This window comes from Sulfitobacter sp. G21635-S1, from assembly GCF_027213915.1.
Lineage (GTDB): Bacteria > Pseudomonadota > Alphaproteobacteria > Rhodobacterales > Rhodobacteraceae > Sulfitobacter.
In genome coordinates, this window is the sequence record NZ_JAPWGV010000017.1 from 56,002 (window position 1) to 111,838 (window position 55,837).

Here is a 55,837-nt window from a genome sequence, read left to right on the forward strand (position 1 = left end):
CCGTCATAGGCCCCGGTCACGGTGGTGCGCGTCATCAGCCGCACATTCGGCATGGCCGCAAGCTCTGCCACCACATCCGCCGCCCAGGCATGGCCCGGCTGATGGCCGATGACCCCGGTCTCGGCATTCAGCCGCCCGCCCATCCGCGCATCCTCATCGGCCAGGATCACATCCGCCCCGGCCCGTGCCGCCGTCAGCGCCGCCATCAATCCCGTGGGGCCACCCCCGATCACCAGCAGATCGCAGAAGGCATAGGCGCGTTCGTAGCGGTCCTGATCATGCTTGCCGCTGAGCGCCCCCAGACCGGCAGCGCGCCGGATGATCGGCTCATAGACCGCTTCCCAGAACTTCGCGGGCCACATGAAGGTCTTGTAATAGAACCCCGCCCCCAGAAAGGGCGCGGCCAGGTCGTTCACCGCCATCACGTCGAAATCCAGCGAGGGCCAGGCATTCTGGCTGCGCACCTCCAGCCCGTCGTAAATCTCCTGCACGGTTGCACGCACATTGGGATCCGCCTCTGCGCCCCTGCCGACCGTGACCAGCGCGTTCGGCTCCTCCGAACCTGCGGTCAGCACGCCGCGCGGACGGTGATACTTGAACGACCGCCCCATCAGCTTTTGACCATTGGCCAGAAGCGCGGAGGCGACGGTATCGCCCTGGAACCCCTGGTAAGACCGCCCGTCGAACCGGAAAGTGACAGCTTTGCTGCGGTCGATCAGACCCTTGCCCGCGATCCTCATGCCCCGGCCTCCTCAGCGTCGGTGGCCAGCACCACCCGGGAGATCGCATGGCTGACCGTGTCCCGCGTCACCACCAGCCAGGCCGAACAGCCGCCCTCGTGATGCCACAGCTCGCGGGTCTGCCCCGCCGGATTGTCGCGCAGATGCAGGTAATCGTCCCAGGCGGCCTCACCGGCATCCGGCGCCGGCCGCGCCAAAGCCACCGCAGCGCCCTGATAATAGAATTCGCGCCGGTCGCGCGATCCGCATAGGGGGCAGTCGATCCTCATGTGGTCCTCTCCGACAGGGCGCCAACACCCCGTTTCATTGTTCCCGAAATACACACCACGACGCCCGCCACAGGCGCGCGGCCGGCTTGGGGCTCAGTGAAGGTTATGCTGCGCACCGGTGCCCTCCTCGTCCATCAGCCCCCTGCCGGTGCGGAACCGGTCCAGCCGGAACTTCGCCGCCGGGGCGTGATGTTCCCCCGTCGCCATCAGATGGGCAAAGGAAAAGCCCGACCCCGGCACCGCCTTGAAGCCGCCGTAACACCAGCCGCAGTCAATGAACAAACCCTCGGTATCGGTCTTGTCGATGATCGGGCTGCCATCGGGTGTCATGTCCATGATCCCGCCCCAGCTGCGCAGCACCCTGGCCTTGCCGATCATCGGCATCAGGGTCATGCCGGCCTCCATCACATGTTCCATCATCGGCATGTTGCCGCGCTGCGCGTAGGAGGCGTAGAAATCCAGATCGCCGCCAAAGACCAGCCCGCCCTTGTCGGACTGGCTGATATAGAAGTGCCCCATGCCAAAGCTGACCACATGGTCGATCACCGGTTTCACGCCCTCGCTGACGAAGGCCTGCAGGATGTGGCTTTCGATCGGCAGGCGCATGCCGGCCATGGCGGCCACCTGGCCCGAGCGGCCCGCCACCACGATGCCGACCTTCCTGGCCCGGATCGGGCCGCGGGTGGTCTGCACCCCGCGCACCTTGCCGTTTTCGATGTCGATGCCGGTCACTTCGCATTGCTGGATCAGGTCCACACCGCGCTGGTCCGCGCCGCGCGCATAGCCCCAGGCCACCGCATCATGCCGCGCGGTGCCGCCACGCGGATGCAGCAGCCCGCCGTAGATCGGGAAGCGGCCATTGTCGAAGTCGAGATAGGGCAGATACCGGCGCACCCCCTCACGGTCCAGCAGCACCGCGTCGTCGCCCTGGTTGATCATCGCATTGCCGCGCCGGGCAAAGGCATCGCGCTGGCCGTCGGAATGAAACAGGTTGATCAGCCCGCGCTGCGAATGCATCGCGTTGTAGTTCAGGTCTTTCTCCATCCCTTCCCACAGCTTCAGCGAGTGGGAATAGAACTCCGAATTGCCCTGCAGAAAGTAATTGGCGCGCACGATTGTCGTGTTGCGCCCCACGTTGCCTCCACCGAGGTAGCCCTTTTCGAGCACCGCGATATTGGTCATGCCGTGGTTCCTGGCCAGGTAATAGGCGGTGGACAACCCATGCCCGCCGCCGCCGATGATCACGGCATCATATTCCGGCTTCGGTTCCGGATCGCGCCAATGCTGCGTCCAGCCCTTGTTGCCGGTCAGCCCTTCGCGCAGCACGCGCCACCCTGAAAACCGCATTCGAAACTCCCCTCGACTGGACCAAGTGAACCAAGTCCCGCCCAGAGGTGCAATGCCCGCCGGCCAGATGCACGGTGCTTTTCGACAGAAAGTTTATCATGGGCGACCATATCGCCAATTTACCGGCCATATGGTCGCCACAGGGCGCATGCGGCTGTCAGATGCCCTTTGCCCGGTAGCTGGCCGCAACCTTGCCGATTGCACAGATATAGGCCGCCGTGCGCAGGTCATCCACATCGTTGCGGCCGTGCCAGACCTCGGCCATGGACTGATAGGCGGTCTGCATCGTGTCATCGAGACCGGAACGGACCAGCTCAAGCTCACCCGCGCCGCGCAGGTACTTGTCCTTGAAATTCGGGCTCAACTGCCAGCCGATCCCGCTGTCCGCACTCAGCCGCTCCAGCTCGTCCACGACCAGCTGGTGGCGCGCTTCCTCCTGGCGGCGCTGCATCCGGCCAAAGCGGATGTGGCTGAGGTTCTTGACCCATTCGAAATAAGAGACCGTCACACCGCCCGCGTTGGCATACATGTCGGGAATGATGACCGTCCCCTTCTTGCGCAGGATCTCATCCGCGCCCGCGGTGACCGGGCCGTTCGCGGCCTCCACGATCAGCGGGGCCTTGATCCGGTCCGCGTTGGACAGGTTGATCACCCCTTCCAGCGCCGCCGGGATCAGCACGTCGCATTCCGCCTCCAGCAGCTTGGCACCATCCGGTTCAAGCGGCGCTTTGGGATAGCCCTTGATGGTGCCGTGCTTGACGATCCACTGATGCACCTGCTCCACATCCAGCCCCTTGTCGTCGAACAGCGCGCCGTCGCGTTCGATGATCGCGGTCACCAGACAGCCGTCTTCCTCGCTCAGGAACTTGGCGGCGTGGTAGCCCACATTGCCCAGACCCTGTACCACCAGCCGCTTGCCATCCAGCTCGCCGGTCAGACCGGCCAGTTCCATCCCCTTGGGATCGCGGAAGAACGCATGCAGGGCATATTGCACGCCCCGCCCGGTGGCCTCTGTCCGGCCCTGGATACCGCCCGCATGGGTCGGCTTGCCGGTCACACAGGCCACGCCGTTGATATCGGTGGTGTTCATGCGCTTGTACTGATCCGCGATCCAGGCCATCTCACGCTCGCCCGTGCCCATGTCGGGGGCGGGCACGTTCTGTGCCGGGTTGATCAGATCGCGCTTGATCAGCTCATAGGCAAAGCGGCGCGTGATCAGTTCCAGCTCGTGTTCGTCGTAATCGCGCGGGTCGATGCACAGCCCGCCCTTCGATCCGCCAAAGGGCGCCTCGACCAGCGCGCATTTATAGGTCATCAGCGCCGCCAGCGCCTCGACCTCGTCCTGGTTGACGCCCGGCGCATAGCGGATGCCGCCCTTGACCGGCTCCATATGTTCCGAATGAACGGAGCGGTAGCCGGTGAACGTATGGATCTTGCCCCGCAGCCGCACGCCGAAGCGGACGGTATAGGTCGCGTTGCAGACCCTGATCTTCTCCTCCAGCCCCGGTGACAGGTCCATCAGCGCGACTGCGCGGGTGTACATCAGATCGACGCTTTCGCGAAAGCTCGGCTCATTGGATGGGGTCATCGTCTTCTCCAGTCATTTCGGTCCGGCCTCAGGAGCGACTCATCGGGCCGCATCCCGGCAAACCCACCCTAAGGCGGGTTTTTTCAAAGTGCGACCAGATTGAGCACATCCGCCCGAATCCCGGGCAGGATTTTCGATTCCCGAGCATAGGAGGGCTAAAGTTTACAGTTTCGAAACAACCACCCCGGAAACCTGAAATTGGCGCTAAAAACGCAGATAAAACGCGGTTTTTAGGCACTTTTCCGCCCAATTTACGCCATGTTGCCCGATCACAAGGGACCAACGGCAAAGACTGCCCGAAATCCGGCATGCAAAAAGTGTCTCGGTAGGAAAGGTTAACAAATATGAAACGTTGTAAACGTGAAAATCGCCTGACAGCCGGGGACCTGTTGGCACTCTCCCGCCATTTCTCAAAGTCGGAAGACGGCTCCATCACCATCTTCGCCTGCTTCATGATCCTGATCATGATGACGATCTGCGGAATCGGTGTGGACATGATGCGCCACGAAATGGAACGCACGCGCCTTCAGGCCGTGTCGGACCGCGCCGTTCTGGCGGCCGCCGACCTGGACCAGACCCTGGACCCCGAAGCGGTGGTACGGGATTACTTCGCCAAATCCGGCATGGCCGAATACGTCTCGGCGGTGAATGTCGACGAGGGCCTGAACTACCGCACCGTGACGGTGGATGCCACCAATACGATCAAGACGCAGTTCATGAACACCCTCGGGGTTGACGACCTGTCGGTCCCCGCCCGCTCCAAGGCGGAAGAGAAAGTCGCAAAAGTAGAGATCTCGATGGTCCTGGACATCTCCGGGTCGATGGGATCCAACAACAAGATCCAGAACATGCGGAACGCGGCCAAGGTCTTTGTCGACACCGTAATCCGGGACGAGACGGAAGATCTGATCTCCGTTTCCGTCGTGCCCTACTCGGCCCATGTGAATGCCGGCCCCGAGATCTTTGATCGGATGGGCGTGCAACCTGTCCACAATTATTCACATTGCGTTGAATTTCCCGACTCGGACTTCGACGAGACCTTCCTCCATGCATCGGGCAGCCACTACAGCCACATGCAGCACTTTCAGAACCACGATCCGGGCTGGAACCAGATGAGCGAAACGGTCTGTCCGCGCTATGACTTTGAGCGGATCCAGCCGCTGAGCCAGAACGCAAGCGCCCTGAAGGCACAGATCGACCAGCTTGAACCCCGTGCCAACACCTCTATCTTCCTTGGCATGAAATGGGGCACCGCGCTGCTTGACCCCTCTTTCCGCCCGATCAACCAGAGCATGGCCAGCGCCGGGCTGACCGATCCGGCCTTCTCGTCCCGTCCCGCAAGCTATGACGATCCGGAAACCCTGAAAACCGTGATCCTCATGACGGATGGCCAGAACGTCACGACCTACCGCATCCCAAGCTGGTACTACAATTCGGACTCCGAAATCGTGCACTGGTCCCGCTACAACCTCGGCTGGTACGTCAATCGCTACGTCAGCTACTACTACCGCCAAAACTTCCGCACCCAGAAGTACTCCGATTACCAGGGCGATTTGCTTCTCAGCAAAATCTGCGGCGCGGCCAAGGACGCAAAGATCGTTGTCTGGTCCATCGGGTTCGAAGTGACCGACCACGGTGCCAATGTAATGCGCGACTGCGCCTCCTCGCCCAGCCACTTCTTCCGGGTGGAAGGCGTGGAGATCGAGGATGCCTTTGAAGCCATCGCACGCCAGATCAACCAGCTGAGGCTCACACAATGAAGACGCCCTTCTTCAGACGCCTGTTCCGGTTCCGCCGGGACGAAGAGGGCGGGATCTTCCTGATCGAGTTTTGCATCCTGGTGCCAATCCTGTTCGGTGCCTTCATGATGGCGGTCGAAATGGGCCTCTATTCCATGCGCCAGATGTATCTCGACCGGGGTGTGGACATCGCCGTCCGCTATATCCGGCTGAGCACGAACACACCGATCGCGCACAACCAGATCAAGCAGATCGTCTGCGCCAATGCGGGCTTCATCGAGGATTGCGACAGCACGCTGCGGCTGGAGATGATCCCGCTGCTGCCCCGCGCCTTCGCCACCTTTGACCAGACGCCGGACTGCGTGGACACCTCTGCACCGGCCACTCCGGTCCGGGGGTTCATACTGGGCCGCGAACACGAGATCATGATCCTGCGGGCCTGCGTGAAGTTCAAGCCTGTCTTCGCCACCACCGGCCTGGGCAAGGAGCTTGAGACAGACGGCAGCGGACGGGCCCGGCTGATCGCGGTTTCCGCCTTTGTACAGGAGCCGAAATGATGCGCGCCACCTTGCTCAAATTCCGTCTGAACGCCCTGCTGCGTTGCGATTTCCTGCGCAAGCAGGACGGGTCGATCTCCATCGAGGCGATGATCGTCCTGCCGGTGATGTTCTGGGCCTTCCTTGCCGCATTCTCGATCTTTGATGCATTCCGCATGTACGGGATCAACCAGAAGGCGGCTTTCACCGTGGGCGACGCGATTTCCCGCGAGACACTGCCGCTGGATGACGATTACCTTGACGGTGTGCACAACCTGTTCGAGTACCTTTCCCTCAGCGAAGGCAAATCCGCGATGCGGGTCACTTCGATCTGGTTCGACGAGGACAACAACAGCTACCGCACCGACTGGTCCCAGACGCGCGGCAATGCTGTTGCATTGACCAACGCCGAAGTGCAGAACTGGCACAACCGCCTGCCGGTGATGCCGGACAATGAACGTGTCCTGCTGGTCGAAACCTGGAGCGATTACGTACCGCCCTTCGCCACTGGCCTGGAAGAGCGCGAGATCCAGAACTTCGTCTTCACGCGCCCGCGCTATGCGCCCCGCGTCTGCTGGGAATACTGCAACTAAGGCGCCCGACCCTATACTGAATCATCCTGTGACAGGAATGTCCCGGGAACGCCGAAGGCGCGACACGTATCGGCGATACAACTTGAACTGAAAGGCCATAGGCCCCGCGCCGCAGCGCTACATCAGACCCGCCGGACCCTCAGTCCTGCGGGTCCTTTTGTGCCAGCAGGGCGGCCAGCACATCTGCCATGAACTTGGTCTGGCTGCCCGGTGTCATACCGCCAATCCCGACCCGGCGGCCCATGCGCCACCACAGCCCGGGCCGCCAGTGGCGGGCCCCGCCCTCGCCCAGTTTGAGCAGGAAGCCATTGGACGGTTTGAAGGCAAAGAATCCCCGGTCGATCCCGGTGATCTGATCGACCCGGGCAATCACGGTGCCATCCGCATCGCGCAGGACCAGCGGCGTCAGCTCCAGCTTGCTTGCAGTGGCGCGCCGCATGGCATCCGCAACCCACAGCGACCCCGCGCCGACAAGGATGAGAAACAGCTGCCAGTGCAGGGCCGGCGCACGCATGAAAGCCATGTAGATCAGCAGGAGGCCCAGCAGCCCCAGGCAGCAGATCCCCATGGCGCGCCGCCCGGCAGAGGCCTGCACGGTGGCCAGTACTTCGGTGCTGTCGTCAAATTTCATGGGCGCTCCTTCGGCTTTGGTTCTGCCTAAGGCATTTGCGGCGGGTTGCAAACGGAAAGCGGAAGCGGCGGCCCGGGCCTGAGCCCAGGTGGCCCATTTGTGCACCCGTCGCCATCAACTCCGACCCCTGACTGCGAATTTTCTGAATCTTGTCAGTGGGCCGTGCCAGGCAATTCCGGCACGAATGCCAGGCATTTCTGACCCGGACCAGACTTTGGGCGTGGTATGGGGCAAGGTCAGGTGAGCGGACGAAACTGCCGTTCAATTTAACCACTTAGGTCACGACCTCGTCTTATGCGCTGCAGCTTTAAGAATTCCATACCCAAAGATGACAACGGCTGAGAATGCGCCCGACGAAGGCACACACCAAAGTAGCGGAATGATCAAATTTCTCTGATAAGCTTCATAGTGAATACTGTCGCCGCTGAACATATAGACAACGGGCATGATGGTTCCCAAACCGGCAAACGCACCAGCCATGAAGGCGCGTGGTAGTTCAGGCACCCAAAGCCGCTGCAGTACAAGCCAGACAATTGCCCAACAGAAAGCGGCTGTCGATGCTGTTACTGGACTGGAGATAAGCGCTGCTGCAAACATGAATCCAGCCCCGGAAACGAGCCTAATAATGAAGTCGTTGCCGAAGGGAACATCACCCAACATCCAAGCTGAATAGCCCAAAGCTGCGACAAAAGTCATCAGCGGAAAGAAGGCGAACCATCTAACGTCAATGCCAAATCTTTGAATTATTCTGCCCATGTTTCCAACCATACGATGCACTGCTTAGAACAGTAGTAGGAAAAATGCGGTTCCAATACGGTAGCAATGGGCTCTTTACGGACCTTCGCTGCAACGCGCGTGAAGGTCAGATAAGCGGGACTTTGCTGTCGTGCCATTGGCGCGGTGCATACCCCCAAGCGTCTTCGCCCGGCGTCAGCCGGGCATCGCCCGACCTCCCCCCGGAGGGCGATTTTGCACTGTCAGCCAAGCCATGATCCGGTCTGCGGGCTGAAACGTTTCCCATCACATACAGGTCTGGAACGCCCTCCAGTTCGGGCGATACCCGGCTGACGCCTCATGTCACTCAGGGCTCAATCCCGCCGTTTGCTACAATTTTCACGAATGAGCGCCTGGCCCCTGCCCCGTCCTTCGGTCGTAGCGCCGCGCTCCGGTTCAGCGATGTGACGCAAAAATCGGTTTTGCCTGGCAACTGACACAGGCCCCGGATGTGAGACCGGTCAGGGTTCGGCAAAATCAGGCCGCACCCTCGATCATGTCATCTTTTGGTTGATCCCCAACATTCGGCAAACGTGGTCCCAGCTTTGCGGCTGCAAAAGCAGCGCAAAATCCCGGCCGTTCACGCGCGCCCCACGTCGGTACAATCAGCCAGCTGCCCGGAATTCCGCCGTCAATCCTCGGCTTCACGGCCCTCGCGCGGCTTCTTTCCGTGTTTGCCCGGCCTGCGCGTCAGCTCCGCCGCGACCCGGTCGGCATAGGCGGCCCGTTCCTCCGGCGACATCGAAGACACCTCGGCCAGCCATGCGCCTTCCGCAGCGGTCTGCAGCGCCAGCGCCACGCGCCCCTGTTCACGCAGGACATCCTCCACCTCTGCGGCGTCAAACGGCTCCTGACGCAGGGCGGCAAGCACCCGGTCATAAAGCGCCCGCCGCTCCGACCGGCTGGGCATGCCGCTGCCCGACCGGCGCAGGTCACGGAACATTGCGCGCCGCACCTTGCGCGGCAACGCCCTGACATAGGGCGTGGCATAGCTGCGCGCGCCCGGCCCACGGGCATGATCCCCCGCACCCGGCCCGCCCGCATGGCGATAGGCCGCCCCGGCAATCAACCCGACGAAAATCAGGTTCAGCGCCAGCGACGCAATCAGAACCCAGCGCATCCGGCGCCTTGCAGCTGTGCCTGTCTTATCCATCCATCAACCCTCTTCGCTGTCCCATCCAAAACCGGACAAATCCGGCGCGGTTTCATCCATCACCACCTGCTGACCCAGGATCTGATCGGCCAGGTCCGGCATCCCGTCGGGTGGCGCCACGCCCAGCCAGAAACCGACGCAGGTCGCCGTGACCAGCCCGCCCAGCCCCGGCAGACCACCCAGCATCCGCCACCATCCGCCAAAGAGGCTTCCGGCGCGGGTGGGTTGCAGGTGCCGGGCATCGTCAAGGACCCGCGCCAGCAGATGCTCCGGCATTTCCGGCGGATGTGACCGCGCCCGGGCAAAAAGCGCCTCCAGCGCTCTGTCGTCGTCATGTTCTGACTTAGTCATGTTTCATACCCCAATGCCTCTTTCTGCCCCGCAAGGGCCGCCGCAAGCCCCCGCTTGCCCCGCGCCGTCAGGCTTTCGACCGCCTCGACCCCGATGTCGAGGATCTGCGCGATCTCGGGGTTGGCCAGCCCCTCGATATGCCGCAGGACCACCGCCTGCCGCTGCCGGTCCGGCAGGCTTTGCAAGGCGGCCTGCAAGGCATCGACCCTTGCGCGTTGCTGCAACTGCTGCGCGACGTCCGGGCGCGGGTCTTCGGGCTCGGCCACCTCGTCCAGCGGCACCGACCGGCGCTTGCGCAGCCGGTCCGTGCACAGGTTGGCCACCACCCGGTAACACCAGGTGCTGACCTTCGCCTCGCCCGCCCGCCAGTCCGGCGCGATCTTCCACAGGCGCAGCAAAGCCTCCTGCGTCACATCCTCGGCCTCGTGACCGTCGCCCAGAACCCGGACCGCATGGGCAAAAAGCCGGGGCGCAAGCTGCACCGCCAGCAGGCGCGCCGCCGCAGCATCGCCGCCGGCATAGCGCGCCAGCAGCAAGGCCTCCGCATCGGGGGCGGGATCGGGCGGAAAATGACGCATAGGTTCAGGGCGTAGCGCGACCGGGCCCGCCAGGCAAGCAGGCCCGGACCGCATCTCAGCCCTTGTCGCCGTGGTGCCGCTTGCCGTGATGCCCGCGCATCTTGCCAAATTCCTCGGCGCTCAATGCCCCGTCACCATCCGCATCCAGCTTGTCGAACATCCTGGCCGGATCGCGCCGGGCGGTCATCTCCTCAAGGCTCAGCTTGCCGTCCTTGTCGCCATCCATGCGGTCCATCATCCGGGCCTGCCATTTGCCGCCCCGCCCCGCGCCTGCGCGGCCTTCGCCCCTTGCGGCAAGTTCCTCGGCGTTCAGGGCACCATCGCCATCCTTGTCCAGTTCCCTGACCATCCGGGCAGAGCGTTCGAGCCGCATCGCATCGCGCGCCGCCGTCATCTCTTCCGGTGTCAGGAAACCGTCACCGTCCGCATCTGCCGCCGCAAAGCGGGCTGCGGCATGTGCGGCAAGCTCTTCCCGGGTGATGGCGCCATCGCCATCGGCATCAATCTTGCCGAACATGCCGGCGCGGTCGCCGGTCCTGGCCTGGGCGCCTGCAACCGCAGCCACCGCGATCAATGTGCTGAGGGCAACCAACTGGACTTGTGCTCGAAGTTTCATGTGATCTCTCCATTGTTCCCGCGCCCCTTCGTGCGGCGCGATACCCCCTCTAACGGGGCGGACTCTCACTTCCGTCGCGAAACGCCGGATTTTTTCGTCCCAACCCCGCCGGGCTTTGCGACACAGCGCCGCAAGGCCCGCCTTTGCTCTTCCATTCCAGGCGCCTTGCTTCCATCTAGATGCAAGACCAAGGAACAGCTCATGCAACAGAACCTCGACACCGCCTCCATCGAAACATCCCCGGCCGACCACCAGGACCGCGCCCGCTGGCCCGCCATGCGCAGGGGATGGCGCGGCAAATGCCCGAACTGCGGCTCGGGCCCCCTGCTCAAGGGCTATCTCAAGGTCAACCACGACTGTGCCGTCTGCCGCGAGGAATTCCACCATCACCGCGCCGATGACGGGCCGGCCTATCTGACCATTCTGCTTGTCGGCCATCTGATGGCCCCGACACTGCATCTGGCCTTTGTGACCTGGCGTCCGGAGCCGCTGACCCTGTTCACGATTTTTGCGGTTGGCTGCGTCGGCCTCTCGCTCTACCTTCTGCCCAGACTGAAGGGGGCCATGATCGGCTTTCAATGGGCCAAGGGCATGGGCGGCTTCGCAACCTCGGCCTGATCTCCCCTTTCGGCAGTGCTGAACCGGGGGAACAGATGACCATCGACAAAAGCCAGATCCGCAATGCCGCCACGGTGATCGTGCTGCGCGACAGGTTCGACGCGCCGCGCATCCTGATGGGACAGCGCGGGTCCAGGGCTGTTTTCATGCCCAACAAATTCGTCTTTCCCGGGGGCGCGGTGGATGCGGGCGATGCCGAGGTGCCCCTGGCCAGCCCCCTGCCCGAGACCTGTGCCGCCCGCATTGCAGAGGATGCGGAGCCCGGTCTGGCCCATGCCATCGCCGTCGCCGCCATCCGCGAACTCTGGGAGGAAACCGGCCTGATCCTGGGCCGCCCCGGCAGCTGGGACACCCCCCCGCCCCCCGATTGGGAAAGCTTTGCCGCCACCGGCCATGTCCCCCATGCCGCCCCGCTGCAATTCACCTTCCGCGCGCTCACCCCGCCGGGCCGCCCGCGCCGCTTTGACGCGCGGTTCTTCCTGGTGGATGCCGATGACATCGCCTCCGACCTCGATGATTTCGACGCCGCCTGCGATGAGCTCAGCCACCTGCAATGGGTGCCGCTGTCAGAGGCGCGGTCCTTTGACATGCCCTTCATCACCGAAGTCGTCATGGCCGAGGTCGAGGCCCGCGCCCGCGACCGCACCCCGCCCGCCTCCGTCCCGTTCTTCAAGAACAATGATGAGGAAAGCCTGTTCCTGCGCCTGCGGGGGAAGCTGCCGACCGGTTAGCAAAGAAACAGGGCAGATGATGGCCATCGCCCGCAACACGATCTGCTTCTGGTACAAAAGGGATGCGGAAACGGCGGCGCGCCGGGGCCGATCAACAGAAATAAATTAACCCATTGTTGGGTTTCGCAGCGAAACCTGTCTTGCCCGGGCGAAAGGACCATGCCCGGCATCGCGCCGCTCAGATTACCAGGATCAGCATCAGGATCGACGCCACCAGCACCGCCATCCCAGCCCATTCGCGTCTGGTGATCTTCTCGTGGAAGAACAGCGTGGTGGCCGCCACGCTCAGGATCAGTTCAACCTGCCCCAGCGCCTTCACATAGGCCGCGTTCTGCAGGGTGAAGGCGATGAACCAGCACAGCGACCCGCCCATCGAGGTCAGCCCTATCCACAGCGCCACCCGCCGCGCCGCCCAGACGGCCCTGATTTGCCCCGGCTCGCGCCACCGCAGCCAGACCAGCATGATCACGGTCTGCATCACCACCACCGCCGCCAGCGTCACCGCCGCGCGCAGGATCGGATCGGCCTCCGCCACGCTCAGCGAGGCACCCCGGTAGGTCACCGCCGAAATCGCGAACAACACGCCCGAGGCGATGCCCAGCCCCGCCGCCCGGTTGCGCATGTCGCGCCAGTGGAACCCGGTCACCTCCGGCCCGCCGGAAAGCAGCAGCAGCCCCACGATGCCCAGCGCAATGGCCGCGAAACCGGGCAGGGACACCCCCTCGCCCAGCACGATCCAGCCCACCAGCACGGTCTGGATGACTTCGGTTTTCTTGAAGGTGATGCCCACGGCAAAATTGCGCTGCTTGAACAGCATCACCACGCAGACCGTCGCCAGGATCTGTGCCGCGGCCCCCGCCAACCCATAAAGCCAGAACCCGTCACCCAGGGCCGGAAGCGGCTTGTCCGCCGCCACCAGGTAGACCGCCAGCAACAGCAGGATGAAGGGAACCGAATAGAGAAACCGCGAGAACGTGGCCCCCGCGGCAGAGAGCGTCGCTGTCGCCAGATGTTTTTGCAGCATGAAGCGCACCGTCTGAAACGATGCGGCGGCAAGGGTGACGAGAATCCACAGATCGGGCAAAACAGCACTCATGCCCATGGATTACAGCGTTTCGGAATTAAGTTGAAACATCCAACATCACTTTTCGCGTTCGACCGCAGGGAGAGGCAGCGAACAAGTGATCAGCTATATCCCGAAGCGCTACAGGTCAATCCTGCGACCCGCGCCAGAGCGGATGTGCCACCGGGTCCTTTGCCGAGAAGAGATGCCGGCGGAACACCTCGGCATAGCTGCGGTAGACATAGCCATGATTGCGGCGCAGAAACTTGTCCCGCCGCGCCGCATAGACCCCCGGCAGCCGGTACCAGGGCAGCTGCGGATGCACGTGATGCACCACATGGAAATTGTTGTTCAGAAACAGCAGCGCCAGCAGCCCCCGGTCCTCCACCACCACAGTCCGCCCCGAGGCGCGGGCATGGGCCTGATGCTCCAGGAAGGTGCGGATCTTCAGCACCGACAGGGCACCGTAACAGGCCACCAGATACAACCAGACCGGCAAGGGCGACCAGGAGACCACGATCAGCGTCAGCACAACCCCCGGCAGATGCAGCAGCCAGTGGCGGCGGACCTTGGCATTGCCCGTGCTGATCAGACGCAGGTCATCGCGCAGAAAGGCTCCCATCCCCACCAGCGGCCCCAGCAACATCCGGCCCGCAAGGGTGTTGTTCAGCATCAGCACACGGCGGTGCCAGCGCGGCAGCTGCTCCCAGCGGTCGGGGTCCAGATAATTGCTTTCCGGATCGTCGTAGGGATCGGTCAGGCGGGAATCCTGGTGATGTTCCAGATGCAGCGCCTTGAAACGCAGATAGGGCACAAAAAGCCCCGGCTGTATCAGACCCAGCATTGTGCCTGCCCGCGCCGAGCGGAACGGCCCCCCATGCAGGAATTCGTGACTGAGCGAGGAATGCAGCGTCAGCGCCAGGACCAGCAGGATCAGCGATACGCCCCCCGAGGTCAGCAGCACCGCAACAGCCCAGATCAGGACAACCGCCAGGAACAGGCCGATCGTGGGCCATTCCCAGCCCGCCATGACCCGCAGCGCGGACCGCAGATACCGGGGGATGGGGGTGGCGTGGTTCTGCCCGGCCTCGCTCAAATGCATCGCTGGTTCCCTGTAAAAGTCCTTTGCCGCAAGGTGATCGCCCTTGCGCGATCAGACCATTCCGATAATGATGAACAAAGCTTACAATTGGTGATAAAAGTTAACACATGCCTAAGGTAGACAACAAATCGGCACGCGCCCAGGTCTTTCGCACCCGTCTTGCACAGGCGATCCGCACCGCCGGGATCAGCCAGAGCGCGCTGGCACGCGGCATCGGCGTTGACCGTTCCACCCTGTCCCAGGCGCTCTCGGACCATGGCGCCCGCCTGCCCGGCGGCCATGTTGTCGGTGCCTGCGCCCAGGTGCTTGGCGTTTCTGCCGACTGGCTGCTGGGCATTTCGGACCGCCCTGAATCCGCCGCCGATCTGATGTCCAACAGCATCTCCATGTCACAGGCCCCGCGCGCCTTTGTCGATGATCAGCTTTTTGTCTGGCACCAGGAGGCACGGGGTTACAAGATCCGCCATGTCCCCGCCGCCCTGCCCGACATGCTGAAAACTGACGACATGCTGGCCTGGGAATACGGCCCCCACCTGCGCCGCACCGCGCAACAGGCGATCAACGCCTCGCGCGACCGGCTCGACCTGATGCTGGACGCCACCTCCGAATATGAAATCGCCCTGCCGCTTTATGAACTGGACTGCTTTGTGCGTGGCACAGGCTATTACCGCGGCCTGCCCGCGCCCGTCCGTCTGGCACAATGCGACCATATGATCCGGCTCTCGCGGCAGCTTTACCCCCGGCTGCGGCTCTACCAGTTCGACGCCCGCAGGCTTTATTCCGCCCCGATCACCATCTTCGGCCCGCTCATCGCGGTCCTTTATACCGGCGGCCACTACATGGCCTTCCGCGACCGCGCCCGGATCGACATTTTCACCCAGGACTTCGACACCCTCGTGCGCGAAGCCTCCAACACCGCCCGCGATTTTCCCGATCAGCTGAGTGAGATGCGCGCCCTGATCCGCTGACCCGCCTCTGGTCCGGAGCCGCCCTCGCTTGAGACCGGGACGGCGCGGCGCAGACCGGCGGTCCGGCAAAATCGCCGAGGGGCCCCGCATCGCGGGGAGACGGCTATTGTGCTGGAGGGACGGGCGGCGCGGTGCCAGACCGGGGATCAATCGCGGGCGGCTCCGGGCCTCTGGGACGGTGAGACCCGAAGCGGCAAACCAGGAATGGAATGCGCGCGCAGCGCGCGCCTTTTGACAACACCAAAAGCCAGAACACCAACGGACACGTTACCAAAACATACATTCACGGCTTCGGGTCGGGGTTCTCCGTATGCCCATCCACCGCGATCACCTGTCCCGAGACCCTGCGCGCCGCGTCAGAGGCCAGAAAAACCGCCATCTCCGCAACATCGCGCGCCTCGACAAAGGACCGCATCGACGTACCTGCCGCATAGCCCTGATAGACCTGATCGCGGGTCATGCCCTTGGCCGCAGCTTCACGCAGCAACACAGCTTCCATGCGCGGCCCCTCGACCGCGCCGGGGCAGATCGCGTTGGCCCGCACCCCGAAGGGACCCAGCTCCATCGCCAGCGTCTTCATCAGCCCGATCACCGCCCATTTCGCCGCCGCATAGGGCGCGCGGTTCGGATAGCCGAATATCCCCGCGGTGGAGGAGGTCAGGATCATCGCCCCCTGCCCGGCCTGTTTCATCAGCGGGGCGGCATGTTTGGCCGCCAGGAATGCGCCCTCAAGATTGACACTGACACAGGCGCGCCAGTCTTCCAGCGCCACATCCTCCACCCGCGCGGTCGGCCCCGCGATACCGGCATTGGCGCAGAGCACGTCAAGCGCTCCCATCTCGGCAAAGACCCCGCGCATGGCCTCTTCATCTGCCGCCCCGGCTTCGCGGCACTGCCAGGCGTCGGGACAGCGCGCGAGGGCCGCCCGGTCCAGATCCGTCACCCAGACCTCATAGCCCGCCGCGTCAAATGCTTCCCCCATCGCCCTGCCGATGCCCGAGGCACCGGCGGTGATCAGGACAGACTTCACCGCGGCGCGCCGATGTGGCGACCGGCTCCGTCCGGCGCAGGGAGCGCCGCGTGAGCTTCGGCGAAACGTCTCAGCGCCGCCTCGATCCCGGCAGAGGGCGCAGAGGGCTTGCGGGTCTCCAGCGAGACATGCAGCAGGAAATGCTCGCCCGTGGCCAGCAGCCTGTCACCCTCCGTCATCTCATGGAACAGATGCATCTTCTTGCCCGCCCCGGCGATCACCCGGGTCCGGATCTCGATCACCGCCCCGGCATGAACCTCATCCAGGTGCCGGATATGGGTTTCGGCGGTAAAATAACTGCCACCCGAGGCGATATATGCCGCATCGCAGCCGATGATCTCCATGAAGCGGTCGGTGGCATCGGCAAAGGCGTGCAGATAGCGCGATTCCGTCATATGGCCGTTGTAATCGGTCCAGTCCAGCGGCACGGTCCGGCGGGCGGTCAGCACCGGAGCATCGGCGGGCAGGTCTTCTGCCCGGGCGCCCAGGGCGGTGCCGGAGCGCATGGCCTTCTCCTGCGCGTTCAGCAGGGCGCCTGCGCCCCAGTCCTGTGCTTTCAGCCCCCGCATCATGGTCACCAGGTTGTTGTCGCGGATGCGCTCCAGTTCCCGGATCGAATGCGCGCCCGATTGCGCGTCCGACTGGCCCGCGATCAGATCCACCAGCTCCTCGGTGAACTCCGGCACATCGGTGAGCTTTGTCCAGGGCCACTGCAGGCAGGGCCCGAACTGCGCCATGAAATGCTTCATGCCCGCCTCGCCCCCGGCGACGCGGTAGGTCTCGAACAGGCCCATCTGCGCCCAGCGGATGCCGAAACCATAGCGGATGGCATTGTCGATCTCCTCGGTCGTGGCAATGCCGTCCTTGACCAGCCACAGCGCCTCGCGCCAGACCGCCTCAAGAAACCGATCCGCCACATGGGCGTCGATTTCCTTTTTCAGGTGCAGCGGATACATCCCCAGGCCGGTCAGGATCTCTTTCGCCCGGTCCACCATCGGCCCGTCGATCCCGTTGCCCGGCACCAGTTCGACCAGCGGCAGCAGATAGACCGGGTTGAAGGGATGGGCGACCATGATCTGTTCGGGCCGCGCCGCGCCCTGCTGCAGCTCGCTCGGCTTGAAGCCGGAGGTGGAGGAGCCGATGACCGCGGCCGGATCGCAGGCCTGCTGGATCGCACCGAAGGTCTTGTGCTTGATGTCCAGCCGCTCCGGCACGCTTTCCTGGATCCAGGCCGCGCCCTCGACCGCCTCATGGATGCTGTCGTGAAAGGTGATCGCCCCCTCGGCGGGCAGCGCCACGTCGGTCAGCCCCGGCAGGGACCGCCGCGCATTGGCCAAGACCTCGCCGATCTTGCGCGCCGCTTGCGGGTCGGGGTCAAAGACCCGCGCATTCCAGCCGTTCAGCGCAAAGCGCGCCGCCCAGCCGCCGCCGATCACACCGCCGCCGATGATTGCTGCCGTCTTTGTCATATGTTCAATCCCATCAAAATCACGCCCGCCAGCGCCATCCCCGCACAGAGCGATGCACAGGCCCTGACGCTCCAGCCGAAGGGCGGCGTGTCACGCACCCCCAGCACCATGCCGCCAACCCAGAAGGCGCCAAAGGCCAGAGCCACGACAATCAGAAGAACACCGATCATTGTGCCACCCCCCGCAATTGGCTGACGTCCCAGCCGTTGAAATCAAGTATCTCGCGCGCCGCTGCGATCCGGTCGGCCCCGCCGGTCGGGCTGCGGTCGATGATCGCGGCGCGGCTGCCGTCCGCCAGCCCGACGGCGGCGGTGCGGAACCCCTCGTCAACCCACATCACCACCAGCACATCATCGCCCGTCTTCGCGCGCAGGACGCCCGGCGCATCCGGCAGATAGGCGCGGCTGCCCCGCGCGTCACTTTCGGAGACCGCGCCGGTCAGGCTTTGGGTAAAGCTGACCGATGGCACACAGGGCCCCAAGCAGGCGCGTGTCACCCAGTCACCGGAAAAGCGCCCGGGATCGAAGCGCGCGCTGCCGCCCAACGGGGCCGTCGGGTTGCGCAGCGGCAGCGTGCCGGTGGGATAGCCCGCCTGTTTTGCCGCACAGGCCCCCAGCGCCAGAATGCCGCCAAGCGCAACGAGGTGCAAAAGCCTCACGCCTTGGGCGCCCGTTTGGTCAGGCCCAGCTTCTCGCGGACCTCTGCCGGGCCGATGACGCGCGCGCCCATGTTCTCGATGATGGTCCCGGCCCGTTCGACCAGCTGCCAGTTTTCCGCCAGTTGCCCCTTGCCGAGCCAGAGGTTGTCCTCAAGCCCCACCCGCACGTTGCCGCCCGCCAGCACCGCGGCGGCGACATAGGCCATCTGGTTGCGCCCCAGCGCAAAGGCGGAAAACGTCCAGTCTTCCGGCACATTGTTGACCATCGCCATGAAGGTGTTCAGATCGTCCGGCGCGCCCCAGGGCACGCCCATGCAAAGCTGCACCAGTGCCGGCGCGTCCAGCACGCCGTCCTTCACAAGCTGCTTGGCGTACCACAGATGGCCGGTGTCAAAGGCCTCTATCTCGGGCTTGACGCCAAGATGCGTCATCATCGACCCCATGGCGGTCAGCATGCCGGGGGTGTTGGTCATCACGTAATCGGCTTCGGCGAAATTCATCGTGCCGCAGTCCAGCGTGCAGATCTCCGGCAGGCATTCCGCGATGTGCTGGACCCGTTCCGAAGCGCCGATCATATCGGTGCCTGCAATCGGGGGCATCGGGTGTTCGGTGGGGCCAAAGACAATGTCGCCCCCCATGCCGGCGGTCAGGTTCAGCACCACGTCGGTCTCGGATTCGCGTATCCGCTCCGTCACCTCGCGGTAATAGGCCAGATCCCGGCTGGGTTTCCCGCTTTCGGGCTCGCGCACATGGCAATGCACGATCGCCGCCCCGGCCCTGGCCGCCGCAATGGCGCTCTCGGCGATCTGGGCGGGGCTGCGGGGCACATGCGGGCTGCGGTCCTGGGTACTGCCCGATCCGGTCACGGCGCAGGTGATGAACACCTCCTGGTTCATAGTCAGCGGCATGGCATGGTCCTTTCTGATGCTTGCCGCGATCATGACGACACTTGGCAAAGCACGCTTTGCACAATACGAAGGATGATTGATGAAATCCGCAGAAATCACCCATACCACCCTTCTGGTTCTCGACGGCTGCAACACGCTTACCCTGGCCGCGGCGGTCGATCCGCTGCGCGCGGCAAACCGGCAGGCGGGGCGGCCGCTGTATGAATGGCACTTCGCCACCCCGCGCGACCGAGCGGTGCAACTGACCAGCGGTCTGGAAATTCCCGCAGCACCGATCCACAAAATGCCTGCCACCGATCTGCTGATCATCGTCGCAGGCTTTGCGGTGGAGGCGCAGACCACGCCCCAGCTGACCGCCAGCCTGCGCCGGATCGCGGCGCAGGGCGCGATTGTGGCCGGGATCGACGGCGGCCCCTGGGTGATGGCGCGGGCCGGTATTCTGGACGGGCACAGCGCCACCACCCATTGGGAGGATTTCGAAGGGTTTTCCCATAACTTTCCGGCAGTTGAGCTGATCAACACCCGCTATCAGGTCAGTGGCAAACGGCTGACCTCCGCCGGGGCGGCCCCGGCGCTGGAGATGATGCTGCACCTGATCGGGGACCGGCACGGTGCAACGCTGGCCGGGCGCATCGCCACCGCCTTCATCTTTGACCCGGCGCCGCCGCGCCCGCAAAGCCGCGCCCAGAACCCGCGCCATTCCCGGCTGACCGCCCGCGCCCAGCAGCGGATGGAGGCGGCGCTGGAAACGCCCCTGCCCCTGCGGGACATCGCGGCGGACCTTGGGGTTTCCGACCGGGCCATGCAACAGCAGTTCCGGACCCATCTGGGGGTGACCCCGCAGGCGCATTACCTTGCCCTGCGGCTGTCACAGGCGGAACGGCTGGTGCGCGACACCCGGTTGCCGCTGCAGGAGATCGCGATGAACACCGGTTTCGGCTCTCCGGCCAGCTTTGCGCGGGCCTTCAGGACGCGGTTCCAGATGTCGGCAAGCCAAATGCGACAGCGGACAGGCAAGCCAGGCTAGCCGATTTTTTTGAAAAAAATCGGGCCGGAATTTTGCAAAATTCCGGCCGACTGTCAGATGTCAGGCGAACCCGACTTTTGCGTCACATCACTGACCCGGATCGCGGCGATACGTCCGAAGGACGGGACAGGGGCCAAACGGTCATTCGTGAAAAATGCGGCGAAGGGCGGGTATGAGCCCAACCTGTGCTCTCAAAGTAAGGACCCATTGCCAAAGCAAAGCTTTGGCAGCGCCCGAACCGCCCCCGTCGCGCCGGAGGCGCGCCAGTTCATTTGCAAGAGGCACGCCTGAGGCGTGACGCGGGCGCTACTCGCCCACCCCTCGGTTCGGGCGCGACCTGTTTCGAATGTCGGACATGGCAGCAAAGTCCCGCTCACCTAACCTTGCCCCATACTACGCCTGAAGTCTGGTTTGGGACAGAAATGCCTGGCATTCGGGTCGGAAATGCCTGGCACGATCCGCTGACGAAATTCAGAAAATGCGCGGCATTCGACACCCTGCATCCGACAGGTCGTCTCAATAGGGCATCGGATGCGCCTTGTGGACCGCGTTCAGCGCCGCGTTGACCTCATCGCTCAGCGTCAGTTCCGCCGCGCCCAGCGCGCGTTCCACATGGGCGGTGCTGGTCGCGCCAAAGATCACCGACCCCATGAAAGGCCGCGCCCGGCACCAGGCCAGCGCCATCTGCACCGGGTCCAGATCGTGATCGCGCGCCACCTGCAGATAGGCGTCAACCGCGTCAAAAACCCGCTCGGTCTTGCGCCCGCCCAGATCGCCATTCAGCGCCATGCGCGAGCCCTCGGGCACCGCACCGCCCTGGTATTTGCCCGTCAAAAGGCCCGCCGCCAAGGGGGAAAAGGCAAAAAGATCAATGTTTTCGTTGATGCAGGCCTCTGCCACATCGGTATCGGCCAGACGGCAGAGCAGCGAATATTCATTCTGCACCGAAACCGGCCTTGGCCCGCCAATACGGTCGGCCACATGCGCCCATTGGCTCATGCCCCAGGCGCTTTCATTGCTCAGCCCGAAGGCACGGATCGTGCCGCGTTTCACCTCGGCCTGAAGCGCGCCCAGCGCGTCCTCCATATGGGCGATGGTTTCCGCGCGGTTCTGATCGGAGGGGTCGAAATCCCAGTTCTTGCGGAACATGTAGCTGCCCCGGTTCGGCCAGTGAAACTGGTAGAGGTCGATGTAATCGGTCTGCAGCCTGCGCAGGGACCCTTCGATGGCGGCCGGGATCGTCGCTGCCGAAATCGGCGCGCCGTCGCGGGCATGGGCCATGCCTTCGCCGGAGTGTTTGGTGGCCAGCACCACTTCCGCGCGCCGGTTGTCGCGTTCGAACCACAGCCCGATGATCCGTTCGGTCCGGCCAATGGTCTCGGCGCGGATCGGGTTGACCGGATACATCTCTGCGGTGTCGATAAAATTCACCCCCGCATCCAGCGCCAGATCAATCTGGTCATGCCCCTCTTCGGCGGTGTTCTGCGTGCCCCAGGTCATCGACCCCAGGCACAGGTCTGTCACGGCCAGGTCGCTGCCGCCCAATATCCGTTTTTGCATCGTCGTCCCCTTGTTTGGCGGGCAGACTACCCGGCAGCAATCCGGCTGCAAGCGTCAATGCCCCGGCAGGTGACCATAACTTTCTCACAAAAGATTAAGATTTCGGGACCAAACCCTGAAATGCGACGCGCCCTGTCGGGTTTCGGCTTGGGTTGGGCGCAAGGATGGACCAATGATGCCCCATGCGTTTGCTGATTTCATTTGCCGCCCTGTTTTTCTCGGTCATCCTTTTGCAGCTGTCCTCTGGCGGCGTGGGGCCGCTTGATGTGTTGTCCGGCACTGTCCTGGGATTTTCGCGGCAGGAAATCGGCCTGCTCGGCTCCGCGCACTTCCTGGGCTTCTTCATCGGTTGCTGGTGGGCGCCGCGCCTGATGGGATCGGTGGGCCACAGCCGCGCCTTTGCCGCCTTTACCGCAGCCGGTTCCATCGGGCTGATGGCGCATATGCTGGTGGTGGATGCCTTTGCCTGGACATTGATGCGCGTCGCCTCGGGGCTTTGCGTGGCGGGCTGCTATACGGTGATCGAGGCCTGGCTGCAGGCCAAGGTCACCAATGAAACGCGCGGGCGCACCATGGGCATCTACCGGATCGTGGACATGACCGGGTCGATGGCCGCGCAGATGATCGTCGGCATCCTCGCACCCGCGTCCTATGTCTCCTACAACATCCTTGCGATTGTCTGCTGTGCCGCCCTGCTGCCGATTACACTGTCTACGGTGCGGCAGCCCGAAACACCAAGCCAGCCGCGTCTGCGGCCGCGTCTGGCCTTTGACCGCTCCCCGCTTGCCGCGGCCGGCGTCGTGGTCGCGGCCCTGTCGAGCGCATCCTTCCGGATGGTCGGCCCGATCTACGGCCAGGAAGTCGGGCTGAGTGCGGCACAGATCGCCTGGTTTCTGACCGCCTTCGTTCTTGGCGGCGCTATTGCGCAATGGCCGGTGGGCTGGCTTGCCGACAAGTTCGACCGGCGCTGGGTGCTGATCTGGCTCTCGGTGGCGGCGATGATGGCCTGCGGGGTCACGGTCTCTTCCGCCGGGCTGGGGACGGTGGGCATCTTCCTGACCGCCGGGCTGTTCGGGCTGACCACCTTTCCGATCTATTCGGTGGCCGCGGCCCATGCCCATGACTTTGCCAGCGACGACGAAAGGGTCGAGCTTTCCGCCGCGCTGATGTTCTGGTTCGCGGCCGGGGCCATCTTTGCCCCCTATATCGCCTCGGTGCTGATCGAGAATTTCGGGCCTTCCGCGCTTTTCATGATGATCTCGGTCGGGCATGGGGTACTGGTGGTCTTTGGCCTGCTGCGGATGCACAGGGGCCGGACCGGGGCGAAACGCACACGTTATGTCTATGCGCCGCGCACCAGCTTCCTGATCGGACGGCTCACGGGTCGCGCCCGCGACAACCAGCGTCGCGATTGACGGGCTGGCATGCGGCATGCGGTGCTGATAAAGCAGCGCTGTTCACTGACCAAAGGCCGGCCCCTTGACCCGACATCTCATCACTTCCGCGATCCCCTATATCAACGGCATCAAGCACCTAGGAAACCTCGTGGGCAGCCAATTGCCCGCCGACCTATATGCCCGCTACTTGCGCGGCCGGGGGCATGAGGTTCTGTTTCTCTGTGCCACCGATGAACATGGCACCCCGGCAGAGCTGGCCGCCGCCAAGGCAGGCAAGCCGGTGGCCGAATATTGCGCCGAGATGCATCAGGTGCAGGCGCGCATCGCCGAAGGCTTCGGGCTGTCCTTCGATCATTTCGGGCGGTCCTCGTCGCCGCAGAACCGCGTGTTGACCCAGCATTTCGCGGGTGTGCTGGCAGATGCCGGGTTGATCGAGGAAGTCTCCCAGGAACAGATCTATTCCCCCACCGACGGGCGTTTCCTGCCGGATCGCTATGTCGAGGGGACCTGCCCCAACTGCGGATTCGAGGATGCGCGCGGCGATCAATGCGACAATTGCACCAAGCAGCTGGACCCCGCCGAGCTGATCAATCCGCGCAGCACGATCTCGGGCGCCACCGACCTTGAGATGCGTGAGACAAAGCACCTGATGCTGCGCCAGAGCCAGATGAAGGATCAGTTGAACGACTGGATCAATGCCAAGGCCGACTGGCCGGTGCTGACCACCTCCATCGCGAAGAAATGGCTGCATGATGGCGACGGGCTGCAGGACAGGGGCATCACCCGTGACCTGAACTGGGGCGTGCCGGTCAAACGCGGTGATGCCGATTGGCCGGGGATGGAGGGCAAGGTGTTCTACGTCTGGTTCGATGCGCCGATCGAATATATCGCCTCCGCCCAGGAATGGGTGGACGCAGGCAAGGGGTCCGACTGGGAGCGCTGGTGGCGCACCGACAAGGGGGCCGATGACGTGCGCTATACCCAGTTCATGGGCAAGGACAACGTGCCCTTCCACACCCTCAGCTTTCCGGCGACGATCATGGGGTCGGGCGAGCCCTGGAAGCTCGTCGATTACATCAAGTCCTTCAACTACCTGACCTATGACGGGGGGCAGTTCTCCACCTCCCGGGGGCGCGGGGTGTTCATGGACCATGCGCTTGAGATCCTGCCGGCGGATTACTGGCGCTGGTGGCTGTTGAGCCATGCGCCGGAAACCTCGGATGCGGAATTCACCTGGGAGAATTTCCAGGCTTCGGTGAACAAGGACCTTGCCGATGTGCTGGGCAACTTCGTCAGCCGGATCACGAAATTCTGCCGCTCCAAATTCGGCGAGGCGGTGCCGGAAGCAGGCAGCTATGGCCCGGAGGAAGAGGCGCTGATCGCGGATATCACCGCGCGCGTCGCACGCTATCAGGCGCAGATGGATGCGGTGGAGGTGCGCAAATCAGCCGCCGAATTGCGTGCGATCTGGGCGGCGGGCAACGAATACCTGCAGGCACAGGCCCCCTGGTCCGTGTTCAAGACCGACCCGGACAGGGCGGCGGCACAGGTGCGGCTGGCCCTGAACCTGATCCCGCTTTATGCCAGGCTGTCGGCCCCGTTCATCCCCGATGCCGCGGCGCGGATGCTGGCCGCGATGCGGGTTGAGGCCCCGGCCTGGCCCGATGACGTCCCCGCCGCCCTCGCCGCCTTGCCGCCGGGACATGGCTTTGACGTGCCGGAGGTCTTGTTTGCAAAGATCACCGATGAAGAGCGTGAAGCCTGGGCGGAACGGTTTGCGGGCAAACGGGACTGACCCGCCTGCCCGCATTTTCGTTTCCTGAAGCTGACCGGATCATCCGGTAGCGCCTGACCGGCGAGGTGGGTGACCTGCGCCTGCGCGCCTCAGAATTCTTCCCATCCGTCTGCATCCACGTCCTGTGACATGTCCAGCGCCGCATTGCCCTGGGTGGCCGGAGCCACGGCGCGCGGCGGGGTCATGGGCACCGATGCGGCGGCGGGCCTGGGTGCGGTTGTGCCCGCGGTTTCGCCGTTCAGCCGGAACCGCGCCACGGCAGCCGCCAGGGCATCGGCCTCGGCGGTCAGCGCATGGCTGGCGGCGGTGGTTTCCTCGAACATGGCGGCGTTCTGCTGAGTCACGTGATCCAACTCGTTGACGGCGGTGTTGATTTCCGCCAGCCCGCTGGATTGCTCCCGCGCCGATGTGGCGATGTTCGACACCCGGTTGGAGATTTCAGACACGGAAGTTACGATGGCGGCAAGGGCGGAGCCGGTGCGGTCCACCAGATCGACACCCTGGCTGACCTGTTCACCGCTGGAGGAGATCAGCGCGTTGATCTCCCGCGCGGCATCCGAGGAGCGCTGCGCAAGGGCCCGCACCTCTGTCGCGACGACGGCAAAACCGCGCCCCGCCTCACCGGCGCGGGCGGCTTCGACACCCGCGTTCAGCGCCAGCAGATTGGTCTGAAAAGCGATATCGTCGATGACGGAGGTGATTTTCGAGATCTCCTGCGAAGAGGTTCTGATGCCGTCCATCGCAGCCACGGCCTGACGCGCGATCTCTCCGCCCTGCTGGGCATTTTTCTGCGCTTCGGCGGACATGCTGCTGGCATCGTCGGCACCTTCGGCGGCCGATCGCACCGACACCGTCAGTTCATCAAGCGCTGCGGCGGTTTCCTCAAGGGTTGCCGCCTGTTTCTCGGTCCGCCGCGACAGGTCGTCGGCGGCGGAGGTGATTTCGGCGGTCTCGTTGCGGATTGAATCGGCATTGTGCATGACCGCCGACATCGCTTCGCGCAGGGATTCGACCGTGCCATTGAAATCGCGGCGCAGCTTTTCGTAAGAGGCGGGCATATCGCTGGTCAGATCGGCCCGCAGATCGCCATTGGCCAGCTTGTTCAGCGCATCGCCAAGCAGGCTGACCACATTGGCCTGCTCTGCGGCGCTTTGCTCGCGGGCGGCTTCGGCGGCACGCATGGCCCGGTCCTGCTCCGTCACGTCGCTGCCCAGGAAGATGAGCCGGTGCGGCTTGCGTTTATGGTCGGTCAGAACGGCGAAACTGCCGTCGATCACAAAGGTCTTCTGCGCATGGACGCTAAAGACGTTGAAGCGGCCCCGCATGGGTTCTCCGGAAATGACCTTGGTGACAAATTTGCTGCCATCGTGGTCGCCGTCGAGGTTCTTGGCAAACATCGAGGCCAGGTTGCACGCGCGGGTGTCTTCCTTGGTCCCGTCAATCAGGTCAAGGAAGTTCTGGTTTGCGTCCTGTATCTTGCCCTTCAGGTCGTATTCCACCGTCAGCTGGTTCGAATCCAGCGCATGGTGCAATGCAGCGTTGCGTTGCGCATCAGTCCGGTCCGTCCATTCAATGACGCAGCCGATCATCTCCCCCTCCTGCCCCAGCGCCGCATTCAGCGATATCCGCAGCAGGCGGTCGCCCATCTGCACCATCTCGTTGACGGTCTCTGTTCCGCCGCGCAGGCCGCCACGCTCGACCTGTGCAACGGCATCCCGCACGGGCTGGAAATTGCGCAGGTCGCCGCCGATCAAGGTCTGGCCCTGCAGGTCCGGCCATACCTTTGCCAGTTCTTCCAGATTGGCCTTTACCAGTTCCTCGCAGGCAGGATTGGCAAAAATCACCCGGAAATCACGATCCACCATCATCAGGGAGGCCGAAGACCCGGCAAATGCCGCGCTCTTGAATGCGGTTTCATGGGCTGCTGCATCTGCCTCGCGCAGCACCGCGCGCAGGGCCTCCAGCTGGGTGGCCATCAGGCCGATCTCATCCCGGCGGATGGTATGCGGGACAGCGGTTTCATAATCCCCCTGCGCCACAGATTTCATCGAACGGCCCAGTACGTTGAGGGGTGCCGTGATCAGTTTGTGCAGCAGAAAGGACGCGCCGGCCAGCGCGCAAAGCAGCGCCAGCAGCCCGGCCAGAAGGCTTTGAAAGGCCGAAGCCCTGTAGTCTGCCAGAATGAATTCATCCGTCCAGCGCGTTGCGATGGCACCGACCGGCAGGCTCTGGTCTCCGAAAAGGACTGGCGTCGCCATGATCAGCCGGTTCCGGTCCACGACCGGTTCACCAGTTTTCATTGCCTCGCGGGCAAAGGCAAGCAACTCTGGCTCCGGCGGCGGGCCCTGAACGGCCTGCATGGCGGCCCCCGCCGCATCGACTGCGGCGGCCGCAACCGCGTCCGGTCTGGAGTGTTCCAGCGTACCCACCACGATTTCCGACAGCGCGTCGTAATTCTCGAATTTGATGGCCCCGCCCAGTTGCAGGGCCAGCAGATCCGTCATTTCCGTCGCGCGGGTCATGATCGTATCGTGCAGGCGCGCCTGTGCGGTCCGCATATTGATCACCTCGATCGCGGCCACAACGCCAATGGCGCAAATCGCCACAATAAGAGCCGTCTTGAAAAACAGGCTGCGCATCGGATGAACGCGGGCAGGCTTCTTTGCCGGTTCTGACATTGACATTTTCCCTTCGAAGAACAGATTCGGCCCGGCCTCGGGCGATGATGCTGAACCATAGGGACCCATGTCTTACGACCCGCTTAACGCGGATGCGGGCATCCCCGGCTCCGGCGCGGCGCGAATGCATTGGATTTTAGGCAAACCGTCCCGGTTTCAGCCCTGCGGGCGCTCTTCGGGCCGGATATCCGCCGCATCCCCGGCGGCCTGTCGCACCAGCTGGGCAAATGCGGCCTGGTGCCGGGTCAGGGGGCTGGCCTTGCGCCAGATCATGCCCACGGTGCGCTTGGGCTGCGGTCCGGCAAAGGGCACCCAATCCACCGCGGCCGAGCGGGTTTCCACCCGCACGGCCATCTGCGGGATCACGGTCACCCCGATCCCCGCGCCGACCATCTGCACCAGCGTTGCCAGCGAACTGCCGTCCAGACCGGTGCGCGGGACCGATGCGGGCCGGTTGCAGAAAGCCAGCGCCTGATCCCGGAAACAATGGCCCTCCTCCAGCAGCAGCACCCGCATGTCGGCCAGATCCCTGCCGCCTGGCGCCGGCTGGCCGGCAGCGGCCTCGGGCCGGACAAAGACAAAACGCTCGGAAAAGACCGGCACCTCCGTCAGCGAGGGCACAGAGACCGGCAGCGCCACGATCGCCGCATCGAGCCGTCCATCCTGCAATTCCTGCACCAGCCGCGATGTCAGCGTCTCGCGGACATGCAGGTCAATGCCGGGATAGGCTGCGGTCAGCGGGCCAATCAGCCTGGGCAGCAGATAAGGCGCGATTGTCGGAATGACGCCAAGGCGGAACTGCCCCGCAAGATCGCCCTGCGCCTCGCGGGCAAAATTCTCAAGCGCCTCGACCTGTTCCAGCACCGCGCGCACATGACCGGCGAATTCAACACCAAAGGCGGTCGGGCGCACCTGTCTTGGCCCCCGCTCGAACAGCGGTTTGCCAAGGGTGGTCTCCATCTCCTTGATCTGGGCGGAAAGTGCGGGCTGCGAAATCGCGCAGACCTGGGCCGCACGGCCGAAATGGCGCTGTTCGGCAATCGCCTCAAAATAACGAAACTGTCTTATGGTAAGATTCATCATAACCTTAGACTATCAAGGCAATCAGCAAATCCAACTTATAAATCCCTGCCCGCCGGGTTATAATGATTCTAATTCCGTAACCTGAGGAGACATAAAATGGATGGCAACGATATCGACCAAAAGGGCGGCTGCCCCGTCATGCACGGCAGTGGCAAGCACACGACCTTTGACATGCGCTCCAACAAGGATTGGTGGCCGAACCAGCTTAACCTGAAGATCCTGCACCAGAATAGCCCGCTCGGCGATCCGATGGGCGACACCTTCAACTATGCCGAGGAGTTCAAGAAGCTGGATCTCGACGCGGTCAAGAAGGACCTCGCCGACCTGATGACGGACAGCCAGGACTGGTGGCCTGCGGATTACGGCCACTACGGCCCGATGTTCGTGCGCATGGCCTGGCACTCCGCCGGGACATACCGCACCGGTGACGGGCGCGGCGGCTCCGGCTCCGGCTCGCAACGCTTTGCACCGCTGAACTCCTGGCCGGACAACGGCAACCTGGACAAGGCCCGCCGCCTGCTCTGGCCGATCAAGCAGAAATATGGCCGCGCCCTGTCCTGGGCCGACCTGATGATCCTGACCGGCAACGTCGCGATGGAGACCATGGGATTCAAGACCTTCGGCTTTGCCGGTGGCCGCGAGGACATCTGGGAACCCGAGGAAGACATATACTGGGGCACCGAGGAAGAATGGCTCGCCACTTCCGACAAGCCCGGCAGCCGCTATTCCGGCGAACGCGTCCTGGAAAACCCGCTGGCCGCCGTGCAGATGGGCCTGATCTACGTCAATCCCGAAGGTCCGGACGGCAACCCCGATCCGCAGGCCTCGGCCAATGACATCCGCGAAACCTTTGCCCGGATGGCGATGGACGACGCGGAAACCGTCGCGCTGACTGCGGGCGGCCACACCTTCGGCAAGGCCCATGGCGCGGGCGATGCGAGCCTGGTGGGTGCCGAACCCGAAGCAGGCGCCATCGAAGACATGGGGCTCGGCTGGAAAAGCAGCTTTGAGAGCGGCATTGGCGTGCACGCCATCACCTCCGGCATCGAAGGCGCCTGGACCGCAACGCCGACGACCTGGGACATGTCCTATCTCGAAACTCTGCTGAACAACGAATGGGAACTGACAAAAAGCCCCGCAGGTGCCAACCAGTGGAAGCCGAAAGGCGATGCGCTGGCCGGGACCGTGCCGGATGCCCATGACGGCAGCCGCAGACATCAGCCGATGATGACCACCGCCGACATGGCAATGAAGGTCGATCCGGAATATGCCAGGATCGCCCGGCATTACCTTGAAAACCCGGATGTCTTTGCCGATGCCTATGCCCGCGCCTGGTTCAAGCTGACCCACCGCGACATGGGTCCGAAAACCCGCTATCTGGGCAAGGAAGTGCCGGCGGAAGACCTGATCTGGCAGGATCCGATCCCGGCCGTGGATCACCCGCTGGTCGATCAGGGCGATATCGCGGCGCTCAAGGAAAAGATCCTCGCAACGGGTCTCAGCACCGCTGAACTGGTCTCGGTCGCCTGGGCCTCGGCCTCCACTTTCCGCGGCTCGGACAAGCGCGGCGGTGCCAATGGCGCGCGCATCCGTCTGGCCCCGCAGAAGGACTGGGAAGTCAACGAACCGGCCAAGCTGGCCAAGGTGCTGGACGCGCTGGAAACCATCCAGGCCGACTTCAACGCCAGTGCCTCCGGCGGCAAGAAGGTCTCGCTTGCGGACCTGATCGTGCTGGGTGGCAATGTCGGCGTGGAACAGGCGGCCAAAGCGGCCGGTCACACCCTCGAAGTGCCCTTCCGCCCCGGCCGCATGGACGCCAGCGCCGAGCAGACCGACGCGGAAAGCTTTGACGTGCTGGAGCCGCAGGCGGATGGTTTCCGCAACTACCTGAAGGCGGAATTCGCCGTACCGACCGAGAAACTGCTGGTGGACCGGGCGCAGCTGCTGACCCTGAGCGCACCCGAAATGACGGTGCTGGTGGGCGGCCTGCGGGTGCTGGGTGCAAACTACGGCGGCACCAGGCATGGTGTCTTTACCGACAAGCCCGGCACGCTGACGAACGACTTCTTCGTCAACATTCTCGACATGACCCACACCTGGAAAGCCGTCGACGACAGCCAGCAGGTGTTCGAGGCCACGGACCGCAAGACCGGCCAGGTCACCCATACCGCGACACGCGCCGATCTGATCTTTGGCTCCAACTCGCAGCTGCGGGCGCTGGCCGAGGTCTATGGCGCGGACGATGCGGCCGACACATTTGTCGCCGATTTCGTCAAGGCATGGACCAAGGTGATGGAAGCGGACCGCTTCGACCTCGCCTGATCCGGGTCCGAATACGAAAAAAAGCGGCGCCCCGATCCGGGGCGCCGTTTGCATTTGTGGTGCTTGCAAGCATGGCGCAAAATGTCCGATATGCGCCCATGAGCACATCAGAGCCCGATCACCAATCCTTCCTCGCCCGTCATGGCCACGGCCAGGCGGTGCTCATCCCCCTGCCCGGCGATGCCTCTGCCCGGCGGTATCTGCGGATCAAGGGGGCGGACCTGCTGCTGATGGAGGATCGTCACGATCCGACCGGCTTTGCCGCCTTTGTCCGGCTGGCCCGGCACCTGAGCGACCTTGGGCTGAGCGCGCCAAGGGTGCTGGCCACGGATGCGGACAAGGGCCTGGCCCTGATCGAGGATTTCGGCACCGCGACCTATGGGGCGCTGCTGGATCAGGGCGCGGATGAGGGGGCGCTTTACGAACTTGCCATCGACGCATTGCTGCATCTGCATGCCGCGCCGCAGGCGGTCCAAGTGCTTGTGCCGCGCTATGATGTCGCCACGCTGCTGGATGAGGTCAGCATCTTTTCACAATGGTTCATGCCCGCCCTGCGCCCCGACCTGCCGGTGGCCGGTTTCGATGCGCCCTGGCGCGCGCTCTGGCATGAGGCCCTTGCCCCGCTGGAAGCCGCGCAGGATGCGCTGGTGCTGCGGGATTTTCACATCGACAATCTGATGCTCCTGCCCGGGCGTCAGGGCGTTGCGCGCTGCGGTCTGCTGGATTTTCAGGATGCCGTGCTGGGACCGCCGGAATATGATCTGCTGTCCCTGCTACAGGATGCGCGGCGCGATCTTGCACCGGGGCTGGAGGCGCGCATGCTGGAGCGTTACCTGGCCGCCGCCCCGGCAGGAATGGGACCCGATGCCGGGATCCTGCACCGCTATCACCTGCTGGGCGCGCAGCGACACACGCGGATTGCCGGGCTGTTCCCCCGCCTGAACAAACGCGACGGCAAACCGGGATACCTGCGGTTCATGCCAAGGGTGCTGGGACAAATGCAGACTGCCCTGCAGGATGCGGGGCTGACCGGGATTTCCGGCTACCTTGACGACACCCTGCCTGGCTGGCACAGCGCCGGGGCGCGCCTGTCCTCGGTCTGAAGCCGGGAGCCTTGGGGGGGCTGACGCTGATCAGTGGCACCCAAAGCCCGGAACAAGCCGAAGGCGCCGGGCCATCGCCCACCCCGGGCAAGCGATGGCCCGGCTTGCGTTTAGTCGCCGAGGTCCGGGAAGGCCTGATTTCGGACTTTCGCCGCGCGCTGGCCTGGCAGGTTAGCAGATGGTGCAGGTGAGAGGACAAACCTCAAACCAAAACTGTACCCAAGTAGCGCTCCGCGCGGTAGCACAACAAAAGTTGGTGCGGGTGAAGGGACTCGAACCCCCACGCCAAAGGCGCCAGAACCTAAATCTGGTGCGTCTACCAATTCCGCCACACCCGCACGCGGCCCCGTTCGCGGCCTGAACCGCTGATTACCAAACCCGGCAGCGATAGGCGAGACCAAAAAAGCCGGGCCGCCGGTCTAAAAAAAGGCAAGACATTAACAAGTTGTTGTCATATGTTCGGGATAACCTGAGGCAGGTACAGATAAGAAAGAGACGCCCATGAAACCGAATACGGTCGGGCGCGTAGGCGAGGAAGATCGCCATGCGGGCCAATACACCCCCTACGCCGTCCTGGACACAGGACTGGTCCAAGGTGCCATGTTACTGACGCTTGACGGCGAAATTCCGGTGGAATTTCTCTCTGTCGGGGACAAGATCATCACCCGCGACACCGGCATTTCCAAGGTCAGACACATCCAGCGCAGCACGCGCATCGTGCATCAGATCGGGCTGTCCGCAGGCTCCCTCGGCCATACCCGGCCCGAGCGGGACGCGATCCTCGCGGGGGACCAGATGGTGCTGATCCGCGACTGGCGCGCAAGGGCGCTGTTCAACTCCGAACGCGCGCTTGTGGCGGCACGGGCGCTGGTGGACAACGAATTCATCACCGACCTCGGCAGCCATGAGACCACCTTGTTCCAGGTCTTCTGCGACGGGCCGCATATCCTTTATGCGGACGGGCTGGAACTGGGCACGGCGGATGCCGCCAAGGCACGCGGCGCGGTGCTGCACGCCGCCTGAACCTACAGGCCCAGGCCCCTCAGAACCTTCGGCAATTGCTCCGGCAGATCTTCGGCGATCAGGCCGGGGCCAAAGCTGCGCGCGCATTCGACGTGCAGCCAGGCGGCGGTTCCTGCCGCCTGTAATGGCGCAAGGCCCCGCGCCAAAAGACCGGTGATCATCCCCGCCAGCACATCCCCCGACCCTGCCGTGGCAAGCCATGGGGCCGCGCGGTCATATTGGGCTGAATGCTCGCTGCAGCTACCGTCGGGATGGGCGATCACGCTGTCTGGCCCCTTGAAAAGAACGGTACACCCCGCCCGTTTTGCAGCGTCCCGCGTGGCGTCAACCTTGGAATAGGCCGGGCCCTTGGTCGCCGGGGCAGCCAGCCTTGCCGCGATATCGGGAAAAAGCCGCGCGAACTCACCACCATGCGGGGTCAGCACGCAGCGATCATGCAGCGCATCGAAAAGGCTCTGATCCTGCGCCACCAGCGTCAAGGCATCCGCGTCGAATACGACGTAGGGTGTGTGCTTTGCACGCACCGCAGCCACCACCAACGCAGCCTCGCGTTCTCCGGTGCCCAACCCCGGCCCGATACAGATCGCCTTGAGCCTTTCGTCTTCACATATCCGCGCCGCGGCCGCCGCGTCCTTCACGCTGCGCAGCATGATCGCATTTAGCTGCGCGGCGTTTTCGATCAATGCGGCGGGCGGACAGGCCAAGGTAACAAGGCCCGCCCCGATGCGCAGCGCGCCCCGCGCGGCAAGCCGCGCCGCACCGCCCTTGCCGATGCCCCCTGAAAAGATCAGCGCATGGCCATGGCCGTATTTGTGGCCCTCTACATCCTTGCGCAGCCAATCCGGGTGCACCCCCTCGCACAGGCTGACGCGATGTTCGTGCGGAACCCCTTTGCGGGCAGGCTCCTCCGAAAGGCCGATGTCCTTGACCACCAGCTTGCCGCATTGGCGGGGACCCTCCGCCAGAAAATGCCCCAGCTTGGGTCGGTGGAAGGTCACGGTCAGATGGGCGGCCGCCGCAAACCGATGATGCGCGTCTTCGTGTGGAAACTCACGCCCGCTGTCCGCGCAGATCCCGCTTGGCATATCCACCGCGACAATCGCCGGGCGTCCGATCTTGTGACCGGGCGCGACGGCGAAACATTCGACCATGTCTTCCATGTTCCAGAAGAGATTTCCGAGCGCTTTCAATCCGCGCTTCAGGCCGATGCCGAAAAGCGCATCGATCAACAGATCGCAGCCCCAGCCCTCCGACCTCTCCCAATCGGCCAGAGCGCCGGTTGTGCCGATGCCGGCCCAACGGTCGTAATTCACCTTGGCATCCGGCGGCAGCTTGTCCGCATCGCCATAGAGGTAAACAGCAACCTGCCAGCCTGCTTCCTTCAACAGCCGCGCGATGACAAACCCGTCGCCGCCGTTGTTGCCCGGCCCGCAGAGCACGACGGCGCGGTGCGGCCCCTCGGCCAGCGCCGGCCATTCCTCGAAAACCGCCTCGACAACACCGCGTCCGGCCCGTTCCATCAGCTCCAGCCCGGTCACCTGACCCGAGTCAATCGCCCGCGCCTCGATGGCACGCATCTCCTTGCTGCTGAGCAATTCGGCCATGCTGATCCCCGCTCCGTTTCAATACTGCCTATCATTTAGGCGCTTTGCCTATTTTAACACCGCAGCGTGCGGATTAACCTGCATCCGCATGACAGAGGCTGGACCTTTTATGGATTCCCCTCTGTCAAAATGAAATGCCTTTGCAAGCCAACGCTTTCCGCGAAAAGGGACCGACATGAAAAAGATCGAAGCGATCATCAAGCCTTTCAAACTCGACGAGGTGAAAGAGGCCTTGCAGGACGTCGGCGTTCAGGGACTCTCTGTCATCGAGGTTAAGGGGTTCGGCCGCCAGAAGGGCCACACCGAACTCTACCGCGGTGCGGAATATGTCGTGGATTTCCTGCCCAAGGTGAAGGTCGAAGTCGTGCTGGACGACGACCAGGTGGACGCGGCCATCGCGGCCATCATCGAAGCGGCCAAAACCGAAAAGATCGGCGACGGCAAGATCTTCGTGACACCCGTTGAACAAACCATCCGCATCCGCACCGGCGAAACCGGTTCGGACGCTTTGTAAACTGCATTACCTGCCAAAAGGATCACAGCCCATGAGCACCAAAGACTTCCTCAAAAAGATCAAGGATGAAGACATCGAATATGTCGATGTCCGCTTTACCGACACGCGCGGCAAGCTGCAGCACGTGACCGTCGTCAGCGATCTGGTGGACGAGGACTTCATCGAAGAGGGTTTCATGTTCGACGGCTCCTCGATCGCGGGCTGGAAAAGCATCGAAGCTTCCGACATGAAACTGATGCTGGATGTCGAAAGCGCCTATATCGACCCCTTCTATGCCGAAAAAACCATCTGCGTGCATTGTTCGATCGTCGAACCCGACACCGGCGAAAGCTATGAGCGTGACCCGCGCGGCACCGCCGAAAAGGCCGAAGCCTATCTGATCTCCTCCGGCATCGGCGACCAGTCGTTCTTTGGCCCGGAAGCTGAGTTCTTCCTCTTCGACAACGTGAAGTTCTCCAACTCGATCAACAAGGTATCCTACGAAGTTGATGCCTCCGACGCATCCTGGAACACGGATACGGATTACGAGATGGGCAACATGGGCCACCGCCCCGGCCTGAAGGGCGGCTATTTCCCGGTCAACCCGGTTGACGAGGCACAGGACCTGCGGGCCGAGATGCTGTCGACCATGAAACGCCTCGGCATGAAGGTGGACAAGCACCACCACGAGGTTGCCTCCTGCCAGCACGAACTGGGTCTGATCTTTGGCTCGCTGACCAAACAGGCTGACGAGCTGCAGAAATACAAATACGTGATCCACAACGTGGCTCACGCCTATGGCAAATCCGCGACCTTCATGCCCAAGCCGATCTATGGCGACAACGGCTCCGGCATGCATGTGAACATGTCGATCTGGAAAGACGGCAAGCCGCTGTTTGCAGGCGACAAATATGCCGACCTGAGCCAGGAAGCCCTGTGGTACATCGGCGGCATCCTCAAGCATGCGAAATCGCTGAACGCCTTCACCAACCCCTCGACCAACTCCTACAAGCGCCTGATCCCCGGCTTCGAAGCCCCCGTGCTGCGCGCCTATTCCGCGCGCAACCGCTCGGGCTGCGTGCGTATCCCGTGGACAGAATCGCCCAAGGCAAAACGTGTCGAGGCGCGTTTCCCCGATCCGGCGTCCAACCCCTATCTGTGCTTCGCGGCCCTGCTGATGGCCGGTCTTGACGGGATCAAGAACAAGATCGACCCGGGCGAGGCGATGGACAAGAACCTCTATGACCTGCCCGCAGAAGAGCTGGCGGACATCCCGACAGTCTGCGGCAGCCTGCGCGAAGCGCTGGAAGAGCTGCAGGCCGATATGGACTACCTGCTGGCCGGTGATGTGTTCACCCGCGACCAGATCGAAGGCTATATCGAGCTGAAGATGGAAGAAGTGCACAAGTACGAGCACACACCCCATCCGGTCGAATTCGGCATGTATTACAGCTGCTGATCGCGATCCGAGATCGTGCAAACAAATGGGCATCCCTGCGGGGGTGCCCTTTTTCTTGCCGGAACCTTCCGAAATTGACCCCATGCCGGTCACAATTCGAACCGAATTTGAAACGATACCGGAAACTGCCAAAGGCCCTGAACCAGCGGAAAGATCCGATATGCCCAATGCAGCAAACGAAGCCGTCTTTGCCAGCCGTGTCGCCCGGATCGAGAAACATGCCAGCAAGCTGGACCGCCAGCGCAAGAAGCGCCGCACGCGCAGCCTGGGCAGCTATATGGTGACCCCGCTGATGCTGTGTTTCTTCATGGCCGGGGGCACGGTTTTTGCCTGGGACGCGATGGATCGCCCCACCAGTTCCCCGCTGGAGATGGCCAGCATCCTGACCTCGAAAATCCTGTCCTACTGAGCGGCCCGCCACCGACGTTTCAGAGTTTTCCTTTTCACGAAGTTCCTGCCGGTCTAAGCTGCAGGTCGCGGCACGCCTGTCCGTCGTTTTACAATTGGCTGAGGATTATCATGCGCCCTTTCAAATCTGTTGTTGTTTCATTGAGTGTTATTACCGCCCTCGCCGCGCCCGGATTTGCCGCGACCTGCGGCAACAATGCGGGCGGGTTCAATGCATGGAAAGCGGCCTTTGCCGGCGAGGCCAAGGCAGCCGGTGTGGGGCAACGCGGGCTCGATGCGCTGGCGCAGGCCAGCTATGCCACCGGCACCATCGCGGCGGACCGCAACCAGAAGTCGTTCAAATATTCCCTGTCCAAGTTCATGCAGGTGCGCGGGGCCGATACCATCGTGGCGCAGGGCCGCAAGCGCAAGGGGCAGAATCCGGGCTTTTACCAGTCGCTGGAACGCGCCTACGGCGTGCCTGCGGGCGTGCTGCTTGCCATTCACGGGATGGAAACCGGCTTTGGCGGGTTCATGGGCAATTCCTCCGTGGTCTCCGCGATCACGACGCTGGCCTATGACTGCCGCCGCTCCAGCTTTTTCGTGCCGCATGCCATCGGCGCGCTGAAACTGGTGGACCGTGGCGCGATCACCGTGAACACCAAGGGCGCCAAGCACGGCGAATTGGGCCATACCCAGTTCCTGCCGGGCAATGCGCTGCAATACGGTGTCGATGGCAACGGCGACGGGCGGGTGGATTTCTACAACCAGGCTGATGCCATGGCCTCCACCGCGAACTTCCTGCGCCGCAAGGGCTGGCAGCCCGGACAGGGCTATCAGGAAGGCCAGCCGAACTTCCGCGTGATCAAGCAATGGAACGCCGCCACCGTCTATCAACAGGCGATCGCGATCATGGGCGCCCGCATCGACGGCTGATCGGCCCTTCGGGCCCTGGGCGTCACCCATGCCCGGGCCGCGTGCTTTTCTGATATCTGCCGGGAATACTCAAAAGCCACAGTGCCGCCGGATGCGCCACCCCGGCCCTTGCGCAAACCCGCCCTGCGCCCTATCTGGGCGTCAGGGTCAGGCCCCTGCCGTCCGCAGTCCGGTGAAGTCCTGAACGATGATCTACCTTCAATCTCGCAAGATTGATGGGCAACGCGGACCCCCACGTCACTTCATGCGAGACGGAGTGTAAACATGACTACCCCTTCCCGTGACGTCCTCAAGGCGCAGGCCAAACGCCTGCGCGCCGATCTGGCTGCCCGTGGCCAGACCCTCAGCCATGCCGAAGCGCTGGAGACCGTGGCCCACCAATGGGGCGCGCGCGACTGGAACACCATCGCCGCCCGTGCCGCCAACAGCCACCCCGGCTGGGCCCCCGGCCAGCGCGTGACCGGCCGCTACCTCGGCCACCCCTTTGTCGGAGAGGTCAAGGCCGCGCGGCAGTCCTCCTCGGGCTACTGGGCGCTGACCCTGCGGTTCGACCGGCCCATCGACGTGGTCACCTCGGAACTGTTCAGCGCGTACCGGCGGCAGGTCAACACCACCGTGAACGCCCATGGCCAGTCACCGCAGAAAACCTCGGACGGTCAGCCGCATATGGTGCTAGAGCGCCCGACCTTAAGCCAGAGCGCTTCGGGACATACCTGAATCACTTGTACGCTGCCCCTCCCTTTGGCCCCAGGCGAAAAGTGTTGTTGGATCTTTCAAGCCTATCCCGAAACGATGTAGGCACAAGCGCCGCCGCCAGCCTTACGTTTTCTTCAAAGAAAACGGACCGGAGTTTTCAAAAACTCCGGCGCGCGGCGCGCCACAATCAGGGCAACGACAGCCGAACGTGCCGGAATCAGGCACAAGCGCCGCCGCCAGCCTTGCGTTTTCTTCAAAGAAAACGGACCGGAGTTTTCAAAAACTCCGGCGCGCGGCGCGCCACAATCAGGGCAACGACAGCCGAACGTGCCGGAATCAGGCACAAGCGCCGCCGCCAGCCTTGCGTTTTCTTCAAAGAAAACGGACCGGAGTTTTCAAAAACTCCGGCGCGCGGCGCGCCACAATCAGGGCAACGACAGCCGAACGTGCCGGAATCAGGCACAAGCGCCGCCGCCAGCCTTGCGTTTTCTTCAAAGAAAACGGCCCGGAGTTTTCAAAAACTCCGGCACGCGGCGGCTCAGCCCGCTGCGCGCCGCACCACATGGGTGTGGATGCTGAAAACCACGGCCCGCGTGCGCGGCATCCGCACCACGCATTGCCGCTCTGCCCGTTCGTACCGGCGCACCAGGCCCTGATCCTTCCGGGCGGGCTGATGCAGATCGGCGTCGCCATAGGCCAGCCGGTTGAACCGCCACAACGGCCGGCCCACCTGCACCCCGTCAAACAACCGCTGTACCCGGCGGGCGATCCCGGCGTCATAGGCATCGACGGGCAGATGGATATCGGTCAGCGGGCGGCCCGCCTTTTCCGCCAGCCGCCAGTTCGCCGGAAAACACAGGACCGCAGCCACCAGCACATGCTGGTCGCCCTGCTTGTCCATCACGCAGATGTCCTGTTGCACCAGCTGCCCCAGCGTGCGCAGCGGCGCGGTGCGGTCCAGCGCCACCTCGCGGCCATCGGGGCAACGCACCTGGTCCCCCTGCACCGCAAACCCCTTCCCCGGCAGCAGCGCCAGAGCTTCCTCCAGCACTTCCAGCGCCGCGTCACGGGATGCGGCAGGTTCCCACAGCACCGCCTGCGGCTTTTCCGCCAGCAGGGCCAGCCGGTAGCGCATCTGCGCGCCATAGGTCTCATCCACCCGCAGCCAGTCGTCAGCCGCACAGGGGGCCACGCCCGGCAGCGCGGGGGGCACCGCCATCTCGGGCGGCAAATCTTCGTGCAGGATCTCTTTCATCGCCGGGCAACCTAACGCCATCCCCTGCCCGCGTCCTGCGAAAACGACATCTCCGGGGGTCGGTTTTTACCAAACATCCCCCGGCCACCTCCGGCATCCTGGTCCAATACAAGGAGGCCCGCCATGAACAAGCACTTCCGCGACACCCGCAAGATCGACCCCGCCCATGGCCCGGCGCTGCCCGATGGCAGCCCCAATGATGCCGACCGGGTCGAGATCGGGCCAACGCGCCTGGCCTTCGACGAGTGGGCGGCAGCGGGTCTGCAGCTGCCGGACCTGCCCGCCATGCGCCAGTTCCGCTGGGAACGGCTGACTGCGCAGATCGCGGCACGCGGGCTGGCCGGGCTGCTGATGTTCGACCCGCTGAACATCCGCTATGCCACCGACAGCACCAACATGCAGCTCTGGAACACCCATAACCCGTTCCGCGCCGTGCTGCTCTGCGCCGATGGCTACATGGTGATCTGGGACTACAAGAACGGCATCTTCCTCAGCGAATTCAACCCGCTGGTCCGCGAACGGCGCTCCGGCGCGGACCTGTTCTATTTCGACCGGGGCGACAAGATTGATGTGGCCGCCGATACCTTTGCCAACGAGGTCCGCCTCCTCTGCGCCGAACACGCAGGCCCCGGCAACATGCGGATCGCGGTGGACAAGATCATGCTGCACGGTCTGCGCGCGCTGGAGGCACAGGGGTTCACCGTTGTGGACGGCGAGGAGATCACCGAGAAATCCCGCGCCATCAAGGGCCCCGAGGAAATCCGCGCCATGCGCTGCGCCAGCCACGCCTGCGAAACCGCTGTCCGCGCAATGGAGGATTTCGCCCGCGCGAAGGTGCCCGTGGCGTCAGTGACGGAGAATGACATCTGGGCGGTCCTGCACGCCGAAAACATCCGGCGCGGCGGCGAATGGATCGAAACCCGCCTGCTCACCTCCGGCCCGCGCACCAATCCCTGGTTCCAGGAATGCGGCCCGCGTGTGGTGCAGAACAATGAAATCATCGCCTTCGACACCGATCTGGTGGGCAGCTACGGCATCTGCGTGGACATCAGCCGCACATGGTGGGTGGGCGACCGGAATCCGCGCCCCGACATGATCTATGCCATGCAGCATGGCGTCGAACACATCATGCAGAACATGGAAATGCTGAAACCCGGCGTGATGATCCCGGAGCTGACCGCAGGCACCCATGTGCTGGATGCGCAATTCCAGAAACAGAAATACGGCTGCCTGATGCACGGGGTCGGCCTCTGCGATGAATGGCCGCTGGTGGCCTATCCCGACAAGGCGGTGGCCGGGGCCTATGATTACCCGCTGGAAGCCGGGATGACACTTTGCGTGGAGGCGCTGGTCTCACCCGAGGGGGGCGATTTTTCCATCAAGCTGGAGGATCAGGTACTGATCACCGAAGACGGTTTCGAGCGGTTGACCGAATATGAATGGGATGCGGCGCTGATGGGGGGCTGAGCCCTGTTGCCCCTCACTTTCCCGAACAATATTCCAGCAGCAGGGTCCCGAGCAGCCGGGCCAGGGTTTCCTCTGCACGCGCCTGCCCGACGATGCGCTCAACCAGCGCGCGGTAGCTCTCCATTGCCATCTGCATCGCTTCGTCCTGTGCGATCTCTGCCCGCGTCTTGCCCCGCAGATAGTCAAAGACCAGCGCCATTTCCGCGCCGAAATTCACCCGCATGACCTCCAGCAGGCGGTCCAGGTTCTCCTGTTCCGACGCCCCGGGATCGACCAGGCCGGAATCGAGGCCCGCCATGATCTGTCTGGTGCAGGCCAGAAACAGCGCCTCCTTGTTCGGGAAATAATGGTAGAGCGCACTTTTCGACACGCCCAGATGGTCGGCAATCTGGCGCATCCCGGTCCCGGCATAGCCATGGGCCGAGAAATAGGCCGCGGCCCGTCCGGCCAGCGCCCGGCTGTAGGCCTCGTGGTCAACTCTTTTCGGCATCTTTTTCGTCCATCTGGTCAATTAAAAATTGACACATCCCGTCGGCAAGGTCTATCCCCGCTTTATAGACCAAGTGGACGATAAAGGCGAAGTGGATGCCCGACCTCTGGCGCGCCCCGGACACCGCCGAACCGAAAACCGCCACATCATCCGCAGGACATGAAAGGAACAATTCATGGCAGCCCCGCAAGGCGGCGTCGACCGCCGGCATGACCCTTCCCTGCGCATAAAGCTGATCTTTGCCACGCTGCATGGCGCCATCGTTGTGATCGCCCTCTGGCTCGCCTTCGGCCCGTTCGACTGGGCCGACCCCACCCGCGCCAGGATTCTGGCGGGATGCGCCCTGCTCTACTGGCTGCGGCATCTGGTGACCCTGTTCGTGCTGATGCAACGCCGGGTCGCGATTGCGGAGGCTTTGGGACTAAGCGCCTTCATGGCTCTCTTCGAACTGGGCTTCTTGCTGCTGGGTGCGGGCTTCCTCTCGGGCACCGCCGCGCCTCTCACCGGCTGGGACGGGGCGGGTGCCGCCCTGCTGCTGATCGGCTCGTACCTGAACACCGGGTCAGAACTGCAGCGCCGCGCCTGGAAGCAGCAGCCCGGCGCGAAGGGGCATTGCTACACCGGCGGTCTCTTCGCATATTCCATGCATATCAACTACTTCGGTGATACAATATTGTTCACCGGATGGGCGATGCTAACAGCCTCGCTCTGGGCCTTTTCGATCCCGCTGCTGATGGCGGCGGTGTTCGTCTTTTACCACATCCCGCCGCTCGACGCCTATCTCGCCGAACGCTATGGCGCGGAATTCAGGGCCTATGCAAAACGCACCGCGCGGTTCGTGCCCTTTATCTATTGAGCGGCGGTATGTGACATGAGGCGCAAGCCGGGTATCGCCCGACCTGGAGGGCGTTCCAAACCAATGTGAGGCGTGTAGCGTCGCAACCCGCAGGCCGGTCATGACTTGGCAGAGGGTGCAAAATCGCCCTCCGTCACGCCAAAGGCGTGCCAATTCCAGTCGGCGCACCTATGGTGCGACGGGAGGTCGGGCGATGCCCGGCTTGCGCCGGGCGGGGCGCCTGGCGGACAGGCACCGCGTTACAGATCGGCGGCAGCTTTATCCGCACTGCGGCCCCTCGCGCATCCCGTCAAAGGTCCGGTCTGAGACAGAAACACCCGGCCGTCAGGCCAGGATCGCCTGGCCCAACCTCCCGACAAGAATCAGAACATCCAGGCTTCGAGTTGCCTTATCGTGGCATGCGACACCCGCTACTGCCCCAGCGCCTGCGCCAGATCATCGCGCAGATCGCCCGCGTCCTCGATCCCGACGGAGAGGCGCAGCAGCCCTTCGGGAATGCCGGTATGCGGCTCGATGGTATGGCGATGCTCCACCAGGCTTTCCACCCCGCCAAGCGACGTGGCGCGGTGAAACAATTGCAACCGCCCTGCCGCGCGCAAGGCCGCCTCGGCCCCGCCCTTGACGACAAAGGACAGCAAACCGCCAAAACCGCCCCGCATCTGGCGGGCGGCCAGCGCATGGCCCTTGTGGCCCGGCAGGCCGGGGTACATGACCTCTTCCACCTGCGGATGGTCCGACAGGAATTCCGCCAGCGCCATGGCATTGCGCGACATTTCCCGCATCCGCAGCGGCAGGGTGCGCATGCCGCGCGTCAGCAGCCAGGCCTCCATCGGGGCCATGACCGCCCCGGCGGTGTCGCGGTCCTCGCGGATCATCTGCCATATTGCGCTGTCCGCATCCGCCACGCAAAGCGCACCGGAGAGCACGTCGGAATGGCCGTTGATCCCCTTGGTCGCCGAATGCATCACGATATCCGCCCCGAAGGACAGCGGCTGGCTCAGCACCGGGCTGGCCGCGGTGCTGTCCACCACCAGCCTGGCACCCACCGCATGGGCCGCATCCGCCGCGGCGGCGATATCCACGATCCGCAGCCAGGGGTTCGACGGCGTCTCCACCCAGGCAATCGCCGGGCGATGCGCGGCACAGGCCGCGGCAAAGGCATCGCTGTCCGCGGCTTCGACCTCATGCAGCGTGATCCCGCGCCGCGCGCAAAACCCCCTGATCCAGGCGGTTGTGCCCCAGTAGATCTGGCTTTGCACCAGCACGCTGGCCCCGTTCGGCACCGTCCGGAACACTGCCGCCACCGCCGCCATGCCGGAGGGGAAGAGCAGCGTATCCGCGGCCCCTTCCAGCCGCGTCAGCAGCCGCTCGGCCACCCGCACGTTTTCATTGTGCGACCGAAGGTAGGTATTGCCGGGCACAAGCTGCGCATAGGATTCGTCACGCGCAAAGGTGGTTGCCATATGCACCGCCGGGACAACGCCGCCGGTCTGTTCATCCGTGGCCCCCGCCGCCTGCGCCGCAAGGGTGGCAGGGTGCAATGCTCTGTCTGCTGTATCGGCCATAAGGTGCTCTCCCGGATCAGGTATTTCCCCTTGCTACACCCGGTTCCCGCCCCCTTCCAGCCCCGTTCACGGCGTTGCGCGGGGCGTCACACTGGTGTGACCCGGGCTTGCGCGATGCCGCGGAGCGGATCACTCTGGCACCAGACCAGTATCGGAGTATCCCATGGCCCCCCAGCGCATCACCTTTCCCGGCCATGACGGCAACGAGCTGGCGGCAAGGCTGGACATGCCGGACGGGCCGCATCTGGCCACGGCGCTCTTTGCCCATTGTTTCACCTGCGGCAAGGATATCCCCGCCGCCCGCCGCATCGCGGCCCGGCTGGCAGGCATGGGGATTGCCGTCTTGCGGTTCGATTTCACCGGGCTGGGCCACTCCCGGGGGGAATTTGCCAATACTTCCTTCACCTCCAACGTCGGTGACCTGATCGCGGCCTCCCGCTATCTGGAGGAGCGCGGCATGGCCCCCGCCCTGCTGATCGGCCATTCGCTGGGCGGTGCCGCCGTGCTCAAGGCCGCGCCGCAGCTGCCGCAGGTCAGGGCGGTGGCAACCATCGGCGCCCCGTTCGACCCCGGCCATGTGACCCATAACTTTGCCGATGCCCTGCCGCGCATCATGGCCGAGGGCGCGGCGGAGGTATCGCTGGGCGGCAGACCCTTCCGCATCGGCAAAGCCTTTGTGGAGGATGTGGCGGATGCCGCGCTGGCCCCGGCGATTGCCGGGCTGAAGGCCGCATTGCTGATCCTGCATGCCCCAACCGACGAGATCGTGGGGATCGACAACGCCAGCCAGATCTTCCTGGCTGCCAAACACCCAAAGAGTTTCGTCAGCCTCGATGGCGCCGCACATCTGATCCCCCGCGCGCGGGACGCGGAATATGCTGCAGGCGTCATCGCCACCTGGGCGGGCCGCTACCTGCCGCTGACGCCCCCGGCCCCGCCCCCCGGTGCGCCCGAAGGCGTGCTGCGCGTCTCCGAAGCGGATGCGGAAGGCTTTCTGCAGGACATCAACAGCGGCCCGCACCACCATGTGCTGGCGGATGAACCACACGCCTATGGCGGCACCAACAAGGGCATGTCGCCCTATGGCTTCCTTTCGGCCGGGCTGGGGGCCTGCACCTCGATGACGATCCGCATGTACGCCCGGCGCAAGGGCTGGCCGCTGGATCATGTCAGCGTGGATGTCTGCCATGACAAGGTCCATGCACAGGACGCCGAAACCGGCTCCGGTGACAAGATCGACACCTGGCGGCGCCGGATCCGGCTGACCGGCGATCTGACAGCGGACCAGCGCCAGCGCCTGCTGGAAATCGCGGACAAATGCCCGGTGCACCGCACGCTTGAGCGGTCCTCGGAGGTGGTCACCGAACTGGTGGCCTAGCGCTCCCTGGCGGCTCAGACGCCGGAGGAGATCATCTCCCGGATTTTCACGGCCTTCTCGAAATGGTCAAGCTCATGCGTCCTGATCCACCATTCCGCCGCCTCCATCAGAAGTTCCGGGTCATCATTGCGGTTGGCAAAGAACGCATAGAACGACAGACCCACCGTCTCTCCCTTCTTTGAGATCTTCTCATTGCAAACCGCGATGGCTTTGGATCTGAGCGTGGCTCTCATGAGGGCGTGTCCTTCCTGTCTTTGACAGGCCTGGACCTGTCGCAACCGGAACATACCGCGAACATCCTGCATGTACAATCCGGTCTCTGCCACGCAACACGGCTTTCGCCGCTGTTGCGCCGCGCGCAAAGCTGCCGCCCGCTTGTCCTTGTCCCCCTCCCGGTCTATGCACCGGGCGAACGTCAGCTTTCCAGGTAGGTGCCCCATGATCCCCCGCTATTCCCGCCCCGAGATGGTCTCCATCTGGTCTCCCGAGACCAAGTTCCGCATCTGGTTCGAGATCGAGGCCCATGCCTGCGACGCCATGGCCGAGCTTGGCGTGATCCCGCGCGAGAATGCGCAGGCGGTCTGGAAGGCCAGGGACGTGGAATTCGACGTCGCCCGGATTGACGAGATCGAAGCCGTGACCAAGCACGATGTCATCGCCTTCCTGACCCATCTGGCCGAACATGTGGGCAGTGACGAGGCGCGCTTCGTGCATCAGGGCATGACCTCTTCCGATGTGCTCGACACCTGTTTCAACGTGCAGCTGACCCGTGCCGCCGACATCCTGATCGCTGACACCCAGGCGCTGCTGGCCGCGCTGAAGCGCCGCGCGCTGGAGCACAAGGACACCCTGCGCGTCGGCCGCAGCCACGGCATCCACGCCGAGCCCACCACCATGGGCCTGACCTTTGCCCGCTTTTACGCCGAGATGGACCGCAACCTGCGCCGCCTGAAAACCGCGCGTGAGGAAATCGCGACCGGGGCAATTTCCGGCGCTGTCGGCACCTTTGCCAACATCGACCCGCGCGTCGAGGAACATGTCTGTGCCCAGCTGGGCCTGACGCCCGAACCGATCAGCACCCAGGTCATCCCCCGCGACCGCCACGCCGCGTTCTTTGCAGCACTCGGGCTGGTGGCCAGCTCGATCGAGAACATCGCGACCGAAGTGCGCCACATGCAGCGTACCGAGGTGCTGGAAGGGGCCGAGTTCTTCTCCGCCGGGCAAAAGGGTTCTTCCGCGATGCCGCACAAGAAGAACCCGGTGCTGACCGAGAACCTGACCGGCCTTGCACGCACCGTGCGCATGGCGGTGATCCCGGCCATGGAGAACGTGACCCTCTGGCACGAACGCGACATCTCGCACTCATCCGTCGAACGCGCCATTGGCCCCGATACCACGATCACCCTCGATTTCGCGCTGAACCGGTTGACCGGGGTCATCGACAAGATGCTGATCTACCCCGACAACATGCTGGCCAACATGAACAAGTTCAGCGGTCTGGTGATGTCCCAGCGCGTGCTGCTGGCCCTGACACAGGCAGGTGTCAGCCGCGAAGACAGCTACCGGCTGGTGCAGCGCAACGCGATGAAGGTCTGGGAAGAGGGCGCGGATTTCAAGACCGAGCTTCTGGCCGATGCAGAAGTGCTGGCCGCTCTCTCTCCCGCGGAGATCGAAGAGAAATTCGACATGGGCTATCACACCAAACATGTGGACACGATCTTTGCCCGCGTCTTTGGCGACCACAGCGTTTCGGGATAAAGCTGACACATCGCAGACCCCTTTTCGCGCTCGACCGCAGGGAGAGGTGGCGAACAAGTGAGTCAGGCATATCCTGAAACGCTTCAGGCTCTGACCGTTGCTCCCTGGCGTCTTATGCCGGAATCACTTTATCCGCCCCCACCGCATCGGTGGGGCGCGGTGGCACTGTCGAAGGCCGCGCATCTTTGGCTCGGTGCAACGGATTCATGCATCCTGTCAGCGGCGGTCGTCACCTGATGTTGGCCCATTACCGGCGCTTCTCTGCAAGGCGCGTGAAGGTCAGGTGAGCGGGCTTTGCTGACATGTCCAACACCCGAAACAGGTCGCGCCCGAACCGAGGGGTGGGCGAGTAGCGCCCGCCCCGTGGGGGCGGTTCGGGCGCTGCCAAAGCTTTGCTTTGGCAATAGGCTTCGCTTTGAGAGTACAGGTTTGGGCCCAGATCTGCCCTTCGCTGCCCTTCGCTGCGCTCGCTACGAAGGTCGATTTTCCCGAGCAATCCGCGTCAGCGATGTTCCAGGAAAATCGGTTTTGCCCGGCAACTGACAGGCGCAGTGCCAAATCACGGTCCCCTGCCCGGATTCCGGGCAGATCTCTGCCGGGTTACCGCAGAGGTTGCGGGATTGTTTGAAATGATGCGCAATCGGTGTAGATTAGGGTCAGGCCCCATTCATCCCAAGCCAATCAAGCAAAAGGAGACCGATCATGACGTTCAAGACCCTTGCGATTGCCCTTGCCCTCATCGCGGTGCCCACGCTCACCCTTGCGGAGGGATGTTTCCACGGCAAGGAGAAACAGGCGATGTCCTGTGCCACCGGCACGACCTATGACAGCGCCACCAAGTCCTGCATGCCGGTCAGCACCTGATCCGGCCAGATGATGAAGACAGAGCGCGGCCTGTCCTGTCGGCGCCCTTTCCCGTTTCCGCGCCGATGTTACGAAAAACCGGCCCCGCGGTCACAATCGCGCGACCCTGTCTTACTTCTGCGCTTTTGATGCTACTCTTCTCTAGATTACCTTTAACTTAAAAAGTCACCCTCTCGTAACGATAGCCCGGAGATTCCTGATGAAGGCTCTTACCCTCGCAACTGTCCTTGTTCTGCCGCTGGCCGCAGGCCCGCTGCTTGCCGCCGGAAGCGGCAATGAAACCGCGCCGGAAAAACCCAAGTGCGAAGACGGCCAGGTCTATGACAAGAAAACCAAGACCTGCGTCGATGCACAGGACAGCCGGCTGGACATGGACAGCCTATATGAAACCGTGCGCGAACTGGCCTATGCGGGCCGCTATGCCGATGCGCAGGTCGTGCTGGCCGAAATGCCCCAGGACGATGACCGCACCCTGACCTATCTGGGCTTCACCCACCGCAAGATGGGCCAGAGCGATCTGGCGATGGGCTATTACCAGCGCGCGCTGGCGATCAACCCGGCCAATGTGCTGGCCCGGTCCTACATGGGTCAGGGCTTTGTCGCCGAAGGCAAGGTGGCCGATGCCATGGAACAGCTCAAGGCGATCCGCGCCCATGGCGGCTCCGGCACCTGGGCCGAGGCCTCGCTGCGGCAGGCCATCGCGACGGGCCAGACTTTCAGCTACTGATTTCAGAATTCGTTCATCTTTGCCTGTCACAACCACCCCGGTTCAGACAGGAAACAGCAAAGATGAACGACATGGTGCCCATGGGCTCCCTCGCGCCGCTGCCCTCTTTTGACACGGGCGGCGCGCGGCCTTCTCTCAGCCGGCGTGCCAAGGCGGCGATCGTGGTGCGCCTGCTGCTCAACGAAGGGGCCGACATCCCGCTTGAGGATCTGCCCGATGAGCTGCAGGAGGCGCTGACCCATCAGATGGGGTCGATGCGGCTGGTGGATCGTGACACCCTTTCCGCCGTGGTTGCCGAATTCGCCGATGAAATCGAAAGCATCGGCCTGTCCTTCCCCCCCGGCATCGCGGGCGCGCTGGATGTGCTGGACGGCAAGATCAGCCGCCAGACGGCACTGCGGCTGCGCAAGGAAGCGGGGGTGCGCCAATCGGGCGATCCCTGGGCCCGGCTCAGGGAATTGAGCGCCGACAAACTCCTGCCCGTGCTGCAGAATGAAAGCGTCGAAGTGGCGGCGGTGATGCTGTCGAAACTGCCCGTGCCCCTGGCTGCCGAACTGCTGGGCCAATTGCCCGGACCGCAGGCGCGGCGGATCACCTATGCCGTGTCGCTGACCGGTGCCGTGACCCCGGATGCGGTTGACCGGATCGGCCTGTCCCTGGCCATGCAGCTTGATGCGCAGCCCGCCCGCGCCTTTGACAGCGACCCGGTAGCGCGCGTTGGTGCGATCCTGAATTCCTCCAGCACGCTGACCCGCGACGATGTGCTGACCGGGCTGGATGAAACCGACCAGGGCTTTGCCAATGCCGTGCGCAAGGCCATCTTCACCTTTGCCAATATCCCCAGCCGGATTGCCCGCCGCGACATACCGCGCATCCTGCGCGAGGTGCCGCCGGCAAGCCTGCTGACCGCATTGGCCGGGGCCGAGGCGGCGGGGTACGCCGACACCATGGCCTTCATTCTGGATAACATGTCGGGCCGCATGGCCGACCAGCTGCGCGAGGACATCAAGGATGCGGGCAAGGTCAAAGCCGCCGATGCCGAGGAGGCGATGAGCGAGGTTGTCCGCACCATCCGGCAAATGGAAAGCACCGGCAATCTGCTGCTGGTGGAGGCGGAAGACGACAGCGACGACAGCGCTTGACCTGCGGCTGCGGGTCCCGGCCCTTGTTGCGCCGTGCTGCGCGGGCTATGTCAGGACGATCTTCATCAATGACTTGGTTTCATGCCCGATCGCTCTGCCGCCCCGCCTGCCCTTGCGCGCAAATTGGGCCACTACCTGACCAATGCACTGATCGTCGGGATCATCCGCTGCGCCCTTGCCCTGCCCTATGAGACCCGGCTGCGTTTTGTCGGCGCTCTGGTGCAGCGGGTGCTGGGGCCCGCCGCAGGCTACCGCAGGCGCGCGCTGGACAATCTGGCGCGCATCTGTCCCGATCTGCCCCCCGCCCGGCGGCGCGAGATCGCGGATGGCTGCCTGAACAACGCCGGCCGCACCTTTATCGAAAACTACTCGGCGCAGGATTTCCCGGCGCGCATGGCCGATGTCACCCCCGAAGGCCCCGGCATGGCCGCATTGGATGCGGCCGCCGTCAGGGGCCAGGCGGTGATCCTGGTCACCGGGCATTTCGGCAATTACGAAGCGACCCGCGCCGCCCTTGTGGCGCGCGGCCATGATATCGGCGGTCTCTACCGCGATATGAAGAACCCCTATTTCAACGCGCACTACGTCAAGACGATGGAGGCTTTCGGCGGGCCGGTGTTCCCCCAGGGCCGGCGCGGCACGGCGGGTTTCGTGCGCCACCTGCGGGAGGGGGGGCATCTGGTGCTGCTGTTTGACCAGCATGTGCAATTCGCCCCGGTGCTTGATTTCATGGGCGCGCCGGCGCGCACAGCGGTCTCTGCGGCGGAACTGGCGTTGCGCTATGACGCGCTGCTGATCCCCTTCTATGGCATTCGCCAGCCGGACGGCGTGCATTTCCGCTGTCTGCTAGAGGCGCCGGTGCCGCCAAGCGATCCCGAAACCATGACCCAGGCGCTGAATGACAGCCTGTCCGCACAGGTGCGCGCCCATCCCGAACAATGGTTCTGGGTTCACCGCCGCTGGCGGCCCGAGGAATAACGCATCCGCACCGGCCTGAGGATGGGGACAAGGGAGTAATCGTTCCGGGCCGGGGTGATCCATCTGCCCGGAAAGCCGGGATCGCAGCCCAAGTGCAAAGCCGCGCAGCCGCCACGCCCAACAGCCGAATAGCCACTCAAGGGTTTGAGCGTTCAGCCGCTCTGGCATTCAACCACTCTCGCGTTCAAGACCCTCCCGTGTAGACATGTCAAAAATGACATGTCTACACGGGAGGGTCATGGATCTCGGTCGGGCGAAAGGGTCCCGCGGAAAACGGCCCATGCGGGGCGCATCCAGGAACGCCGCCCCCGATGCGAGGCATCCACAGGCCGCCCTTTCTCCTCGCCCATCGTGCAACGAAACAGAAGTTTTCCCTAATCCCATCAAGGGATTGCATCATGTCGCACAACTGCCGCTCAGGACGTCAACCGGTACAGCCGCACCGGGCTGCCCTTCGCCCGCGAAATCACCCCCTTGGCCTCAAGGTCAAGCTGCACGGCCTTCAGCCACCACCCGGCTTTCTCGCCCCCGGGAAAGGATGTGGCATCAAGATGGGGCAGCAGCGCCGCCTTTGCCTCGGCCACCTTCAGGCCCGGCGGATCATCCGGCAAGACCCGCAGCAGCGCCGCGCGCATCGCATCGTATTTCACGCGGCTCAGGCGCTGGCTGCGCCCCGGCGTGTTCGGATTTTCAACCTCAACCCTGTCATCAGGCATGATATACTCCTTTCACATCAACAACTTGCGGATTACGAAACCCCATCCGGACCCAGGACCAGAACAGACGCGCCATGAAGCCCGCCGATTGCGTTCCGGCATTGTGAATATCATCGCTCAGAACCGTCCCGCGGGGCGCATCGCGGGTCATGGTCCGCAGCGCGGGCGCAGGTGCGCTGCCATCCGGCCAACGGGCGGCATAGATGCTGAGCCAATGCCCGCCCCTGAACTCCAGCCACATCGGCGCGGCGCAGCAGGTGGCGACGATCCGTTGGGTCCCGGATTTCGGGGTCAGGCGGAAAGAAGCAAGATGATCCGCCCCCTTCAGAACGCGCAGCCGGTCCTTGCGTTGCATCACGAACCGCGTGCCGCCGTTTTCTTCCTGCACCGGGGGCTGGGGCGCAAGACGACCGGCCGCATCGCGACAGGAGGTGCAATGACATTCGGCAGTCAGAATCGGCGGCCCGTCCAGGGCAATCGTGACGTTGCCGCAGGTGCAGGTAATCTTGGTCACGTCACGTTCTCCCCGGTTACGGCAGGGCCAGGGCGGCGTGCCGGAACCGGGCCTTGCCGCGCTGGTGCATCTTGGTCTGGTCGCGGGGCATATTCCTGCTCCCGCCCTCCCCCGCGCCAAAGGACGCAGGTCAGGAATTCGCCTGATGATGAGAAGAGGACCAAAGCCATCCCGATCCCGGAACCACCTATGGTCCGGACCCGAACGCGCTTCGGTTTTGATCTGAATTACCTGCCGCGGCCCGAAACCGAAGATTTCAACCCGTCAGGTGGTCGCGCCTGTTTCACGTAAACATTGCAACGCGTCAGCCATGCCTGCGCCCGGCAGGCTACCGCAGCCTTTGTGCCGCCAGGATCGGTCCGGTGCCCTTGCTCTGCAGGATCACCACAACCGGCTTGTCGCCTTCCAGAACCGATGTCATCGACAAAGGCGCTGCGGGGTCCCAGCTTCCCAGAACTTCCCAGCCTTCGACGATATTCGCATATCCCAGTGTCTTGCCCTGGTTTTCGCCGCGCTCGATCTCCGTTGTGCGATGCGGGGTATAGCGCAGCATATGAACCGTCACCGGGCCGACGAGAGTCTCCAGCGCCGTCGCATCGATCCGCAGGGCATTCCCCTCGCGCGCGAGGGTCAGTTCGACCTGTGCCGCGCGCTGTGCATGTTCCGCGATGGCCTTGCCCAGTTTCATCGGCTTGGCGCCAACGATATCGGTCTCGCCCTGCACGATCATCTCGGGCGTGAAGATCGACCGCCGCCCGGCGGTATGCGCATAGGCGCGCTGGCGGTCCGCATGGGCCGCTTCGCCAAAGGGATCTTCCCATCCGATGTAATCCCAATAGTCCACATGCAGCGCCAGCGCGATCACGTCATCACGCTCGGCCAGTTCTTCCAGCATGGCGTCCGCAGGCGGGCAGCTTGAGCATCCCTGGGAGGTGAAAAGCTCCACCACCACGGGATTTTGCTGAGAGGCAGCGGGATATGCGGTGGCCAGACTCAAGGCGGTGACCAGGGGCAGCAGATGTTTCATTTGATTCCATTCGGCAAGTCGGGACCCCGGCAAGTAGTATCTTTGCGCCTTTGAAATAACCAATCAATGTTTCTTGAGATGGCAAAGCGCCGTTTTAACAGGCCTCGGTATACAATAGTATACAATTTCGTGCTTATGCCGGGAATTGCCATTGAAACATGGGCGGCAATAGGTCATCTAGGCCGTAACCACCGCCACCTGTTCATAGCAAAGGGAGCCTATCCATGACGATTCAAGTTGGTCAGGACACCGCCAAAACCCGCAAGACCCTCACCGCAGGCGATCAGAAGATCGCCTATTACTCCATCCCCGCAGCCGAAGCGGCGGGCCTGGGCGATTTCTCCAAACTGCCTGCCGCCCTCAAGGTGGTGCTGGAGAACATGCTGCGTTTCGAAGATGGCAAGACGGTCACCGTGGACGACATCAAGGCCTTTGCCGAATGGGCGCAGAAAGGCGGGCAGAACCCGCGCGAGATCGCCTATCGTCCGGCCCGCGTGCTGATGCAGGATTTCACCGGCGTGCCGGCCGTTGTCGACCTTGCCGCGATGCGTGACGGTCTGGTGGCCCTGGGCGGCGACCCGGACAAGATCAACCCGCTGAACCCGGTGGATCTGGTCATCGACCACTCGGTCATGATCGATGAATTCGGCAACCCCCGCGCCTTCCAGATGAACGTGGACCGTGAATACGAACGCAACATCGAGCGTTACACCTTCCTCAAGTGGGGCCAGAAGGCCTTCAACAACTTCCGCGTCGTGCCCCCCGGCACCGGCATCTGCCACCAGGTGAACCTGGAATACCTCGCGCAGACGGTCTGGTCCGACAAGGATCAGAACGGCGAGGAAGTGGCCTATCCCGACACGCTGGTCGGCACCGACAGTCACACCACCATGGTCAACGGCATGGCCGTTCTGGGCTGGGGCGTCGGCGGGATCGAGGCCGAGGCCGCGATGCTGGGCCAGCCGATCTCCATGCTGATCCCCGAGGTCGTGGGTTTCGAGCTGACCGGCAAGATGATGGAAGGCACCACCGGCACCGACCTGGTGCTGAAAGTCGTGGAAATGCTGCGTGAAAAGGGCGTGGTCAGCAAATTCGTGGAATTCTACGGCGACGGGCTCGATACCCTGCCGCTGGCAGACCGCGCGACCATCGCCAACATGGCCCCCGAATACGGCGCCACCTGCGGCTTCTTCCCGATCGACGGCGAGACCCTGCGCTACATGCGCACCACCGGCCGTGACGAGAACCGCATCGCGCTTGTCGAAGCCTATGCCCGCGCGAACGGCATGTGGCGCGACGAAAACTATGCACCGGTCTACACCGATACGCTCACGCTCGACATGGGCACCATCGTGCCCGCAATCTCGGGCCCCAAGCGTCCGCAGGACTATATCGCGCTGACCTCCGCGCACACGGCATTCGGCCAATACGTCAAGGGCCTGCGCGCGGGCAAGGACGCCTCCAAGGCGCAGGAAGTCACCTGGGAAGGTGAAGGCGGCCAGCCCGAGCCCCGCGAGATCCCCGGTGACGAAGGCAGCCACAAGCGCGGCTATGTGCAGACCGAGGATGGCCATTACCAGCTGCATGACGGGTCCATCGTCATTGCCTCCATCACCTCCTGCACCAACACATCGAACCCCTATGTGATGATCGGTGCCGGTCTGGTGGCGCGCAAGGCACGGGCCCTTGGCCTGACCCGCAAGCCCTGGGTCAAGACATCGCTCGCCCCCGGTTCCCAGGTTGTTTCCGCCTATCTTGAGGCGGCCAACCTGCAGGAGGATCTGGATGCCATCGGCTTCAACCTTGTCGGTTACGGCTGCACCACCTGCATCGGCAACTCCGGCCCGCTGGAGCCTGCGATCAGCAAGGCGATCAACGATTATGACCTGATCGGCACCTCGGTCCTCTCGGGGAACCGCAACTTCGAAGGGCGCATCTCGCCCGACGTGCGTGCCAACTACCTCGCGTCTCCGCCGCTCGTGGTGGCCTATGCGCTGGTGGGTGACATGAACGTCGATCTGGCCAATGGCGTGCTGGGTCAGGACAAGGACGGCAATGACGTCTACCTGAAAGAC

General features: G+C 63.6%; 55 protein-coding genes and 1 tRNA gene (2 of these 56 running past the window's edge). 26 read left to right on the forward strand and 30 right to left on the reverse strand.

What is annotated here, in order from left to right; translation table 11 throughout:
- From O4H53_RS16425 to O4H53_RS16440, 4 genes are all read right to left on the reverse strand, one after another.
- Window positions 1–740: the 5' portion of a sarcosine oxidase subunit alpha family protein gene (locus tag O4H53_RS16425; RefSeq protein ID WP_269365477.1), read on the reverse strand. 2,194 nt of this gene lie to the left of the window's left edge; only the first 740 of its 2,934 coding nucleotides appear in the window; the start codon lies at window positions 738–740; the stop codon falls past the left edge of the window.
- Window positions 737–1,009 (reverse strand): sarcosine oxidase subunit delta, encoded by a 273-nt coding sequence (locus tag O4H53_RS16430; RefSeq protein ID WP_269365478.1) that lies wholly within the window; start codon window positions 1,007–1,009, stop codon window positions 737–739. Before O4H53_RS16430 ends, O4H53_RS16425 begins: the two co-directional genes overlap by 4 nt.
- Window positions 1,010–1,102: 93 nt before the next feature.
- The gene (locus O4H53_RS16435; protein WP_269365480.1) at window positions 1,103–2,356 is read right to left on the reverse strand and encodes a sarcosine oxidase subunit beta family protein; all 1,254 of its coding nucleotides are present in this window, start codon (window positions 2,354–2,356) and stop codon (window positions 1,103–1,105) included.
- Window positions 2,357–2,513: 157 nt separating this feature from the next.
- Window positions 2,514–3,944 (reverse strand): Glu/Leu/Phe/Val family dehydrogenase, encoded by a 1,431-nt coding sequence (locus tag O4H53_RS16440; protein WP_269365481.1) that lies wholly within the window; start codon window positions 3,942–3,944, stop codon window positions 2,514–2,516.
- Between the two features lie 344 nt (window positions 3,945–4,288).
- Here O4H53_RS16440 and O4H53_RS16445 point away from each other — a divergent pair, with 344 nt between their 5' ends.
- From O4H53_RS16445 to O4H53_RS16455, 3 genes are read left to right on the forward strand one after another with little or no spacing between them, the layout of a single operon-like run.
- Window positions 4,289–5,704 (forward strand): pilus assembly protein TadG-related protein, encoded by a 1,416-nt coding sequence (locus O4H53_RS16445; RefSeq protein ID WP_269365484.1) that lies wholly within the window; start codon window positions 4,289–4,291, stop codon window positions 5,702–5,704.
- Window positions 5,701–6,240, forward strand: coding sequence for a TadE/TadG family type IV pilus assembly protein (locus tag O4H53_RS16450; protein WP_269365486.1), 540 nt, complete (start codon window positions 5,701–5,703; stop codon window positions 6,238–6,240). The genes O4H53_RS16445 and O4H53_RS16450 overlap by 4 nt, the downstream gene beginning before the upstream one ends.
- On the forward strand, window positions 6,237–6,812 hold the full coding sequence (locus O4H53_RS16455) for a TadE/TadG family type IV pilus assembly protein (RefSeq protein ID WP_269365488.1): 576 nt from the start codon (window positions 6,237–6,239) through the stop codon (window positions 6,810–6,812). The genes O4H53_RS16450 and O4H53_RS16455 overlap by 4 nt, the downstream gene beginning before the upstream one ends.
- A gap of 139 nt (window positions 6,813–6,951) precedes the next feature.
- On the opposite strand, the gene O4H53_RS16460 is transcribed toward O4H53_RS16455, so the two are convergent.
- The 6 genes from O4H53_RS16460 to O4H53_RS16485 all read right to left on the reverse strand — a co-directional run bounded on the left by O4H53_RS16460 (window position 6,952) and on the right by O4H53_RS16485 (window position 10,915).
- Window positions 6,952–7,443 (reverse strand): hypothetical protein, encoded by a 492-nt coding sequence (locus tag O4H53_RS16460; protein ID WP_269365490.1) that lies wholly within the window; start codon window positions 7,441–7,443, stop codon window positions 6,952–6,954.
- A gap of 279 nt (window positions 7,444–7,722) precedes the next feature.
- Complete coding sequence (locus O4H53_RS16465) at window positions 7,723–8,139, reverse strand: hypothetical protein (RefSeq protein ID WP_269365491.1); 417 nt, start codon at window positions 8,137–8,139, stop codon at window positions 7,723–7,725.
- Window positions 8,140–8,848: 709 nt separating this feature from the next.
- Window positions 8,849–9,337 (reverse strand): periplasmic heavy metal sensor, encoded by a 489-nt coding sequence (locus O4H53_RS16470; protein WP_269365493.1) that lies wholly within the window; start codon window positions 9,335–9,337, stop codon window positions 8,849–8,851.
- Window positions 9,338–9,373: 36 nt separating this feature from the next.
- Window positions 9,374–9,721 carry a hypothetical protein gene (locus O4H53_RS16475; RefSeq protein WP_269365495.1) on the reverse strand — a complete coding sequence of 116 codons (348 nt, stop codon included), beginning with the start codon at window positions 9,719–9,721 and terminating at the stop codon, window positions 9,374–9,376.
- The gene (locus O4H53_RS16480) at window positions 9,718–10,299 is read right to left on the reverse strand and encodes an RNA polymerase sigma factor (protein ID WP_269365496.1); all 582 of its coding nucleotides are present in this window, start codon (window positions 10,297–10,299) and stop codon (window positions 9,718–9,720) included. The genes O4H53_RS16475 and O4H53_RS16480 overlap by 4 nt, the downstream gene beginning before the upstream one ends.
- 55 nt (window positions 10,300–10,354) lie before the next feature.
- Window positions 10,355–10,915, reverse strand: coding sequence for an EF-hand domain-containing protein (locus tag O4H53_RS16485; protein ID WP_269365498.1), 561 nt, complete (start codon window positions 10,913–10,915; stop codon window positions 10,355–10,357).
- 201 nt (window positions 10,916–11,116) lie between these two features.
- On the opposite strand from O4H53_RS16485, the gene O4H53_RS16490 reads away from it, so the two are divergent.
- Together O4H53_RS16490 and O4H53_RS16495 are read left to right on the forward strand one after the other, a co-directional pair.
- Entirely contained in the window at window positions 11,117–11,533 is a 417-nt protein-coding gene (locus O4H53_RS16490; RefSeq protein WP_114273154.1) for a DUF983 domain-containing protein, read from the forward strand.
- Between the two features lie 35 nt (window positions 11,534–11,568).
- A complete protein-coding gene (locus O4H53_RS16495; protein ID WP_269365500.1) occupies window positions 11,569–12,264 on the forward strand; it encodes an NUDIX hydrolase in 696 nt (231 codons plus the stop codon).
- A 178-nt stretch (window positions 12,265–12,442) separates the two neighbouring features.
- Here O4H53_RS16495 and O4H53_RS16500 read toward each other — a convergent pair whose 3' ends face one another.
- Window positions 12,443–13,360 carry a DMT family transporter gene (locus O4H53_RS16500; RefSeq protein ID WP_269365501.1) on the reverse strand — a complete coding sequence of 306 codons (918 nt, stop codon included), beginning with the start codon at window positions 13,358–13,360 and terminating at the stop codon, window positions 12,443–12,445.
- Window positions 13,361–13,475: 115 nt separating this feature from the next.
- Window positions 13,476–14,429 (reverse strand): fatty acid desaturase, encoded by a 954-nt coding sequence (locus tag O4H53_RS16505; protein WP_269365503.1) that lies wholly within the window; start codon window positions 14,427–14,429, stop codon window positions 13,476–13,478.
- 107 nt (window positions 14,430–14,536) lie between these two features.
- Between O4H53_RS16505 and O4H53_RS16510 the strand changes: the two genes are divergently transcribed.
- A complete protein-coding gene (locus O4H53_RS16510) occupies window positions 14,537–15,397 on the forward strand; it encodes a helix-turn-helix domain-containing protein (RefSeq protein ID WP_269365505.1) in 861 nt (286 codons plus the stop codon).
- A 283-nt stretch (window positions 15,398–15,680) separates the two neighbouring features.
- Here the strand turns inward: O4H53_RS16510 and O4H53_RS16515 are convergent, their stop codons facing one another.
- Genes O4H53_RS16515 through O4H53_RS16535 form a run of 5 tightly spaced genes read right to left on the reverse strand, consistent with a single transcriptional unit; the run spans window position 15,681 to window position 19,462 of the window.
- On the reverse strand, window positions 15,681–16,427 hold the full coding sequence (locus O4H53_RS16515; RefSeq protein ID WP_269365507.1) for an SDR family oxidoreductase: 747 nt from the start codon (window positions 16,425–16,427) through the stop codon (window positions 15,681–15,683).
- Window positions 16,424–17,896 (reverse strand): carnitine 3-dehydrogenase, encoded by a 1,473-nt coding sequence (locus O4H53_RS16520; protein ID WP_269365509.1) that lies wholly within the window; start codon window positions 17,894–17,896, stop codon window positions 16,424–16,426. Before O4H53_RS16520 ends, O4H53_RS16515 begins: the two co-directional genes overlap by 4 nt.
- A complete protein-coding gene (locus tag O4H53_RS16525; RefSeq protein WP_269365510.1) occupies window positions 17,893–18,066 on the reverse strand; it encodes a hypothetical protein in 174 nt (57 codons plus the stop codon). The genes O4H53_RS16520 and O4H53_RS16525 overlap by 4 nt, the downstream gene beginning before the upstream one ends.
- The gene (locus tag O4H53_RS16530) at window positions 18,063–18,554 is read right to left on the reverse strand and encodes a lipocalin (protein ID WP_269365512.1); all 492 of its coding nucleotides are present in this window, start codon (window positions 18,552–18,554) and stop codon (window positions 18,063–18,065) included. Before O4H53_RS16530 ends, O4H53_RS16525 begins: the two co-directional genes overlap by 4 nt.
- The gene (locus tag O4H53_RS16535) at window positions 18,551–19,462 is read right to left on the reverse strand and encodes a 3-keto-5-aminohexanoate cleavage protein (protein ID WP_269365513.1); all 912 of its coding nucleotides are present in this window, start codon (window positions 19,460–19,462) and stop codon (window positions 18,551–18,553) included. Before O4H53_RS16535 ends, O4H53_RS16530 begins: the two co-directional genes overlap by 4 nt.
- A gap of 79 nt (window positions 19,463–19,541) precedes the next feature.
- Here O4H53_RS16535 and O4H53_RS16540 point away from each other — a divergent pair, with 79 nt between their 5' ends.
- On the forward strand, window positions 19,542–20,489 hold the full coding sequence (locus tag O4H53_RS16540; RefSeq protein WP_269365515.1) for a GlxA family transcriptional regulator: 948 nt from the start codon (window positions 19,542–19,544) through the stop codon (window positions 20,487–20,489).
- A 516-nt stretch (window positions 20,490–21,005) separates the two neighbouring features.
- Here O4H53_RS16540 and O4H53_RS16545 read toward each other — a convergent pair.
- Window positions 21,006–22,049, reverse strand: coding sequence for an aldo/keto reductase (locus tag O4H53_RS16545; protein WP_269365517.1), 1,044 nt, complete (start codon window positions 22,047–22,049; stop codon window positions 21,006–21,008).
- Window positions 22,050–22,231: 182 nt separating this feature from the next.
- On the opposite strand from O4H53_RS16545, the gene O4H53_RS16550 reads away from it, so the two are divergent.
- Window positions 22,232–23,464, forward strand: coding sequence for an MFS transporter (locus tag O4H53_RS16550; RefSeq protein ID WP_269365519.1), 1,233 nt, complete (start codon window positions 22,232–22,234; stop codon window positions 23,462–23,464).
- A gap of 64 nt (window positions 23,465–23,528) precedes the next feature.
- Window positions 23,529–25,241 carry a methionine--tRNA ligase gene (gene metG, locus O4H53_RS16555; protein WP_269365521.1) on the forward strand — a complete coding sequence of 571 codons (1,713 nt, stop codon included), beginning with the start codon at window positions 23,529–23,531 and terminating at the stop codon, window positions 25,239–25,241.
- Between the two features lie 89 nt (window positions 25,242–25,330).
- Here metG and O4H53_RS16560 read toward each other — a convergent pair whose 3' ends face one another.
- Both O4H53_RS16560 and O4H53_RS16565 read right to left on the reverse strand, forming a co-directional pair.
- Complete coding sequence (locus O4H53_RS16560; protein WP_269365523.1) at window positions 25,331–27,919, reverse strand: methyl-accepting chemotaxis protein; 2,589 nt, start codon at window positions 27,917–27,919, stop codon at window positions 25,331–25,333.
- Window positions 27,920–28,075: 156 nt separating this feature from the next.
- On the reverse strand, window positions 28,076–29,002 hold the full coding sequence (locus tag O4H53_RS16565; protein ID WP_269365525.1) for a hydrogen peroxide-inducible genes activator: 927 nt from the start codon (window positions 29,000–29,002) through the stop codon (window positions 28,076–28,078).
- A gap of 96 nt (window positions 29,003–29,098) precedes the next feature.
- On the opposite strand from O4H53_RS16565, the gene katG reads away from it, so the two are divergent.
- Window positions 29,099–31,324 (forward strand): catalase/peroxidase HPI, encoded by a 2,226-nt coding sequence (gene katG / locus O4H53_RS16570; RefSeq protein WP_269365527.1) that lies wholly within the window; start codon window positions 29,099–29,101, stop codon window positions 31,322–31,324.
- A gap of 98 nt (window positions 31,325–31,422) precedes the next feature.
- Window positions 31,423–32,427 carry an aminoglycoside phosphotransferase family protein gene (locus tag O4H53_RS16575; protein ID WP_269365529.1) on the forward strand — a complete coding sequence of 335 codons (1,005 nt, stop codon included), beginning with the start codon at window positions 31,423–31,425 and terminating at the stop codon, window positions 32,425–32,427.
- Between the two features lie 254 nt (window positions 32,428–32,681).
- Here the strand turns inward: O4H53_RS16575 and O4H53_RS16580 are convergent.
- Window positions 32,682–32,765: transfer RNA gene (locus O4H53_RS16580), tRNA-Leu, on the reverse strand.
- Between the two features lie 163 nt (window positions 32,766–32,928).
- On the opposite strand from O4H53_RS16580, the gene O4H53_RS16585 reads away from it, so the two are divergent.
- On the forward strand, window positions 32,929–33,450 hold the full coding sequence (locus O4H53_RS16585) for a Hint domain-containing protein (protein WP_269365531.1): 522 nt from the start codon (window positions 32,929–32,931) through the stop codon (window positions 33,448–33,450).
- A gap of 2 nt (window positions 33,451–33,452) precedes the next feature.
- Here the strand turns inward: O4H53_RS16585 and O4H53_RS16590 are convergent, their stop codons facing one another.
- Entirely contained in the window at window positions 33,453–35,054 is a 1,602-nt protein-coding gene (locus O4H53_RS16590; RefSeq protein ID WP_269365532.1) for an NAD(P)H-hydrate dehydratase, read from the reverse strand.
- A 175-nt stretch (window positions 35,055–35,229) separates the two neighbouring features.
- Here O4H53_RS16590 and O4H53_RS16595 point away from each other — a divergent pair, with 175 nt between their 5' ends.
- The 5 genes from O4H53_RS16595 (at window position 35,230) to O4H53_RS16615 (ending at window position 39,046) form a co-directional block, all read left to right on the forward strand.
- Window positions 35,230–35,568 (forward strand): P-II family nitrogen regulator, encoded by a 339-nt coding sequence (locus O4H53_RS16595; RefSeq protein ID WP_114273140.1) that lies wholly within the window; start codon window positions 35,230–35,232, stop codon window positions 35,566–35,568.
- Window positions 35,569–35,599: 31 nt separating this feature from the next.
- Window positions 35,600–37,006, forward strand: coding sequence for a type I glutamate--ammonia ligase (gene glnA, locus O4H53_RS16600; RefSeq protein WP_269365535.1), 1,407 nt, complete (start codon window positions 35,600–35,602; stop codon window positions 37,004–37,006).
- 160 nt (window positions 37,007–37,166) lie between these two features.
- Window positions 37,167–37,415 carry a hypothetical protein gene (locus tag O4H53_RS16605; protein ID WP_269365537.1) on the forward strand — a complete coding sequence of 83 codons (249 nt, stop codon included), beginning with the start codon at window positions 37,167–37,169 and terminating at the stop codon, window positions 37,413–37,415.
- Window positions 37,416–37,525: 110 nt separating this feature from the next.
- On the forward strand, window positions 37,526–38,329 hold the full coding sequence (locus tag O4H53_RS16610) for a lytic murein transglycosylase (protein ID WP_269365539.1): 804 nt from the start codon (window positions 37,526–37,528) through the stop codon (window positions 38,327–38,329).
- 264 nt (window positions 38,330–38,593) lie between these two features.
- The gene (locus tag O4H53_RS16615; protein ID WP_269365541.1) at window positions 38,594–39,046 is read left to right on the forward strand and encodes a glyoxalase superfamily protein; all 453 of its coding nucleotides are present in this window, start codon (window positions 38,594–38,596) and stop codon (window positions 39,044–39,046) included.
- Between the two features lie 517 nt (window positions 39,047–39,563).
- On the opposite strand, the gene O4H53_RS16620 is transcribed toward O4H53_RS16615, so the two are convergent.
- Complete coding sequence (locus O4H53_RS16620; protein WP_269365543.1) at window positions 39,564–40,280, reverse strand: heme-dependent oxidative N-demethylase family protein; 717 nt, start codon at window positions 40,278–40,280, stop codon at window positions 39,564–39,566.
- 123 nt (window positions 40,281–40,403) lie between these two features.
- On the opposite strand from O4H53_RS16620, the gene dddP reads away from it, so the two are divergent.
- Complete coding sequence (gene dddP / locus O4H53_RS16625; RefSeq protein WP_269365545.1) at window positions 40,404–41,747, forward strand: dimethylsulfonioproprionate lyase DddP; 1,344 nt, start codon at window positions 40,404–40,406, stop codon at window positions 41,745–41,747.
- A 13-nt stretch (window positions 41,748–41,760) separates the two neighbouring features.
- Here dddP and O4H53_RS16630 read toward each other — a convergent pair whose 3' ends face one another.
- On the reverse strand, window positions 41,761–42,237 hold the full coding sequence (locus O4H53_RS16630; protein WP_269365546.1) for a TetR/AcrR family transcriptional regulator: 477 nt from the start codon (window positions 42,235–42,237) through the stop codon (window positions 41,761–41,763).
- On the reverse strand, window positions 42,221–42,448 hold the full coding sequence (locus tag O4H53_RS16635) for a hypothetical protein (RefSeq protein ID WP_269365548.1): 228 nt from the start codon (window positions 42,446–42,448) through the stop codon (window positions 42,221–42,223). Before O4H53_RS16635 ends, O4H53_RS16630 begins: the two co-directional genes overlap by 17 nt.
- Between O4H53_RS16635 and O4H53_RS16640 the strand changes: the two genes are divergently transcribed.
- The gene (locus tag O4H53_RS16640) at window positions 42,413–43,093 is read left to right on the forward strand and encodes a DUF1295 domain-containing protein (RefSeq protein WP_269365549.1); all 681 of its coding nucleotides are present in this window, start codon (window positions 42,413–42,415) and stop codon (window positions 43,091–43,093) included. The genes O4H53_RS16635 and O4H53_RS16640 overlap by 36 nt on opposite strands.
- A gap of 410 nt (window positions 43,094–43,503) precedes the next feature.
- On the opposite strand, the gene O4H53_RS16645 is transcribed toward O4H53_RS16640, so the two are convergent.
- A complete protein-coding gene (locus O4H53_RS16645; protein ID WP_269365550.1) occupies window positions 43,504–44,658 on the reverse strand; it encodes a trans-sulfuration enzyme family protein in 1,155 nt (384 codons plus the stop codon).
- Window positions 44,659–44,821: 163 nt separating this feature from the next.
- Here O4H53_RS16645 and O4H53_RS16650 point away from each other — a divergent pair, with 163 nt between their 5' ends.
- Entirely contained in the window at window positions 44,822–46,036 is a 1,215-nt protein-coding gene (locus O4H53_RS16650; RefSeq protein WP_269365551.1) for a bifunctional alpha/beta hydrolase/OsmC family protein, read from the forward strand.
- 14 nt (window positions 46,037–46,050) lie between these two features.
- Here O4H53_RS16650 and O4H53_RS16655 read toward each other — a convergent pair whose 3' ends face one another.
- Window positions 46,051–46,269 carry a DUF6500 family protein gene (locus O4H53_RS16655; RefSeq protein WP_269365552.1) on the reverse strand — a complete coding sequence of 73 codons (219 nt, stop codon included), beginning with the start codon at window positions 46,267–46,269 and terminating at the stop codon, window positions 46,051–46,053.
- Between the two features lie 205 nt (window positions 46,270–46,474).
- Here O4H53_RS16655 and purB point away from each other — a divergent pair, with 205 nt between their 5' ends.
- The 5 genes from purB (at window position 46,475) to O4H53_RS16680 (ending at window position 51,505) form a co-directional block, all read left to right on the forward strand.
- Window positions 46,475–47,794 carry an adenylosuccinate lyase gene (gene purB, locus O4H53_RS16660; protein WP_269365554.1) on the forward strand — a complete coding sequence of 440 codons (1,320 nt, stop codon included), beginning with the start codon at window positions 46,475–46,477 and terminating at the stop codon, window positions 47,792–47,794.
- Window positions 47,795–48,496: 702 nt separating this feature from the next.
- Window positions 48,497–48,658, forward strand: a complete 162-nt coding sequence (locus O4H53_RS16665; protein ID WP_269365556.1) for a hypothetical protein — start codon at window positions 48,497–48,499, stop codon at window positions 48,656–48,658.
- A gap of 199 nt (window positions 48,659–48,857) precedes the next feature.
- The gene (locus tag O4H53_RS16670) at window positions 48,858–49,385 is read left to right on the forward strand and encodes a hypothetical protein (protein WP_269365558.1); all 528 of its coding nucleotides are present in this window, start codon (window positions 48,858–48,860) and stop codon (window positions 49,383–49,385) included.
- 62 nt (window positions 49,386–49,447) lie between these two features.
- Window positions 49,448–50,527 carry a flagellar motor switch protein FliG gene (locus O4H53_RS16675; protein WP_269365560.1) on the forward strand — a complete coding sequence of 360 codons (1,080 nt, stop codon included), beginning with the start codon at window positions 49,448–49,450 and terminating at the stop codon, window positions 50,525–50,527.
- Between the two features lie 81 nt (window positions 50,528–50,608).
- Complete coding sequence (locus tag O4H53_RS16680) at window positions 50,609–51,505, forward strand: lysophospholipid acyltransferase family protein (protein ID WP_269365562.1); 897 nt, start codon at window positions 50,609–50,611, stop codon at window positions 51,503–51,505.
- A 416-nt stretch (window positions 51,506–51,921) separates the two neighbouring features.
- Here the strand turns inward: O4H53_RS16680 and O4H53_RS16685 are convergent, their stop codons facing one another.
- From O4H53_RS16685 to O4H53_RS16695, 3 genes are all read right to left on the reverse strand, one after another.
- Window positions 51,922–52,221 (reverse strand): DUF6958 family protein, encoded by a 300-nt coding sequence (locus O4H53_RS16685; protein ID WP_269365564.1) that lies wholly within the window; start codon window positions 52,219–52,221, stop codon window positions 51,922–51,924.
- On the reverse strand, window positions 52,214–52,735 hold the full coding sequence (locus O4H53_RS16690) for a GFA family protein (RefSeq protein WP_269365566.1): 522 nt from the start codon (window positions 52,733–52,735) through the stop codon (window positions 52,214–52,216). Before O4H53_RS16690 ends, O4H53_RS16685 begins: the two co-directional genes overlap by 8 nt.
- 328 nt (window positions 52,736–53,063) lie before the next feature.
- On the reverse strand, window positions 53,064–53,762 hold the full coding sequence (locus O4H53_RS16695) for a DUF1223 domain-containing protein (protein ID WP_269365568.1): 699 nt from the start codon (window positions 53,760–53,762) through the stop codon (window positions 53,064–53,066).
- A 224-nt stretch (window positions 53,763–53,986) separates the two neighbouring features.
- Between O4H53_RS16695 and acnA the strand changes: the two genes are divergently transcribed.
- On the forward strand, window positions 53,987–55,837 hold the 5' portion of the coding sequence (gene acnA, locus O4H53_RS16700) for an aconitate hydratase AcnA (RefSeq protein WP_269365570.1). It continues 939 nt past the right edge of the window; only the first 1,851 of its 2,790 coding nucleotides appear in the window; its start codon is at window positions 53,987–53,989; its stop codon lies off the right edge, out of view.

Coding starts and splice junctions, on each gene's coding strand:
- O4H53_RS16430 (WP_269365478.1), bottom strand. CDS start 1,009: ATGAGGATCGACTGCCCCCTATGCGGATCGCGCGACCGGCGCGAATTC.
- O4H53_RS16435 (WP_269365480.1), bottom strand. CDS start 2,356: ATGCGGTTTTCAGGGTGGCGCGTGCTGCGCGAAGGGCTGACCGGCAAC.
- O4H53_RS16440 (WP_269365481.1), bottom strand. CDS start 3,944: ATGACCCCATCCAATGAGCCGAGCTTTCGCGAAAGCGTCGATCTGATG.
- O4H53_RS16445 (WP_269365484.1), top strand. CDS start 4,289: ATGAAACGTTGTAAACGTGAAAATCGCCTGACAGCCGGGGACCTGTTG.
- O4H53_RS16450 (WP_269365486.1), top strand. CDS start 5,701: ATGAAGACGCCCTTCTTCAGACGCCTGTTCCGGTTCCGCCGGGACGAA.
- O4H53_RS16455 (WP_269365488.1), top strand. CDS start 6,237: ATGATGCGCGCCACCTTGCTCAAATTCCGTCTGAACGCCCTGCTGCGT.
- O4H53_RS16460 (WP_269365490.1), bottom strand. CDS start 7,443: ATGAAATTTGACGACAGCACCGAAGTACTGGCCACCGTGCAGGCCTCT.
- O4H53_RS16465 (WP_269365491.1), bottom strand. CDS start 8,139: ATGACTTTTGTCGCAGCTTTGGGCTATTCAGCTTGGATGTTGGGTGAT.
- O4H53_RS16470 (WP_269365493.1), bottom strand. CDS start 9,337: ATGCGCTGGGTTCTGATTGCGTCGCTGGCGCTGAACCTGATTTTCGTC.
- O4H53_RS16475 (WP_269365495.1), bottom strand. CDS start 9,721: ATGACTAAGTCAGAACATGACGACGACAGAGCGCTGGAGGCGCTTTTT.
- O4H53_RS16480 (WP_269365496.1), bottom strand. CDS start 10,299: ATGCGTCATTTTCCGCCCGATCCCGCCCCCGATGCGGAGGCCTTGCTG.
- O4H53_RS16485 (WP_269365498.1), bottom strand. CDS start 10,915: ATGAAACTTCGAGCACAAGTCCAGTTGGTTGCCCTCAGCACATTGATC.
- O4H53_RS16490 (WP_114273154.1), top strand. CDS start 11,117: ATGCAACAGAACCTCGACACCGCCTCCATCGAAACATCCCCGGCCGAC.
- O4H53_RS16495 (WP_269365500.1), top strand. CDS start 11,569: ATGACCATCGACAAAAGCCAGATCCGCAATGCCGCCACGGTGATCGTG.
- O4H53_RS16500 (WP_269365501.1), bottom strand. CDS start 13,360: ATGAGTGCTGTTTTGCCCGATCTGTGGATTCTCGTCACCCTTGCCGCC.
- O4H53_RS16505 (WP_269365503.1), bottom strand. CDS start 14,429: ATGCATTTGAGCGAGGCCGGGCAGAACCACGCCACCCCCATCCCCCGG.
- O4H53_RS16510 (WP_269365505.1), top strand. CDS start 14,537: ATGCCTAAGGTAGACAACAAATCGGCACGCGCCCAGGTCTTTCGCACC.
- O4H53_RS16520 (WP_269365509.1), bottom strand. CDS start 17,896: ATGACAAAGACGGCAGCAATCATCGGCGGCGGTGTGATCGGCGGCGGC.
- O4H53_RS16525 (WP_269365510.1), bottom strand. CDS start 18,066: ATGATCGGTGTTCTTCTGATTGTCGTGGCTCTGGCCTTTGGCGCCTTC.
- O4H53_RS16535 (WP_269365513.1), bottom strand. CDS start 19,462: ATGCCGCTGACTATGAACCAGGAGGTGTTCATCACCTGCGCCGTGACC.
- O4H53_RS16540 (WP_269365515.1), top strand. CDS start 19,542: ATGAAATCCGCAGAAATCACCCATACCACCCTTCTGGTTCTCGACGGC.
- O4H53_RS16545 (WP_269365517.1), bottom strand. CDS start 22,049: ATGCAAAAACGGATATTGGGCGGCAGCGACCTGGCCGTGACAGACCTG.
- O4H53_RS16550 (WP_269365519.1), top strand. CDS start 22,232: ATGCGTTTGCTGATTTCATTTGCCGCCCTGTTTTTCTCGGTCATCCTT.
- O4H53_RS16560 (WP_269365523.1), bottom strand. CDS start 27,919: ATGTCAGAACCGGCAAAGAAGCCTGCCCGCGTTCATCCGATGCGCAGC.
- O4H53_RS16565 (WP_269365525.1), bottom strand. CDS start 29,002: ATGATGAATCTTACCATAAGACAGTTTCGTTATTTTGAGGCGATTGCC.
- katG (WP_269365527.1), top strand. CDS start 29,099: ATGGATGGCAACGATATCGACCAAAAGGGCGGCTGCCCCGTCATGCAC.
- O4H53_RS16575 (WP_269365529.1), top strand. CDS start 31,423: ATGAGCACATCAGAGCCCGATCACCAATCCTTCCTCGCCCGTCATGGC.
- O4H53_RS16585 (WP_269365531.1), top strand. CDS start 32,929: ATGAAACCGAATACGGTCGGGCGCGTAGGCGAGGAAGATCGCCATGCG.
- O4H53_RS16590 (WP_269365532.1), bottom strand. CDS start 35,054: ATGGCCGAATTGCTCAGCAGCAAGGAGATGCGTGCCATCGAGGCGCGG.
- O4H53_RS16595 (WP_114273140.1), top strand. CDS start 35,230: ATGAAAAAGATCGAAGCGATCATCAAGCCTTTCAAACTCGACGAGGTG.
- glnA (WP_269365535.1), top strand. CDS start 35,600: ATGAGCACCAAAGACTTCCTCAAAAAGATCAAGGATGAAGACATCGAA.
- O4H53_RS16605 (WP_269365537.1), top strand. CDS start 37,167: ATGCCCAATGCAGCAAACGAAGCCGTCTTTGCCAGCCGTGTCGCCCGG.
- O4H53_RS16610 (WP_269365539.1), top strand. CDS start 37,526: ATGCGCCCTTTCAAATCTGTTGTTGTTTCATTGAGTGTTATTACCGCC.
- O4H53_RS16615 (WP_269365541.1), top strand. CDS start 38,594: ATGACTACCCCTTCCCGTGACGTCCTCAAGGCGCAGGCCAAACGCCTG.
- O4H53_RS16620 (WP_269365543.1), bottom strand. CDS start 40,280: ATGAAAGAGATCCTGCACGAAGATTTGCCGCCCGAGATGGCGGTGCCC.
- dddP (WP_269365545.1), top strand. CDS start 40,404: ATGAACAAGCACTTCCGCGACACCCGCAAGATCGACCCCGCCCATGGC.
- O4H53_RS16630 (WP_269365546.1), bottom strand. CDS start 42,237: ATGCCGAAAAGAGTTGACCACGAGGCCTACAGCCGGGCGCTGGCCGGA.
- O4H53_RS16640 (WP_269365549.1), top strand. CDS start 42,413: ATGGCAGCCCCGCAAGGCGGCGTCGACCGCCGGCATGACCCTTCCCTG.
- O4H53_RS16635 (WP_269365548.1), bottom strand. CDS start 42,448: ATGCCGGCGGTCGACGCCGCCTTGCGGGGCTGCCATGAATTGTTCCTT.
- O4H53_RS16645 (WP_269365550.1), bottom strand. CDS start 44,658: ATGGCCGATACAGCAGACAGAGCATTGCACCCTGCCACCCTTGCGGCG.
- O4H53_RS16650 (WP_269365551.1), top strand. CDS start 44,822: ATGGCCCCCCAGCGCATCACCTTTCCCGGCCATGACGGCAACGAGCTG.
- O4H53_RS16655 (WP_269365552.1), bottom strand. CDS start 46,269: ATGAGAGCCACGCTCAGATCCAAAGCCATCGCGGTTTGCAATGAGAAG.
- purB (WP_269365554.1), top strand. CDS start 46,475: ATGATCCCCCGCTATTCCCGCCCCGAGATGGTCTCCATCTGGTCTCCC.
- O4H53_RS16665 (WP_269365556.1), top strand. CDS start 48,497: ATGACGTTCAAGACCCTTGCGATTGCCCTTGCCCTCATCGCGGTGCCC.
- O4H53_RS16670 (WP_269365558.1), top strand. CDS start 48,858: ATGAAGGCTCTTACCCTCGCAACTGTCCTTGTTCTGCCGCTGGCCGCA.
- O4H53_RS16675 (WP_269365560.1), top strand. CDS start 49,448: ATGAACGACATGGTGCCCATGGGCTCCCTCGCGCCGCTGCCCTCTTTT.
- O4H53_RS16680 (WP_269365562.1), top strand. CDS start 50,609: ATGCCCGATCGCTCTGCCGCCCCGCCTGCCCTTGCGCGCAAATTGGGC.
- O4H53_RS16685 (WP_269365564.1), bottom strand. CDS start 52,221: ATGCCTGATGACAGGGTTGAGGTTGAAAATCCGAACACGCCGGGGCGC.
- O4H53_RS16695 (WP_269365568.1), bottom strand. CDS start 53,762: ATGAAACATCTGCTGCCCCTGGTCACCGCCTTGAGTCTGGCCACCGCA.